We start from the raw sequence: 55,147 nt of genomic DNA, 5'->3' as shown, positions 1-55,147 counted from the left end.
GTGATCTCGGCCGACGACGCCGTCGCGCTGGCCGCGACCCGCGGCGCGGAGATGGCCAAGGCGTGCGCCGTCGAACCGACCGGGATGTCCGCGGTGCTCGGCGGCGACGAGGCCGAGGTGCTCGAGCGTCTCGAGGCGCTCGACCTGTTCCCGGCCAACCGCAACGGCGCCGGGCAGATCGTGGCCGCCGGCCCGCTGAACGCGTTGGCGAAGCTCGCCGAGGACCCGCCCGCCAAGGCCCGGGTGCGCGCCCTGGGCGTGGCCGGCGCCTTCCACACCAAGTACATGGCCCCGGCCCTCGACCGCTACGCCGCCGCGGCGGCCGCGGTCGCGACCGCCGAGCCCACCGCCACCCACGGCCGGCCCGTCACCTCGGCGGCCGCGGCGATGGAGACGCTGGTCGCCCAACTGGCCCGGCCGGTGCGCTGGGACCTGTGCACCGCGACGCTGCGCGACCGCAACGTCACGGCGATCGTGGAGTTCCCGCCCGCGGGAACGCTCACCGGGATCGCCAAACGCGAACTTCGGGGAGTGACGGCCCATGCCGTCAAGTCACCCGCAGACCTGGACGCATTGGCTGATCTCTAGTCGCACGCCGCGTTAGGTACAAATCCATATAGCTCGAATCGATTGCAACACAACATATTACGAAGGGAAGACGCTGTGCCCGTCACTCAGGAAGAAATCATCGCCGGTATCGCCGAGATCATCGAAGAGGTCACCGGTATCGAGCCGTCGGAGGTCACCCCGGAGAAGTCCTTCGTCGACGACCTGGACATCGACTCGCTCTCGATGGTGGAGATCGCCGTCCAGACCGAGGACAAGTACGGCGTGAAGATCCCCGACGAGGACCTTGCCGGTCTGCGCACCGTCGGCGACGTCGTCTCCTACATCCAGAAGCTCGAGGAAGAGAACCCCGAGGCCGCCCAGGCTCTGCGCGCCAAGCTGGAGACCGAGAACCCCGAGGCCGTTGCCAACGTGCAGTCGAGGCTGGAAGCGGACAGCAAGTGACCAAGCCTTCCACTGCTAATGGCGGTTACCCCAGCGTTGTGGTAACCGCCGTCACGGCGACGACGTCGCTCGCGCCGGACATCGAGAGCACGTGGAAGGGCTTACTGGCCGGCGAGAGCGGCATCCACGTCCTCGAAGACGAATACATCACCAAGTGGGACCTGCCCGTCAAGATCGGTGGACACCTCAAGGAGCCCGTCGACAACCACATGGGCCGGCTCGACTTGCGACGGATGTCGTACGTCCAGCGGATGAGCAAGCTGCTCAGCGGGCAGCTGTGGGAGTCCGCGGGCAGCCCGGAGGTCGACCCCGACCGGTTCTCGGTCGTGGTCGGCACCGGTCTGGGTGGCGCCGAGCGGGTCATCGAGAGTTATGACCTGATGAACGAGGGCGGCCCCCGCAAGGTGTCGCCGCTCGCCGTTCAGATGATCATGCCCAACGGCGCCGCGGCGGTCGTCGGGCTGCAACTGGGCGCCCGCGCCGGGGTGATCACCCCGGTGTCGGCGTGCTCGTCGGGCTCCGAGGCGATCGCGCACGCGTGGCGCCAGATCGTCATGGGCGACGCCGACATCGCCGTCTGCGGCGGCGTGGAGGGGCCGATCGAGGCGCTGCCGATCGCGGCGTTCTCGATGATGCGGGCCATGTCGACCCGCAACGACGAGCCCGAGCGCGCGTCGCGGCCGTTCGACAAGGACCGCGACGGCTTCGTGTTCGGCGAGGCCGGGGCCCTGATGGTCATCGAGACCGAGGAGCACGCCAAGGCCCGCGGCGCCACGCCGCTGGCCCGGTTGCTGGGGGCCGGCATCACCTCCGACGCCTTCCACATGGTGGCCCCGGCCGCCGACGGCGTGCGGGCCGGCCGCGCAATGACGCGCGCGCTGGAACTGGCCGGCCTGTCCGCCAAGGACGTCGACCACGTCAACGCCCACGGGACCGCGACGCCGATCGGTGACAGCGCGGAGGCCAACGCCATCCGGGTCGCCGGTTGCGAGCACGCCGCGGTGTACGCGCCGAAGTCGGCGCTCGGCCACTCCATCGGAGCGGTGGGTGCGCTGGAATCCATTCTCACGGTGCTGACCCTTCGCGACGGTGTCATCCCACCGACGCTCAACTACGAGACCCCCGACCCCGAGATCGACCTCGACGTCGTCGCGGGCGAACCCCGCTACGGCGAATACCGATACGCGATCAACAACTCGTTCGGGTTCGGCGGTCACAACGTGGCGCTCGCCTTCGGGCGCTACTGAGCACGACGAAGCACGACGTCCGGCGACGACGCGGGCCGCAATCGCCCGAGGAGGAGCCGGACAAGTACGGAAGGAACGTTCGCTAGACACATGACAGAGCTGGTCACCGGGAAATCGCTCCCGAACGTGGTCGTCACCGGCGTTGCCATGACCACCGCGCTCGCTACCGATGTCGAGAACACCTGGAAGTTGTTGCTCGACAGCCAAAGTGGGATCCGCGTCCTCGACGACCCCTTCGTCGAGGAGTTCGATCTGCCGGTCCGCATCGGCGGACACCTGTTGGAGGAATTCGACAGCCAGCTGACTCGCGTCGAGCTGCGCCGCACGGGTTACCTGCAGCGGATGTCGACCATCCTGAGCCGACGGGTCTGGGAGAGCGCCGGCTCGCCCGAGGTCGACCAAAATCGGCTGATGGTGTCCATCGGTACCGGCCTGGGTTCGTCGGAAGAGATGGTCTTCAGCTACGACGACATGCGCACTCGCGGCATGAAGGCGGTCTCCCCGCTGGGGGTGCAGAAGTACATGCCCAACGGCGCGGCGGCGGCGGTGGGCCTCGAACGGCACGCCAAGGCCGGCGTCCTCACCCCGGTGTCGGCGTGCGCGTCGGGCTCCGAGGGCATCGCGCAGGCGTGGCGCAACATCGTCTTCGGTGAGGCCGACATCGCCATCTGCGGCGGGGTCGAGACCAGGATCGAAGCGGTGCCGATCGCGGCATTCGCCCAGATGCGCATCGTGATGTCGACCAAGAACGACGACCCGGTCGGCGCCTGCCGCCCGTTCGACAAGGACCGCACCGGATTCGTGTTCGGCGAGGCGGGGGCGCTGATGGTGATCGAGACCGAGGAGCACGCGAAGGCGCGCGGGGCCAACATCCTGGCCCGGATCATGGGCGCCAGCATCACCTCGGACGGCTACCACATGGTGGCGCCGGATCCCAACGGGCTGCGCGCCGGGCACGCCATGAGCAGGGCCATCCAGCTGGCGGGCCTGACTCCCGCCGACATTCACCACGTCAACGCGCACGCCACCGGCACTTCGGTGGGTGACGTCGCCGAGGGCCGGGCGATCAACATCGCCCTCGGACCCCACGGCGGCAACGCGGCGGTCTACGCGCCCAAGGCGGCGCTGGGCCACTCGGTCGGTGCGGTGGGTGCGGTGGAGTCGATCCTCACCGTGCTCGCGCTGCGGGACCAGGTGGTCCCGCCGACGCTGAACCTGCAAAACCTCGACCCGGAGATCGATCTCGACGTGGTGGCGGGCAAGCCGCGACCGGGCAACTACGAGTACGCCATCAACAACTCGTTCGGATTCGGCGGGCACAACGTTGCGCTCGTCTTCGGGCGGTACTGACCCTCGTTTGCCCCGAGCACATTCGGAACAGGAGACCCGCGATGACCACCATGGCCCCCGAGTCGGTTGGCGAGTCGCTCGACCCGCGCGACCCGCTGTTGCGTCTGAGCAACTTCTTCGACGACGGCAGCGTGGAGTTGCTGCACGAGCGTGACCGGTCCGGGGTGCTGTCGGCCGCGGGCACGGTCAACGGGGTGCGCACCATCGCGTTCTGCACCGACGGGACCGTGATGGGCGGCGCGATGGGCGTCGAGGGCTGCGCGCACATCGTCGACGCCTACGACGCCGCGATCGAGGAGCAGAGCCCCATCGTCGGGATCTGGCACTCGGGCGGGGCGCGGCTGGCCGAAGGCGTGAAGGCCTTGCACGCGGTCGGAACCGTGTTCGAGGCCATGATCCGCGCGTCGGGCTACATTCCGCAGGTCTCGGTGGTCGTCGGCTTCGCCGCCGGCGGCGCCGCGTACGGTCCGGCGCTGACGGACGTCATCGTGATGGCGCCCGAGAGCCGGGTCTTCGTGACCGGCCCCGACGTGGTGCGCAGCGTCACCGGCGAGGACGTCGACATGGCCTCGCTCGGCGGTCCCGAGACCCACCACAAGAAGTCCGGCGTGTGCCACATCGTCGCCGACGACGAACTCGACGCCTACGAGCGCGGCCGCCGGTTGGTCGGATTGTTTTGCCAGCAGGGACATTTCGACCGCGGCAGCGCCGAGGCCGGGGACACCGACATCAAGGCGCTGTTGCCGGAGTCGGCCCGCCGCGCCTACGACGTGCACCCGATCGTGACGGCGATCCTGGATTCCGACGCGCCCTTCGAGGAGTTCCAGGCCCGGTGGGCCCCGTCGATGGTGGTCGGCCTGGGCCGGTTGTCGGGCCGCACGGTCGGTGTGCTGGCCAACAATCCGTTGCGCCTCGGCGGCTGCCTGAACTCCGAAAGCGCCGAAAAGGCAGCGCGTTTCGTCCGGCTGTGCGACGCGTTCGGCATTCCGCTGGTGGTGATCGTCGACGTTCCGGGCTACCTGCCCGGCGTGGACCAGGAGTGGGGCGGCGTGGTGCGCCGGGGCGCCAAGCTGCTGCACGCGTTCGGCGAGGCCACCGTTCCGCGGGTCACGCTCGTCACCCGAAAGATCTACGGCGGGGCCTACATCGCGATGAATTCCCGCTCCCTGAACGCGACCAAGGTGTTCGCCTGGCCGGACGCCGAGGTGGCGGTGATGGGCGCCAAGGCCGCCGTCGGCATCCTGCACAAGCGGAAGCTGGCCGCCGCGCCCGAGCACGAGCGCGAGGCCCTGCATGACGAGCTGGCCGCCGAGCACGAGCGGATCGCCGGCGGCGTCGACAGCGCCATCGAGATCGGCGTGGTGGACGAGAAAATCGACCCGGCGCACACCCGCAGCAAGCTCACCGAGGCGCTGGCCCAGGCGCCGGCTCGCCGCGGCCGCCACAAGAACATCCCGCTGTAGCTCACCCTTTTACCGCGAGTAGACGCAGAATCGCATCGCGCGAGGAGCGCGAATGCGATTCTGCGTCTGCTCGGCGGGCTATCCCCAGCCGTGAGTGGACGATACGACGTACTGCTCGCATGCTTTGGCGGTGCATCCCGGAGCTCTAGCAGTCCTCGAACGGGCCGGCGGCTTCGCCACCACCGCGCAGCTGCTAACCGTGATGACCCGGCAGCAGCTCGACGTTCAGGTCAAGTCGGGCCGCCTGGTTCGCGTTTGGTATGGAATCTACGCGGCACAACAACCGAATCTCTTGGGCCGCTTGGCCGCGCTGGACATCTTCATGGGCCGGCAGGCCGTTGCCTGCATGGGGACCGCAGCCAGCCTGTACGGGTTCGACACGGAAAGCACGTCCGCGGTCCACGTCTTGGACCCCGGTATACGGATGCGTCCGACGATCGGGCTGATGGTTCATCAGCGCACCGGCGCGCCGCTGAGGCGGATAGCCGGGCGCCTGGCCACCACACCGGCGTGGACGGCAGTTGAGGTCGCGCGGCAGCTGCCGCGCCCGCGAGCACTCGCCACCCTTGACGCCGCGTTGCATTCTCTGCGGTGCAACCGCAACGAGATCGAAAGCGCTGTCACCGAACAACGCGGCCGTAGGGGCATAGTCGCGGTACGCGGGCTGCTGCCACTTGCCGACGGCCGTGCCGAATCAGCGATGGAAAGTGAAGCCCGTCTGGTCATGATCGACCGCAAGCTGCCCATGCCCGAACTTCAATATCCAATCCACGGCCGCGATGGCGAGCTTTGGCGCGTCGACTTCGCATGGCCGGATGCGCGGCTGGCGGCCGAGTACGAAAGCATCGATTGGCATGCCGGGCGAGACGCGATGCTCCGGGACAAAATCAGGTTGGCCAGGATCCAGGAGCTTGGCTGGACGATCATTCCTGTTGTCGTGCAGGATGTTCGGCGTGAACCGGACCGTCTGGCCGACCGCATCGCCGTTCACCTGGGCCGCCAGCGCATGGCTAGTTGACGCTGGCGAGCAGACGCAGAATCGCATCGCGCGAGGAGCGCGAATGCGATTCTGCGTCTGCTCGGCAACCTAGCCGCGACCCAAGATACCCGAGAGCACGTGGCGCAGTTCGGCTTCCGGCCGCTCGGGCAGCTTCTCGACGCGCCAGGCCACAAAGGCGTCCGGGCGAACCAACAGCGCCCCCTGCGAGTCCAGCCCGGTGACGGCGCCCCAGGCGTCGTCGGCGAGGCAATGCATCGCGATCGGGACGCCCAACTCGGCCGCCACCGATGCCACGGCGCAACGCCAGCGCTCGTCGCCGGTCAGCATCGCGAACCCGCTACCGAGCAGGTCGAGGGTCGACAGGCGCTCCCCCTCGTACCGGATCCAGGCGTGCGGAACCCGGGTGCCGGGTTGTCCCCGCAACTCGTCCACCAAGGACACGGTGTCCGGGTCCGCGGGCGGCGGTTCGTCGGAAACGACTGCCGCCGAACGGTATTGGTAACCGGCCAACAAACTCAGCATCGGCGCCTCTTCGTCCGCCGCCAATTGCGGCCGCTCGGCGTCGAGGCGGAGCAGCGCCAGCGAGGGGCCGGTCAACGACTGGTGCGCATTGAAGCGCCCGACGGGATGCCGTTCGGCGTGATAGGTGCTCAGCAGCGCGGGTGCGGCCTGACCGGTCAGCACTGCGGCGAGCTTCCAGGCCAGATTCTCCGCGCTCTGGATGCCGGTGTTGGCCCCGCCGGCCTTGAACGGCGGCATGGTGTGGGCGGCATCGCCGACGAGAAAGACTCGCCCGCAGGCGAATTGGTCGGCCACCCGCTCGTAGGGCTGCCACGGCGCAATCTCGATGATCTGGATGTCGATGCGCTCGCCGACGGCCCGGGTGAGCAACTCGGTGCACCGCTCCGGCGTGAACTGTGCCGCCGTTTCACCCTCGCGCGGCAGATACGTGGTGATGAACATGCCCAGGTCGCCCTCGGCCACCAGGAAGATCCCGTCCACGTCGGCGTTCTTGACCTGTATGCCGTCGCCGTCGCGCAGGTTCGGCACGAACGTTCGCCATGGCCCCTTGAAATAGACGAACACGACAAAGATCGGCAGCGCGCCGTACCCCGAGGTGGTCCACCCGAGTGAATCCCGGACCGGGCTGTGCACTCCGTCGGCCGCGACGAGATAGTCCGCGCGCACCGTCTCCGTCTTGCCCGAATCCCGATCCCGCACAACGGCCGTCACACCGGCGTCGTCCTGCTCGAACGACACCAGTTCGGTCGAGTAGCGAACCTCGCTCCCCCGCCGGCGCGTGTCGGCGAGCAGCATCGGCTCCAGCCTGCTCTGCGGGCAATACTGCGCGGGCGGTTCGGGGCTCAGCCCGGCGAAGGGCGCAAAGATGGCGTCGACGTCCATGGCGGGCGCCTCCTCGGCGCTGTTGAGCGTCGGCTTGACGACCATGCCGGACACCCCGTCGGCGACGGCGTGGACCTGGTCGCTCAAGCCCAGCCCGCGAAGAATCTCGAGGCTGCGGAAGCTCAGGTTGCGGGCCTTCGGGTAGATGAAGAGCTCGCGTCGCCGTTCGACCAGCAGTGAGGAGACCCCGTACTTGGCGAGCAGATCGGACGCGGCGAGCCCGACCGCGCCGGCGCCCACGATCAGCACCGGTACGCGCGTGACGTTGGCGTTCATGTCGCCCCCTCGGGATCGGACCTGCAAAGGCGGAACGTATCAGTTCCGTTCTGTACTGAGCATGGCACCCAAGCCGCTGGCGCGCAATGGCCTACCGGCGTCAGCCGGCGGCCAGCGGCAGCAACACCTGCTCCAGTGCGCGCCGGACGTAGACGCGATCGATCGGCCGTCCCGTCACCAGTCGCAGCACGTTGAGACCCAACAAGGCGTCGGGGATCAAACTCAGATCCCGGTCGGCGGGAATCTCGCCCCGCGCCACGGCGTGGTCGAGGACGACCCTCACGATCTGGCGCGGCGCCGACAGCGCCAGGTCGTCCAGCGCGGCCGCCAGCACCGGATCGCGCATCGCCGCCGTCGCGACGCCGACAATCACCTTGACCGTGCTCAGCTCGGCCTGGTTGAGGTCGGGAACCATCGCCACCAGTGCGTCGATGTCGCCGCGCAGGCTGCCGGTGTTCGGGGGCTCGACGGGGCCGAGGCCTCGTCGCCAGTGGGCGATCGCCTCGGCGACCACCGCGGCCTTCGACGGCCAGCGCCGATAGATCGCGGCCTTGCCCACCCGCGCCCGCGCGGCGAGGTCGTCCATGCTCATCCGGTCGTAGCCCTGCTCGCCGAGACCCGCCAGAGCCGCCTCGAGGATGGCCGCGTCCAGCGAGGGGTCAAAGCGCCCCCGGGTGCTGCCCGGCGTTCGGCGGGACGGCCGGTCGCTTCGAACGCTGTCGGGACTCATGGCGGCGGATCCTCGATCTGTTAGGCGATACGAAGCGGTTCCGCCCGAATTTACCGGCGCGGCGGGGCCCGAGCAAGCGGTCAGCGCCGCAGCGCCAGGAATTCCTCGGCCACGGCGACGACGCGCTCGCGATCGCGCGGCACCAACCCGATCCGAGTCCGCCGGTCCACGATGTCGCCGACCTCCAGCGCGCCCTCGTGCGTGACCGCGTATTCGAATTCGGCGCGCGTCACGTCGATGCCCTCGGCGACCGGCTCCAGGGGTCGTTCGCACGCGGCGGCGGAGACGACGTGGGGAGCCTCGGCGCCGAAACGGGCCACCAACGACGCGGGCAACCCCGACGGCGGCCCCGTGCGCCCCCCGAGAAGGGGCAGATTGCGGGTCCGGCACGGTCCGGCGTGCAGCCGCCGCAGGGCAACGGCGCGATCGACGACATCCTCTGCCATGTACCGGTATTCGGTCAGCTTGCCCCCGACCACGCTGATGATGCCGGATTCGGCTTCGATGACGGCGTGATCGCGCGACAGGTCGGCGGTGCGGCCCTCGACGCCGGTGTCGATCAGTGGCCGCAGCCCGGCGTACGCGCCGATGACGTCCTGCGAGCCCAGCGCGGTGCCCAGCGCGGTGTTCACGGTGTCCAGGAGAAACGACACCTCGGCGGCGGACGGCTCCGGCTCGTCGGGCACCGGGCCGGGAGCGTCCTCGTCGGTCAGGCCCAGATAGACGCGGCCCAGTTGCTCGGGCATGGCGAACACGAACCGGTTGAGCTCGCCGGGGATCGGAATCGTCAGCGCCGCAATCGGATTGCCGAAGGTGGCGGCGTCGAACACGAGGTGGGTGCCGCGGCTGGGCCGCAACCGCAGCGATCCGTCGATCTCCCCCGCCCACACCCCCGTCGCGTTGACGACCGCGCCGGCGGACACGTCGAACGATTCGCCCGTGCGTCGATCCGTCAGGCGCACCGACGTCCCGGAGGCCTGCGACGCCGCCACGTAGGTGAGGATCCGGGCTCCGTAGTGCGCGGCGGTGCGGGCGACCGCGGTGACCAGCCGGGCGTCGTCGATCAGTTGCCCGTCGTAGGCCAGCAGGCCGCCGTCGAGGCGGTCGCGGCGAACCGTGGGCGCCATCTGCATGACGCGCTGCGCCGAAACCCGGCGCGACCGCGGCAGGGTCGACGACGGCGTGCCCGCCAGCGCCCGCAGCCCGTCGCCGGCCAGGAAGCCGGCGCGGATCAGCGCCCGCTGGGCGCGCCCCATCGACGGCAGCAGCGGCACGAGCTGCGGCATCGCGTGAACAAGGTGAGGGGCGTTGCGGGTCATCAGGATTCCGCGCTCGACGGCACTGCGGCGGGCGATGCCCACGTTGCCGGTCGCCAGGTAGCGCAGCCCGCCGTGGACGAGTTTGGAACTCCAGCGGCTGGTGCCGAACGCGAGGTCGTGCTTCTCGACCAGCGCGACTCGCAGTCCCCGCGACGCGGCGTCGAGCGCGATGCCCGCGCCGGTGATGCCGCCGCCGATCACCACGACATCGATGGGGTCGCCCTCGGCGAGGGCGGTCAGCTCGGCGGTGCGCCTGGCGGCGTTGAGCGCCCCGCTCATGACAGGTATCCGTTCAGCGCGTGGGCGAGCTCGGCGTCCAGCGCGTCGCCGTGCAGGACCGGGCGCACGATCCGCTCGGATTGGATGGTCGACTGCGTGATCAGCAGGACCATGGTGGCCATCCCAAGCGGGTCGCCGGGGCGGACGCTGCCGTGGCGCTGGGCCGCGCGCAGCCGGTCGGCGAGCGCGTCGATCAGCATCTGCTGGCTGGCCCCCAGGCGCTCGGTGATGTAGATCGGCGCGAGTTCCGAGTGCATCACCGACATCACCAGGTGATCGCGGCGCAACAGATCGGCCACCGTAATAATCTGTCGCACAAGCGATTCCCGATCATCACCGAGAAGCGGCGCGTCACGCATGACGTCGGTGATGCGCCGGGTCAGCAGCGTCGCCACGATCGACCGCGTGTCCGGCCAGCGCCGGTAGACGGTCGGCCGGCTGACACCGGCCCGCCGGGCGATTTCCGCGAGGGTGACCCGGTTGACGCCGAAGTCGATGACGCAGCTCGCCGCCGCCGCGAGGATGCGGTCCGCGGTGTCCGTGTCTGCGTTACTGATTGACAGCATATGTAATACTGTAACGCATGACGAACCGCGCGGCACTCCTCCCCCCGATGAAATGGAACGCCTGGGGGGATCCCTCCGCCGCCAAGCCGCTGTCCGACGGGATCCGGTCGCTGCTCAAGCAGGCCGTGGGTGTGGAGGAGTCCAGCGCGCCGGAACTGCAGCTCGAGCAGGTGCGGCTGCGGCCGTCGGCGCTGTCCGACGGCGACCGCTCCGCGCTGGCCGCAATCGTCGGGGCCGAGTACTGCCGCACCGGCGACTTGGACCGGCTGCTGCACGCCGGCGGCAAGTCCACCCTCGACCTGCTGCGACGCAAGGACACCGGGACCCAGGACGCGCCCGACGCCGTTCTGCTGCCGGGTGACGAGGAGGCCGTCGCGGCCATCCTGCGCCACTGCTCCCAACGTCGCATCGCCGTGGTCCCCTTCGGCGGCGGCACCAGCGTGGTCGGCGGCCTGGATCCCATCCGCGGCGAGTTCCCCGCCGTGGTGTCGCTCGACCTGCGTCGCTTCGACCGACTCGTCGAGCTTGACGAGATCTCTGGGGAGGCAGTCCTCGAGGCCGGCGTGACCGGGCCCGACGCCGAACGACTGCTCGGCGAACGCGGCTTCTCGCTCGGGCATTTCCCGCAGAGCTTCGAATACGCCACCATCGGCGGGTACGCGGCGACCCGGTCCTCCGGGCAGGGCTCGGCGGGCTACGGCCGGTTCAACGACATGGTCCGCGGGCTGCGGATGGTCAGCCCGGCCGGCACCCTCGACCTGGGCCGCGCACCGGAATCGGCCGCGGGGCCGGACCTGCGCCAGCTGCTCATCGGCTCCGAGGGCACGTTCGGCGTGATCACCCGGGTGCGCCTGCGCGTGCACCGGATTCCCGAAGCCGTCCGCTACGAGGCGTGGTCGTTCCCCGATTTCGACACCGGGGCCGCGGCGCTGCGCGCCGTCACGCAAGTCGGAACCGGCCCCACGGTCATTCGGCTCTCCGACGAGGTGGAGACGGGCGTAAACCTGGCCACCACCGAGTCGATCGGCGAGAGCCAGATCACCGGCGGCTGCCTGGGAATCACCGTCTTCGAGGGCACCGCGGAGCACGTCGAGAGCCGGCACGCCGAGACCAGCGCGCTGCTCGCGGCCCGCGGCGGCACGTCGCTGGGCGAAGACCCGGCGAGGGCCTGGGAGCGGGGCCGTTTCGGGGCGCCCTATTTGCGCGACTCGCTGCTGGCGGCCGGGGCGCTGTGCGAAACGCTCGAGACCGCCACCGACTGGTCCAACATCCCGACTCTGAAAGCCGCTGTGACGCAAGCGCTTACCGAGGCGCTGGGCAAGAGCGGCACCCCGGCGCTGGTGATGTGCCACATCTCGCACGTCTACGCGGGCGGCGCGTCGCTGTACTTCACCGTCGTCGCCGGGCAGCGGGGAAACCCGATCGAGCAGTGGCGCTCCGCCAAGAAGGCCGCCTGCGACGCGATCGTCGCCGCCGGCGGAACCATCACCCACCACCACGCCGTCGGCGCCGACCATCGCCCATGGATGCGCGACGAAGTGGGAGACCTGGGTGTCCAGGTGCTCAAAGCGGTCAAGGCGACGCTGGATCCCGCCGGAATCCTCAACCCGGGCAAGCTGATTCCGTGATCGGCCGGCGCGACATCGGGAAGGTGATCGCACTCACCAACCCCGCCTCGGGCCACGGTGCCGCGATCCGCGCCGCACAGCTCGCCATCGCCCGGCTGCACCACCGCGGCGTCGAGGTCGTCGAGATCATCGGCGACGACGCGCAGGACGCTCGCTACCTGGTCGGGGCGGCACTCGAGAAGGGCGCGGACGCGGTGATGACCACCGGGGGCGACGGCGTCATCTCCAACGCGCTGCAGGTGCTCGCGGGCACCGGCGTCCCGCTGGGCATCATCCCGGCGGGCACCGGCAACGACCACGCCCGCGAATTCGGCATCCCCACCAGCGATCCCGAGGCGGCCGCGGACATCGTCGTCGACGGCTGGACCGAAACCGTTGACCTGGGCCGGATTCAGTGGTCCGGGGGCGACAAGTGGTTCGGCACCGTGGCGGCCACGGGTTTCGATTCCCTGGTGACCGACCGGGCCAACCGGATGCGTTGGCCGCACGGGCGGTTGCGCTACTACCTGGCGATGCTCGCCGAGCTGTCGCAGTTGCGGCTCTTGCCGTTCCGGATGGTGCTCGACGGGACCCGGGAGATCGACGCCGAGCTGACGCTGGTGGCGTTCGGCAACACGCGCAGCTACGGCGGCGGGATGCTCGTCTGCCCCGACGCCGACCGCACCGACGGGCTGCTGGACCTGACCATGGTGCACGAGGCGTCCCGGACCAAGCTGGTCCGGCTGTTCCCCACCGTCATCAAGGGCACCCACGTCAACCTCGACGAGGTCAGCACCGCGCGCGCGGCCTCGATACGCGTCGAGTGCCCGGGGATCAACGTCTACGCCGACGGCGACTACGCCTGCCCGCTGCCCGCGGAGATCACCGCGGTCCCGGGCGCGCTGAACGTGCTGCGGCCCGCCGAGGCGCGCTGAGCGACGGCCTAGCCCACGCCCCTACTCAGCCACGCCACCTCGCCGGCGTCACCGCCTTCGCGGTACACCTCGAGCGCCTCGTCCCACGCCGTGCCCAGCACCGAGTCCAACTCCGCCGCCAGCATGTCGGCGCCCTGCGCCATCATCGACCGCAGCCGCATCTCGCCGACCATCACGTCGCCGTTGGCGCTCATCGTCCCGCTCCACAGCCCCAGCTGCGGGGTGTGGCTGAAGCGCTGGCCGTCGACTCCCGGGCTGGGGTCCTCGGTCACCTCGAACCGCAGCACCGACCAGGAGCGCAGCGCGTTGGCCAGCCGGGCCCCCGTGCCCACCGGTCCCACCCAATTGGTGACGGCGCGCAGCTGCCCGGGCATCGCCGGCTGCGGCGTCCAGACCAGGTTCGCCTTGGACTGCAGGGTCGACGACAGCGCCCACTCGACATGTGGGCATACCGCCGCGGGCGAGGCGTGGACATACACCACGCCGCTCGTCACGTCGGCGAATTGATTCGACGAACGCATCTCCTGCTCCTTTGGTTCCACGAGGGACGTCTTCCCCAACGACCTGGCGGACCCAGTGAGCAGATGCATCTAAATTTGTGTGTCGTGCGTGTCTATTGTGCCTCGTGATACCCATGTTGCGCTAGTGTGCATTTTTCACTGTCGAAATTCGGCGATCACCGCGTCCGACAGGGCTGGCCACGGCCCGTGCGCCCACGCGCCGAAATCGCGGTTGGTCAGCACCACGAGCGCCAGGTTGGCCGCGGGATCGGCCCAGATGAAGCCGCCCGCCTGGCCGAAATGGCCGTAGGTCCGCGCGGAGTTGCGTGCGCCCGTCCAGTGCGGCGACTTGGCGTCCCGGATCTCGAAACCCAGCCCCCAGTCGTTGGGCCGCTGCACGCCATATCCGGGCAGCACGCCGTCCAGCCCGGGAAACTGCACCGTCGTGGCCTCGGCGTGCAACTGCGCCGACACCGTGACCGGTCGCAGCAGGTCCCCGGCGAACGCGACCAGGTCGGCCACCGTCGACGTCGCCCCGTAGCCCGCAGCCTCGGCGCCGCCGTCCAGCCTGGTGGCCGCCATGCCCAGGGGCTCGCAGACCGCCTCGCGCAGGTACCGGCCGAACTCGATCCCCGACTCGCTTTGCACGGTCTCGGCGAGCACCGCGAAGCCGTAGTTGGAGTACATGCGCCGGGTGCCGGGCTTGGCCAGCACCTGGTCGGAGTGCATCGCCAGGCCCGACGCGTGCGCCAGCAGGTGCCGGATCGTGGCGCCGGGCGGGCCGGCCTCGGTGTCGAGGTCGACGACGCCCTCCTCGACGGCGACCTGTGCGGCGCGGGCCACCAACGGCTTGGTGACCGACGCGAGCTCGAACACCCGCTCGGTGTCACCGCAGCTGGCCAGCACCCCGTCGGGCCCGATCACGGCCGCGGCCGCGGCCTCGACGGGCCAGTCGTGGATAGCGTCGAGAGCCGCCATCACTTCCGGGCGATGTAGTAGTTGTTGAGCGGGTCGGACTCGATCTCGGCCACCCGCACGTCGCCGAATCCCGCGTCGGCGAGCATCGACACCGCGAGCTGCGTCCCCCAGGCGGCGCCCAGGCCCGCGCCGTCGCCGGCCAGCGACACCGTCATGCAGTGCATCAGCGAGGTGGTGTACAGGTAGGTGCTCATCGGCACGCCGACGTTCTCCTCGAGCCGGCTGGAGGCCCTGATGTCGGCCATCAGCAGGACCCCGCCGGGTCGCAGCGCGCGATGGATGTTGGCCAGCACCCGCTCCGGGCGGGCCTGATCGTGAATGGCGTCGAACACGGTGATGACGTCGTAGGCGGCTTCCTTGTCCATGTCCGGCAGGTTGTGGCTTTCGAACGCCGCGTTCGCCAGGCCGAGCTCGGCCGCCTCACGCGCACCGGCCGCAAGCGCCTCGGCGGAGAAGTCGATGCCGGTGAACCGGCTGGCCGGAAACGCCTGCGCCATCACGTTTATCGCGTGCCCGCTGCCACACCCGAAATCGGCCACGTCGGCGCCCGCCCGCAACCGCTCGACGAGCCCGTCGACCAACGGCAGCACCACGTCGACGAGCGCCTTGTCGTACACGACCGCGCTCTGCTCGGCCATCAGCGTGTGGAAGCGCGGGAACTCGCTGTAGTGCAGGCCGCCGCCGTCGCGGAAGCAGCCGATGATCTTCTGTTCGACCTCGGCGAGCAGCGGGATGAACAGCGCCACCAGGGCGAGGTTGTCCGGCCCGGCGGCGCGGGTCAGCACGGCGGCGCGGTGCGACGGCAGCGCGTAAGTCCCGGTGCCGGCGTCGTATTCGACGACGCGCCCGGTCGTCATGCCGGCCAGCCACTCCCGCACGTAGCGCTCGTTGAGGCCGGCGGCCTCGGCGATCTGCGCGCTGGTCGCGGGCGGCAGCCCGGCCATGGTGTCGAGCAGTCCGGTCTGGTGCCCGATGCTCAGCAGCAGGGCCAGGCTGGCGCCGTCGAGGGCCGCGACGATTCGCCCGGTGAACTCTTCGGCGGTCTCGGGGGCGGTCTCGGGGACGGTCTCGGTCACGCTCAGCGACGCTACACCGGGCTCCTTCGCGCCGAGCCTGCGTACTGGGCGGGCGGGCGGCGGCCAGAGGCGCCCACAGCGCAGGGTCGACGCCGCCGGCGCAGGCTCGGCGGCCCAGTGCGCCGTGCGATGCGCCCGACAGTAGGTTGGGCGCATGAGTCAGACAGTGCGCGGCGTGATTTCACGCAAGAAGGGCGAGCCCGTCGAATTGGTGGACATTGTCGTCCCGGATCCGGGTCCGGGCGAGGCGCTGGTGGACATCATCGCCTGCGGGGTCTGCCACACCGACCTGACCTACCGCGAGGGCGGCATCAACGACGAGTACCCGTTTCTGCTCGGCCACGAGGCGGCCGGGACCGTCGAGGCGGTGGGCCCGGGCGTGACCGCGGTGCAGCCGGGTGACTTCGTGATCCTGAACTGGCGCGCGGTCTGCGGCCAGTGCCGGGCCTGCAAACGCGGCCGCCCGCAGTACTGCTTCGACACCTTCAACGCCGCGCAGAGGATGACGCTGACCGACGGCACGGAGCTGACACCCGCGCTGGGCATCGGGGCCTTCGCCGACAAGACGCTGGTGCACGCCGGCCAGTGCACCAAGGTCAACCCCGACGCCGACCCCGCGGTGGCCGGGCTGCTCGGATGCGGGGTGATGGCGGGCCTGGGCGCAGCGATCAACACCGGAGGGGTCACCCGCGACGACACGGTCGCGGTGATCGGCTGCGGCGGCGTCGGCGACGCCGCGATCGCCGGCGCCGCGCTGGTCGGGGCCAGGCGCATCATCGCCGTCGACACCGACGACACCAAGCTCGAGTGGGCCCGCACGTTCGGCGCCACCCATACCGTCAACGCCCGCGAGTCAGACGTCGTCGAGGCGATCCAGGACCTCACCGGCGGATTCGGCGTCGACGTCGTCGTCGACGCCGTGGGCCGGCCGCAGACCTGGAAGCAGGCCTTCTACGCCCGCGACCTCGCCGGAACCGTTGTGCTGGTTGGCGTTCCGACCCCCGACATGCGCCTGGACATGCCGCTGGTGGACTTCTTCTCCCGCGGCGGGTCGCTGAAGTCGTCGTGGTACGGCGACTGCCTGCCCGAGCGCGACTTCCCCACCCTGATCGACCTGTACCTGCAGGGCCGCCTTCCCCTGGAGAAGTTCGTGACCGAGCGCATCGGGCTCGACGACGTCGAGGAGGCCTTCCACAAGATACACGGCGGCCAGGTGCTGCGTTCGGTGGTGGTGCTGTGATCGCCAAGGTCGTCACCCACGGGACGTTCGAACTCGACGGCGGCAGTTGGGAAGTCGACAACAACATCTGGATCGTCGGCGACGGCTCGGAGGTCGTCGTCTTCGACGCCGCCCACACCGCCGAGCCGATTCTCGCGGCCGTCGGCGGGCGCAAGGTCGTCGCGGTGGTGTGCACGCACGGCCACAACGACCACGTCACCGTCGCACCCGAGCTGGGCGCCGCGCTCGACGCGCCGGTGCTGCTGCACCCGGGCGACGAGGTGCTGTGGCGAATGACCCACCCGGACAAGGACTTCCGCGCGATCTCCGACGGCGATACGCTGCGCGTCGCCGGCACCGAGCTGCGGGCCCTGCACACCCCGGGCCACTCGCCGGGCTCGGTGTGCTGGTACGCGCCCGAACTGGACGTGGTGTTCAGCGGCGACACCCTGTTCTCCGGCGGCCCGGGCGCGACGGGGCGCTCCTACTCCGACTTCCCGACCATCCTGCAGTCGATCTCCGAGCGCCTCGGCACGCTGCCCGGCGACACCGTCGTGCACACCGGCCACGGCGACAGCACCACCATCGGCGACGAGATCGTCCACTACGAGGAGTGGGTGGCGCGCGGCCACTGATCGGGTCGTCGTCGTGGCGTTACGCTGACCGCATGGCCCACAACCTTGTCGCGACCGTCCCCGACCTGTCCGGGAAACTGGTGGTCATCACCGGCGCCAACAGCGGTTTGGGCTTCGGGCTCGCCCGGCGCCTGTCGGCCGCCGGCGCCGACGTCGTCATGGCGATCCGCAACCGCGCCAAGGGCGAGGCGGCGATCGAGGAAATCCGCGCCAGCGTCCCCGACGCCAAGCTGAGCATCAAGCCGCTGGACCTGGCGTCGCTGGCATCGGTGGCCGCCCTGGGCGAACAGCTCAACGCCGAGGGCCGCCCGATCGACATCCTGATCAACAACGCCGGTGTCATGACGCCGCCGGAACGCGACACCACCGCCGACGGGTTCGAATTGCAGTTCGGCAGCAACCATCTGGGTCACTTCGCGCTCACCGCCCACCTGCTGCCCCTGCTGCGCGCCGCCACCGGCGCGCGGGTGGTCTCGCTCAGCAGCCTGGCGGCGCGGATGAACGCCAAGATCCACTTCGACGACCCGCAGTTCGAGAAGTCCTACCAGGCGATGTCGGCCTACGGCCAGTCGAAGCTGGCGGTGCTGATGTTCGCCCTCGAACTCGACCGCCGCAGCCGCGCGGCGGGCTGGGGCATCATGTCCAACGCGGCGCACCCGGGCCTGACCAAGACCAACCTGCAGATCAGCGGGCCGTCACACGGCCGCGACAAGCCCTCACTGATGCAGCGCCTGTACACGACCTCGTGGCGCTGGGCCCCGTTCTTCTGGCAGGAGATCGACGAGGGCATCCTTCCCGCGCTGTACGCCGCGGCGACGCCGCAGGCCGAGGGCGGCGCGTTCTACGGTCCGCGCGGCTTCTACGAGGCGGCCGGCGGCGGTGTGCAGCCGGCGCACGTGGTGGCCCGCGCCCGCAACGAGGGGGACTGCCGGCGGTTGTGGGAGCTGTCCGAGCGGCTCACCGGGGTCAGCTACCCGACGCCCGGCTGACTATCGTCGGCCCATGCCACCGGAGCCTCGGATGCCCGAATCGAGTGTCGTGGTCCGGCCGGAGTCGCCGGACAGCCCGACGTACACCCAGTCGTCGCGCCTGCAGGCCGCCGGCCTGGCGCGGGCCATCGCGACGTTGACGCACGCGGCCGAACAGGTGCCCCTGCCCACGCCGCCGCAGCCGATCGTCATCGCCGACTACGGCGCCGCCAACGGGCACAACTCGCTGCGACCGATGGCCGAGGCGATCGCCGTGCTGCGCCGGCGCACCCGCCACGACCACGCAATCCTGGTGGCGCACACCGACATTCCCGAGAATGACTTCAGTGCGCTGTTTCGCACCCTGGACGAGGACCCGGACTCTTACCTGCACAAGGACACCGCGAGTTTCGCCTCGGCGATCGGCCGGTCGTTCTACGGGCAGATCGTGCCGGCCATGACGGTCAACCTCGGCTGGTCGTCGTGGGCGACGCAGTGGCTGAGCCGGGTCCCCCGCGAGTTCGCCGATCACGTGCACATCACGCACAGCGCCGACGGCGCGGCCCGGGCGGCCTACGCCGACCAGGCCGCGCTGGACTGGCACAACTTCGTCGCGTTCCGCGGCCGCGAGCTGGCTCCGCAGGGGCGGCTGGTGGTGCTGACGCTGGGGGTGGACGAGGACGGCGCGTTCGGCTTCGCGTCGTTGCTGGACGCGATCGCCGCCGCGCTGCACGACCAGGTCCGCGACGGCCTGCTGCGTCGGGACGAGTTGGCGCGCATGACGATTCCGACGGTCGGGCGCACCGAGGCGGACTTCCGCGCCCCCTTTGCCCCCAAGGGCCGCTTCGAGGGGCTCACGATCGAGCACCTGGACACCTTCCTCGCCGAGGACCGCTTCTGGGCGCGGTTCCAAAACGACGCCGACGCAGACGCTTTCGGTGCGCAGTGGGCCGCCTTCGCGCGGGCGTCGCTGTCACCGGCGCTGGTGCGCGCGCTCGACGGCGGCGCCGGGGATCCGCGGGCGTCCGAGTTCGCCGGGCGACTGCAGGCCGCCATCGCCGAGCGGCTGTCGGCCGCGCCGGAGCCGATGCGGATTCCCCTCGCCGAGGTCGTGCTGGTCAAGCGGCCCTAAACGCGAGTTTCGGCACAAGGTCGCACCGGGTAACCCCCGAAGAAGTCGGAACTGCCGACTGTGAGGGGGTTACGTCATGACCGTGCAGGACGACAAAGCGGCTGACCGGCAGGACGGTCCCGAGGGCGCCCAACACGCCGACCGCGAGGCCAACGACGAGGCCGGTGCCAGGGACAACTCGAAACCCACCGAGCACGACAGCGGCAGGGCCGACGGCTCGCTCCCGGAGATGCCGGAGGTCGACGAGAACGCCAAGAACGCGGCCTCCGAGATGATGGGCGCCTACGAGGAAAAGCCCACGATCGTGTTGCCGGGTTCCGGCGGCACGGTTTCGGGGACGGCCGTCAACGACTGGCTCGACGACGAGGGCAACCCCAAATACGAGGTGCCGGACGGCGCCGACTCCTCCGAGGCCGACCAGGCCCGCAACGACGAGAAGAAAAAGGAACAGATCGAGAAGGACAAGGAGCTCAACAAGAAGCTCGCCGAGGCCGCGTCCTCGGAGAACAAGGGCGAAAAGGACTGAGTTCCAACGGCTTTATTGGCCGGTGCGCAAGATGCCGCCGAGGCCTGCGCCGCCCATGAACTCCTGAAGAATCTGGTTGAGCCGGTCCAATCCGGGGATCGGTTCGTTGACGCCCGGGATGGGCGGTAGCTCCGGGATCCGGGGGACGGCCGGCGCCTTGGGCGCGAGCGGCGCCGCGGGTCTGGGCGCGTGCGCTTGCGGGACGGCCGGCGGGACCGTGGGGTCCGGGGTTTCGGTCATCGCCGGCGGGCCAGCGGCGGGCGACGTCGTTGTGGCCTGCGTGCCGGGCTTACCGGAGGTCAGCGCGACGGCCACCGCGACGCCGGCCAACAGCAGAACCACCAACCCGCCGATCGCCGCCGTCGCCGGCAGCCGTCGGTGCCACCGGGTCCTGTTCGGCCCGGGCTCGGGCGGGGGCTCGGGCTCGGGCACAGATTCCGGCTCGGCTTGCGGCACGGCGCGGATCGCGGTCTCGGGGTCGGCCGGCGCGGGCCGGGAAACGCTGCGACGCGGCCACGCCGCGGTTTGGGCAGTGGCTGTCGCGGTCCCCGTCTCCCTCGCCGGCGCGGGGCCGGCCATCGTGGTGGCGGCCGCGTCGGGCCCGCGTGCCGCTCGCAGCGCGGCGCCGATCGCCGGGGTCAGCTGGGGGCGGGGATTCGTGACCACCGGAACTCGAAGCGATGCCGACATCGTGGTGACGACGGCCGGAATGTTGGCGATGCCGCCGGCGGCCAATACGGCCGAAAGATCGCGAATGCCGTTACGATCCAAGGTCTCTCGCAGTACCGTCAGGAATCGATCCAGCGAATCGCGGATCACCTCGTCGAGTTCGCTCCTGGTCAGCCGGAAGTCGCCGTGCATGCTCGGCAACTCCCCGGCCAGGCTGGCCACCGCGCTCACGGACAGCTGCTCCTTGGCGCTTCGGCAGTCCGCGCGCAGGCGGCCCAGCGAGCCGCGCGCCAGCGTGCTGGGCCGGTCGTACGGGTCGCCGGCCGGCAGGTTGGCCATCACAGCGGTCAGCAGCGCCTGGTCGATCAGGTTGCCGGAGAAATCGCGGTGCCGCACCGTCGGCGCCAGCGCCCGGTAGTCGCCCGCCGCCTCCATCAGGGTGATGTTGGTGCCGCTGCCGCCGAAGTCACACACCGCGACGGTGCCGGCGGCCGGTATGCCGGGGTGGGCGCGGGCGGCGAACAGCGCCGCGGCGGCGTCGGGGATCACCAGCAGCGGCTGCGCCAGGTTGGACCATTCGGATACCCGGCCCAGCGACTCACCCAGCGTGTCCACCGCCGCGGACGGCCAGTGCGCGGGGTAGGTCACGGCCACGCGGTCCGGCAGGGCGCGGCCGTCGGTGGCCGCGTACGCCAGAGCCCGCAACGCGTCGGCGATCAGCGCCTCGCCGCGGTGCACCGACCCGTCGGCCGCCACGATCCCGGCCGGGTCCCCCACCCGGTCCACGAAGTCGCCGATCACCAGTCCCGGCTCACCGAGCCGGGGGTTCTCCGCCGGCACGCCAACCTCCGGCGGGCGTTGCCGGTAGAGCGTCAGGACCGGCTTGCGGGTGATGGCGTTGTCAGCCGTGACCGCCGCGAGGTTGGTCGCCCCGATCGACAGGCCGAGCGCGGGTCTCGTTCCATCGGTCATGTGTGCAACCTCCGCTTATGTGCATCCGCGCAGCCGTAATCCATAGACAATCTCAGCAGTTGCTGGGTGCCAGCTGTGAGCGGCATGGACGCGCGCTATGGGAGGTTAGCGGATCGTCCCCGCACCCGGGATCAGCGGCAGGTCGAGCGGCGTGACCCAGCCCGGCCCCAGATCGTTGACCGCGGGAACCGCGTTGAGCGCCCGCATCCCGGTCGCCAGGCACCCGGCCGTGGCCGCGTCGCGGCCCGAGCCGTCGGTGAATCGGAACGCGGTCTCCTGGAAGATGCTGGGCGTCCCCTCGATGTCGACGCGGTAGACGTCGTCGTCGTGGCCGGACGGCCAGTCGGGTGCGGCGTCGCGGCCGATGCGGTTGACGTGCTCGAGCTGGATCCGGGTCTCGCCCTGGTAGACCCCGTTGATGGTGAACCGGACCGCGGCGACGTGCCCGGGCTTGATGACGCCCTTGACGGTGTTGCGTTCGGTGGGCGTCACCCACTTGTCCCAGGTCGTGGTGATCTCGTCGAGCATGATGCCGGCGGCGTGGGCGATCATCGGCACGGTGGCGCCCCACGCGAAGATCAGCATGTTGGAGTCTTCGAGCATCGGGCTGTATTCGGGCTCGCGGCCGATGCCCATTTCGACTTCGTAGTCGCCCTCGTAGTTGGTGTAGTCCAGCAGCTCCGACGCGCGCACGCGGCGCACCTCCGAGCACAGGCCCATCAGCGTCATCGGGAACAGGTCGTTGGCGAAACCGGGGTCGATGCCGGTGGTGAAGCACGACGACTCCCCCAGCTCGCAGGCCTCGGTGATGGGCGCGATCCAGTTCGGCGGATTCAGGTGCATCGTCGGCCACACCCAGGGCGTCATCGCCGTCGAGCACACGTCGATGCCCGCGCGCAAAAACCGGGTGATGAGCGCGATGTTGTCCTTGGCGTGCATGGCCGTCGGGCCGTAGTGCACCAGCGCGTCGGGCTTCAGGGCGATCAGGGCGTCGACGTCGTCGGTCGCGACGACGCCCGTCGGCTCCGGCAGCCCGCAGATGTCGGCGACGTCGCGGCCGACCTTGTCCGGGTTGCTGACGCCGACACCCACCAACTCGAAGAGTGGGTGCTCGACGATCTCGGCGATCACCATCTTGCCGACGAACCCCGTGCCCCAGACCACCACACGCTTTGACGTCATCGTCACCTTTCCGTCCGGCCCCCGCTTCACCCTAAGCGCGCGGCACCGGCGACAGCTAGCATCTCGCGGGTCCCCCCCCGCCCCGCCTGGCTGACCCGAAACGTGTGGGTGCTGTCGCTGGTGTCGCTGCTGCAGGACGCGGCGAGCGAGTTGCTGTATCCGCTGCTGCCCATCTATCTCACGGCGGTCCTAGGCGCGCCGCCCGCGGTGGTCGGGGCGGTCGAGGGCGCGGCGGAGGGCGCGGCGTCGCTGACCAAGATCGCGTCGGGGCCGCTGGGCGACCGATTCGCCCGCCGGCCGTTGATAGCGACGGGATACGGCATGGCGGCGCTGGGCAAGGTCATCGTCGCGGCGGCCGGGGCGTGGCCGGGGGTGCTGGTCGGGCGGGTCGTCGACCGGCTCGGCAAGGGCCTGCGCGGCGCCGTGCGCGACGCGCTGCTGACCGAAGGCGTCGCGCCGGCCCAGCGCGGTCGGGTGTTCGGGTTCCACCGCATGATGGACACGATGGGCGCGGTGATCGGGCCGCTGCTCGGGCTGGCCGGTTACGAGCTGTTCCATCACCAGATCGGGCCGGTGCTCTATCTCGCCGTGATCCCCGCGGTGCTCAGCGTGCTGCTCATCGCGTGGGTTCGTGAGCGGCCGCGAGACGTTCCGCGGGGGGGCCGGCCCTCGATACTGGCCGGGACCCGGCGACTGCCGCGGCGCTACTGGGAGGTGGTGTCGTTCCTGGTCGCGTTCAGCGTCGTCAACTTCCCCGACGCGCTGCTCTTGTTGCGGCTGAAGGAGATCGGCTTCTCGGTGGTCGGGGTCATCCTGGCCTACGTCGGCTACAACGTGGTGTACGCGGCGGCGAGCTTCCCGGCCGGGGTGCTGGCCGACCGTTTCGGCCGACCCGTCGCGTACGGCGTCGGGCTGGTGTTCTTTTCGGTCGGCTATCTCGGGCTGGGCCTCACCACCAGCACGGCGGCCGCATGGGCGCTGATCGCGGTGTACGGGATGTTCACCGCCTGCTACGACGGGGTCGGGAAAGCTTGGGTCTCAACGCTTGTCGGCCACGACCTGCAGTCCAGCGCCCAGGGCGCGTTTCAGGGGTTGAGCGGCTTCGCGGTGCTGGCCGCGGGGCTGTGGGCCGGCTTCCTGTGGGGCATCGACGGGCGGCTGCCGCTGCTGGTGTCGGGCGTGGTCGGCGGGGTGTTCGCCGTTGCGCTGCTCGGCGCTTCCGTCCGCGGGCGCGTGGTGACACGATGAGGAACTATGACGAGTCATCTCAGGGCGCCCTCGATCCTGTTCGCCGTCGGTGTCGCAGTCGCCAACGCCTGCGGCGTGGCCCAGGCGAACGACTTCCCGCAGGTTCGGTATGAGGTCACCGGCAGTTCCCCGGTGGCCGAGTTCATCTCGTATCAGACCGACAGCGGCCAGCAGCGCGCGGTGAACGTAACCCTGCCGTGGTCGGCGCAGTTCACCGGTTTCGGCGGCCAGGTATTCGTGGTCAGCGCGCAGGCCCCGGGCAGCGTCACGTGCCGGATCCTTCTCGACGGCCGCTCGGTCAAGGACGCGACGGCCACCGGCGCGCCCGCACGAACGATCTGCACCCAGTGAGCGTCAGATCCGGACTGGCGCCGCGAACCAACGGGGAGCCACCGCCCGAGATCCCGCTCGCCGACATCCATCTCGAGTCCTTGGAGTTCTGGGGCGCCGACGACGACGTCCGCGACGCCACCTTCGCCACGCTGCGGCGGGAGGCGCCGATCTCGTTCTGGCCCGCCATCGAGTACGAGGGCTTCGAACCGGGAAGCGGGTACTGGGCGCTGACCAAGCACGACCACGTGTTATTCGCCAGCCGGCACCCGGAGATCTTCAGCTCCAGCCCGAACATCACCATCAGCGACAACAACCCGGAGATCTCCGAGTACTTCGGCTCGATGATCGTGCTCGACGACCCCCGGCACCAGCGGCTGCGCTCGATCGTCAGCCGGGCGTTCACCCCGAAGGTGGTGTCGCGCATCGAGACTTCGGTGCGCGAGCGGGCCCGCCGCCTGGTCGCGGCGATGATCGCGCAGCATCCCGACGGGCAGGCGGATCTGGTCAGCGAGCTCGCAGGGCCGCTGCCCCTGCAGGTGATCTGCGACATGATGGGCATCCCCGAGGAAGATCACCAGCGAATCTTCCACTGGACCAACGTGATCCTCGGATTCGGAGACCCCGACCTGTCCACCGACTTCGAGGAGTTCCTCCAGGTTTCGATGGACATCGGTGCCTACGCCAGCGCGCTGGCGGAGGACCGCCGCGTCAATCACCACGACGACCTGACCACCAGCCTGGTTGAGGCCGAGGTCGACGGCGAACGGCTGTCGTCGCCGGAGATCGCGTCATTCTTCATCCTGCTCGTGGTGGCCGGCAACGAAACGACCCGCAACGCGATCAGCCACGGGATGCTGGCCCTGTCCCGCTATCCCGAGCAGCGCGACACGTGGTGGGCGGACTTCGACGCCCTGGCGCCGAGCGCGGTCGAGGAGATCGTGCGCTGGGCCTCGCCGGTGGTCTACATGCGGCGGACGTTGACCCGCGACATCGAGCTGAGCGGCGTGAAATTGGCCGCCGGCGACAAGGCCGCGCTGTGGTACAACTCCGCCAACCGCGACGAGTCGAAGTTCGCCAACCCCTGGGCTTTCGACGTCGCGCGGAATCCCAACCCGCACTTCGGCTTCGGCGGCGGGGGCGCCCATTTCTGCCTGGGCGCCAACCTGGCGCGCCGCGAGATCAGGGTCGCGTTCGACGAGCTGCGCCGCGAGATCCCCGACATCGTCGCGGTGGCCGAACCGGCCCGGCTGCTGTCACAGTTCATTCACGGGATCAAGCGGCTCCCGGTCGCCTGGACTCCGCCGCGGGGGTAGCGGCCGCGGGCCCGGAGGCTTGGGCGCTCACCTCCCCGGCGCGAGCAGACACAGAATCGCATGATTGCGCGCATCGGCATGCGATTCTGCGTCTGCTCGCCGGAGGCGCGGCGGGCTACCCTCACCCCCATGACCATTCCCGCGTTTCCCGCGCCCGAGGTGCTGGCCGCCCGGCAGAAGCTCGTACTCGACCACTTTCATGACGAGGTCCGTCAGGATTGGGACGACGTGCTGGCGACCTTTCCGCATCCGCGCTACGAGCTGATCCCGCAGATGGTCGTCCACGACGGCGACGAGGCGGTGCGCGCCTACTACACCTATACGCGCACCGCGTTTCCCGACCAGGACCACGAGATCATCGCGCTGCGGCACAGCGCCGACGCGGTGATCGTCGAGTTCTGGCTGATGGGCACCCACCGCGGCTATCTCGGCAAGGTGCCGCCGACCGGCAGCAGGTTTCGGGTCCGGATGACCGCCTACTTCGTCTTCGGCGACTGTGAAGAGACGGAAACCCTTGTCTGCGAACGCATCTACTTCGACACCCTGACCATGATCAAGCAGCTGCTCGGCGGCCTGGACATGCGCAGGCCGGCCAACTGGTGGCTGGCCGCCCGCTGCCTGAAGGGGTTCCTGTCGATGTCGTCGGAAAAGCCCGATCCCGCTTTGACTTCCGCGTAGACTCCGCGGCGAGGGGTCGAGGAGGCTGCGATGCGTCACGCGTGGTGCGCTCTGGCCGCGTGCCTGGTGCTCGCGCCGTGCGGCCCGGCCGCCGCGGCCCCCTCCCCGCCGGGCTCGCACACCGAGAAATGGATCGACCTGCAGGTCGGCGACTGCGTGGCCGACCTGCCGCCCGCCGACCTGAGCCGGGTCACCGTCACCGTGGTCGACTGCGGCACGGCGCATCTGGCCGAGGTGTACCGCCGCGCCCCGATGGCCGTCGATACGGCCATCGCCACCGTCGCCAACCGGGACTGCGCCGCGGCGTTCGCGCCGTACACCGGCCAGCCCGTCGACCGAAGCCCGCTGTCGATCACCTACCTGATCGACTCCAACCAGGATCGCACCGGGGCCAACCCCACCCCGAGCACGCTGATCTGCCTCCTGCAGGCGGCCACCGGCCAGCCCCTGACCGGGTCGGCCCGCCGCTAGCAGCCGAGTTGCTCTGCCAGATCGACGAAGTCGGACGCGTTGACGTCGAACTCGTCCGAATAGGCCGTGTCGGCGTCCCCGCCCACCCCGAATTCCAGCGGGCGCGCGACGAACGCCGTCGCAAAGCCGAGCCGGGCCGCGGCGCGGATGTCGTACTTGTGGCTGGCCACCATCATGATCTCGGCGGGCTCGCGGCCGAGGTAGGTCGCGGCCAGCCGGTAGACCGCCGGGTCGGGCTTGAACACCCCGGCCATCTCGGCGGCGAAGACGGCGTCCCAGGGCAGACCCCCGCGCTTGGAGATCTCGATGACCGTCGAGACGTCGGCGTTGGACAGGGTGGCCAGCGTGTGGCGGCTCTTGAGCCGGGTCAGCCCGGGCACCACGTCCGGCCACGGCCGCAGGCGCCGCCACGCCAGCGTCAGCTCGTCGCGTTCTACTCCCGACAGGCCCGCGATGTCGCAATCGTCCAGCGCGGCCTCCAGCGCGTCGCGGTACACCCAGTGCACCGGCACCCAGCCGTCATGACGCCGTCGTGACGCCTCCAGCGCCGTGAAATAGCCTGCGCGCCAACGCCGCACCAGCGCGTCCCAGTCGGCACCCGCAAAGCGGTCGCCGGCGATGCGCCGCGCCTCGCCGGCGACGGTCGAGTGAAAATCCGTCGCCGTCCCCTGCACGTCGAACAACAGCGCCTGCACCACAACCGCTCAATCTACGATGACCCTCGTGGGCGACGACACCGCAGCCGAAGAGCAGGAGCCCGACTACCGGCTCACGTTCGCCAACGAGCGGACGTATCTCGCCTGGCAGCGCACGGCGCTGGGGTTGCTGGCGGCGGCGGTCGCGGTGGTGCAGCTCGTTCCGGAGCTGGGCATACCGGGGGCGCGCCGGGTGCTCGGCGTGGGGCTCGCGGTGCTGGCGATCCTCACCAACGCCATGGGGCTGCGGCGCTGGAGGGAGGCCGACCGCGCGATGCGCCGCGGCGAGCCCCTGCCCCGGCACCCCTCGCCCGCCTACCTGGCGGTGGGCCTGGCCGTGGTCGGACTGGTCGCCCTGGGGCTGGTGGTCGTCAAGGCCGTGATGGGTTGAGCCAGCCGGCGGACCGCACGTCACTGGCCTGGACGCGGACCTCGTTCGCGTTCCTCGCCAACGGCGCGCTGTTGTTGGTCAAGAACCTGCACGGCGCCGTCGGCCCGGAGGCGTTCATCCCCGCCGGGCTGGCCGCCGCGGTCGCCCTCAGCACTTACGTGATCGCGATCAGGCGCCAGCGGACGCTGCAGCAGGAGACCCCGGCCGCGCGTCTGGCCCCCCGGCGCCAGGTGTACTTCATCGGCGTGGCCGTGCTGGTGCTCATCCTGGTGACGACGTTTGCGCAGCTGATCTAGCACCTGGCGGCGCGCGGGCATGATCGGCGACCAAATGTGGTGGCCCTCAGGGTCGCTGGGCCCGCCCGGGCCGCTGAGGCCGCCGGACCTAGCCCGACATGAGCGCAGGACATTCCGGCCGGCGAATCCCCTTCCCGCCGTGGGTGAGTCGACGCCGCGCGGCGGCCAGGCTCACGAACCCGGGCTCCGGGATCCACCGCGCACGGCTGCCGCAAAACGGCGTGCTGACGTGCGGGTTTCCCCTGCCACGATGCGCCGGACTGTGGTATACAGGTTACGGCAACGAAACCGTATGACAGCACACAGTTTTGGGGGGTGCTTAATGGGCACCATGGCGTCATGATCGCACGTCACGTACTTCGTCTCGTCGGTCCGGCGGCGGTCGCCGCGGCTGGCCTCGGCGGCGCCTTCGTCGGTGCCGTCGGTCCCGCCGCCCCCGCCGCTTCGGCGCAACCGTGTCCCGACGTCCAGGTGGTGTTCGCGCGCGGCACCGGCGAACCCCCGGGCGTCGGCCCCACCGGGCAAGCGTTCGTCGACTCGCTGCACTCCCGGTTGGGCGCAACGTCGTTCGACGTCTATCCGGTCAACTACCCCGCCAGCGATCAGTGGGACACCGGCGTCGAAGGCATCCGCGACGCCAGCGCCCACATCACGTCCATGGCGCACGACTGCCCCAACACGAAGATGGTGCTCGGCGGCTACTCCCAGGGTGCGGCCGTGATGGGCTTCGTCACCTCGGCCTCCGTTCCCGACGGGGTCGACCCGGCGACCGTGCCCAAACCGATGGACCCCGCCGTCGCCAACCACGTGTCCTCGCTCGTGCTGTTCGGCACGCCCAACGTGCGGGCCATGAACTTCCTGGGTGAACCGCCGCTGTCGATCGGCCCGCTGTATCAGGCCAAGACCATCAAGGTGTGCGCGCCCGAGGACCCGGTCTGCTCCGAAGGGCTGAACTTCGCCGCTCACGACACCTACGCCGGCACCGAGCCCATCATCGACCAGGGAGTCGACTTCGCCGTCAGCCACCTCGCCGCGGGCGGAGCACCCGCCGCGCCGACGAACATGGCGGCGGCCCCCCGCCAGGGGTTCGGCGACTGAGCCATCGCCCGACGCTGACCCGGGACGGCCCTCAGTACCGCCCGAAGGCCAGCGCGACGTTGTGCCCGCCGAAGCCGAACGAGTTGTTGATCGCGTAGCGGTAGTCACCCGGCCGGGGCTCCCCCGCGACCACATCCAGGTCGATTTCGGGGTCGAGGTTCTCCAGGTTCAGGGTGGGGGGAACGATCTTGTCGCGCAGGGCGAGCACGGTGAGGATCGATTCCAGCGCGCCGACGGCGCCGACGGAGTGGCCGAGGGCGGACTTGGGTGCGTAGACAGCGGGATGGTTGCTGCCCAGCGCGTTGTTGATGGCCTTGCTCTCGGCCACGTCGCCCACCGAGGTGCCGGTGGCGTGGGCGTTGACGTGGTCGATGTCGTCGGGGGTCAGGCCGGCCCGCTCGATCGCGCGACTGATGGCGTGTCCGGCGCGTTCGCCGTTGGGATCGGGCGCGACCATGTGGAAGCCGTCGGAGGTGATGCTGGCACCCATCAGGCGGGCCAGGATGTTCGCGCCGCGGGCCTTGGCGTGCTCCTCGGTCTCGAGGACCATCAGCGCGCCGGCCTCGCCGAACACGAAGCCGTCGCGGTCCTTGTCGAACGGGCGGCAGGCGCCGGTGGGGTTGTCGTTGTTGGTGGACATGACGATGCGCATCTTGGCGAACGCGGCGATCGGCACTGCCTCGATCCGGGTCTCCACGCCGCCGCAGATCGCGACGTCCGCCTCGCCGAACACCAGGTGCTGCCACGCATGGGCGATGGCCTCCGAGCCGGACGCGCAGGCCGACGCCGGGGTCATCACGCCGGCGCGCGCGCGGCGTTCCAGGGCGATCGCCGCGGAGGCACCATTGGGCCCGTACTTCTGCACGGCCAGCGGCGAGACCGCCTGCGAACCGCGGGCGCGGATCTCGTCGTAGCTGAACACCAGCTCCTCCGCCGACCCTAGCCCGGTGCCGACCGACACCATCAACCGGTCGGGGTCGACCTCGGGCGAGCCCGCGTTCTCCCACAACCGGCGGCTGAGGACCGTCGACATCCTCGCCAGGTAGCCCATCCGGCGCACCTCGACGGGGGTCAGCTGGCTGTCGAACTCCTCCCGCAGGTGGCCGCCGATGCGGACCGGCAGGTCGAATTCCTCCACGAACGGGTCGTCGAGCTTGCGGATCCCGCTCTGGCCGTCGAGCAGCAGTTTCCAGGTGGTCTCAATGTCGGGCGCGAGCGCCGTCGTCGCGGCGACGCCGGTGACCACGATGTTCGGGAGCGACGTCCCGGTAGCCAGTATTGCCATAGCGTGCGAAACCTCCCCTGCGTGCTTGCCGGCGCTTCCCTCCAAACGCTCTTTCAATGGAAACATAACCCGCCGCGGTGTTGACAACGACACGAAGTCGTGAAGTGACCATCGGGCGGTGAAATTCGGCGTCACAGGCGTTTTCGACCCGCGGGTCCGGAGTTTCGCCGCCAGCAAACCTTTCGTTTAGTGACTGGCATTTCGCCATCTGTACGGCATGGACCGGCCGGGATCGCCGTTGCTAGCCGGCCGGGCCCCGGGCGTTCAGAAATGCGACGATCCCTTGCGTGACGGCGTCGGCATACCGTGCCCGGCCATCGGCGCTTTCCATCTGCGCGGCGTCGTGGGCGTTCTTCATGTTGCCGAGTTCGACGAGGACCGCCGGGTAGTCGGCCAGGTTGAGCCCGGCGAGGTCGTCGCGGCCGTACAGCCCGTCGGAGCCGATGTAGTTCGACGGCTGAAAGCCCGCTTGCACCAGGGCATCCCGCATGGTGCGCGCCAGTTGCACCGCCGGGCCCGACTGCGCGGCGTTCAGGGGTGGGCTGGAGTAATTGACGTGGAACCCCGAGCCCGAGGGGGGTCCGCCGTCGGCGTGGATGCTGACGATGGCGTCGGGGTGCGCCGCGTTGGCGATTGCCGCGCGCTGGTCGACGCACGGCCCGACGGAGCTGTCGTCGCCCCGTGTGAGCCGGGTGGTGACGCCCATCTGGTTCAGCGACGCGCCGATGAGCCCGACAACGGCCCAGTTGAACGCGTGTTCGGGGTAGCCGTCGTCGGTGGCGGTGCCCGACGTCTGGCAGGCCTTGGTGCCGCCGCGGCCGTTGGGCACTTGCTGGTTGATCGAGGCGTCGTTGACCGCGTTGTGGCCGGCATCGAGGACGACGGTCATGCCGGCCACGCCGCGGTCGGTCACGTTGCTGAAGCGGTACAGGCCACCGGTGGCGGGCAGTTTCAGCGTGACGGTCATCTTGCCGATGCCGAGCAGGGTGGGCGCCTGGACGTACCACAACGCCATGACGACCACACCGATCGTTCCCACGATCGCGAAGATCGCCAACTGGATGCGGACAAAGCGGGTCAGCATCTACGAGCCCCCGTCCGTTGGCTGGCTTGTGGTCGGCGTCGCGCCCGGTACCGGGGCGCCCTGGTCGGCCGGCGCCGCCGGTGCCCCCATTGCCGAGCAGTACCGGCGCGGCGCCGGCGTACGTCAGCACGGCGCGCCGGGATAGTGATCGCGGCGCGGTCATCGCGCGATGGTAACAACCTGCCCGCTAACACCTCCGGTTCAGCCGCTGCACCCGGCTTGCCGCCGGATACAGGTAGTGCATGAGTTCGGCGCCCGCCGGGCCGTAGATCCCCCGGTCGTCGCCCCGCAGGACCCAGTTGTGCTGCTGATCGGCGCGCGCGGCGATGGCCTGGCGGTGGCGCAGCCGCTCCGCCGACCGCCGGGCATCCCAGCGCCCGATCGCCCGCACGACGAAGAACAGCCCGACCAACGCCGCCGTCGCGAGAATCCACCAGATGAACCTGATGATGAACGCGACCACCAGCAGCAACAGCACCAACCCCGCGAAACCGCCGCCGGAACCGGACCTGGAACCACTCATGCGAGGAAAGATATGCGCGCCCTCCGACAACAACAGGTGGGCCCGGTGCCGGCCACTGGTCAGCGCCGCAGCGGCGGCGCCGAACATCGTCTGCCTGACGGCCCGAGCGCGCCGGGGATGCGCTGCGTTCGACGCCGCCACCGGCCCTGCGGCGGCCACCGCCTGCCGGGGTGAATTCCTGCCCAATAGACGGCAAACCGCAGCGACCGCAAGGAAACACGGGTGTAACGTCCGCAGTCGCTAGCCGACAAATACCTGCTCACTCACGGCGTGCGTGCTTTCGCATGCCGACGGATTACTAGGGGTGGCCGTGAGCACATCGGAGGTGTCGGACGTTTCGGTCGATGCCGATGCCGGGACCGACCAGGTCGTGGTGTCGTTCCATGACGATGCCCTGCTGCTTGGTGGTGACCCCGCCGCCGTCGAGTGTTACCTGACGCGCCTGCGGGCGATCGCCGGGCATGGCATCCGCGTCGCCGGCATCGACGGCGCCTCGCTTGCGAACGCCGCGAGCGGGCTCGCCGGGCTGGCCTCGCTGCTGGCCGACTCCGGCACCTACGTCCAACTGCATCGGGACAACCTGGACGCGTTGAGGCAGGGCAACCTCGTTCCCCTCAGCGAGGGCTTCTTTCGGCTGGTGACCGGCGCCGACGCCGGCCAGTTCCTGGACGTGCTGCAGTGGCGACCGGCGGGGCTCGGCCCCGAGGCGATGGTGTCGGCGCAGATGATCGCGGTACAGATGGCGTTGAAGTCCGCGGTCGCCCAGGTCGAAGACGCCGTCCGGCGCGTCGAGGACAAGGTCGAGGCGGTGCTCGAGGTCGCCCGGGCGCAACGCGCCGGTGAAGTCCTGGGCAACAACCTGACCGTCACGCGGATGGTCGAGTCGTTGGAGAAACACGGGTCGCTGCCCGACGCGTACTGGGATTCGGTGGCCTCCCTGGGGCCGGCGCTCAACGTCAGTGTCGAGCAGTTGCGCAACCATGTCATGCGCGTCCTGGCGTCCTTCGACCACAACCTGCCCGTGGAGCAGCGCGCCGAGAAGCTGCGAAACGCGCTCAACGACAACCGTCTTGGTGACGCGTTGAGCCTGCTGGTGATCGCCGAAGAGTCACTGCACAAGTGGCAGCGGCTGAGCCTGGCGCGAATCGAGTCGAGGCAGCCGGAGCAGCTGCTGCGAGCGATCGACGAAGCCCGCGAGCTGATCGAGCATCATCTGCGGGAAGACATCGACATCTACCGGCGCGCGAAGGACATGCTCGACCTGTTCGGGAAGTCGAGCGCCGTCGACGGCTTCCGGTTCTGGGCGGTGCGCGACCTGGCCAAGCAGCGCATCGCCCTGCGCGACGAGTTCGACCGTTTCGCCCGGGCGCGCCGGCACCAGGTCGAGGCCTGGGAGGACTTTCACATTCCGAGCCTGCTCGACGCCGCATTCGCCACCATCGAAGCCGTCGGAACCACCGCGGGCCAGGCACTCGCAGCCGTCGGCCGAGGGCTCGTTTGCCTGGGCGCAGCTCGCAGGGCCGTTGCGGGGCAGGCACGGTGATGAAGGCTCGTTGGACAGCAAGGGTTTTGAACGTCAGTCGGGCGGGGCCGGACTGGAGGAGCCCGCTCCGGCGCGTTGAGCGGCCCGCGTAGTAGAAATAGGTAGCTACTATCGCTGGCATGTCCGAGGTGCCGGCGCGCGAGCTGAGCCAAAATACCGCCGGCGTGCTCGCCCGGGTCAAACGCGGCGAGCACATCGACATCACCGAGCATGGAGTCGTCGTCGCCCGCCTGGTCCCGGCCGAGGAAAATCCCCTAGCCGAAATGATCAGCGCCGGAAGGCTTCATCCCGCCACCCTCGGCGGACCGGCTCCACGTCCATCCGGACCGGTGAACACCGGCCACGAGGCCGGTCAACTGCTGCGCGATCTGCGGGACAGCGAGCGCTATTAGTGCTTTACCTCGACACGTCGGCCTTGGTGAAAATGACACGGCGCGAACCTGAAACCGATGCCCTCGCCGACTGGCTTGACGCGCAAACACCGGCGCCAAGGTGTCGTCAACACTGATCGAGGTTGAACTCCCTCGGGCCCTGCGCCGGGTCGAGCCGTCGCTGCTCCCCGGTGCTGCCGCCATCGTGGCCCGAGTGGCGCGCTACGACGTCGACGATGTGGTCCGAGCCGCTGCCGCGGCATATCCGGACACCACGTTACGGTCGCTCGACGCAATCCATCCCGCGACCGGGGAGGCCATCTTCGGCCCGCGGTTGACCGCGTTCGTCACCTACGACGAACGCCTGCGCACGGCCGCCGCGGCCGCCGGCCTGCCGGCCGCCGCTCCCGGACGTTGAGGGAGTCAGAGTTCAAGGTGCAGCCGCAGGGCGTCGTCAAGCTGGGCACGTTCGGCGGCAGAGAGCCGACCGATGCGGCGCCGCAGCCGTTCCACCGCAACAGATCTGACTTGCTCGGCCTGCGCCTTGGAGTCGACGGCGAGACCCGTGGTGGCAGCAGGCAGGAATACCTGGAACGGGTAGACCGTGGCGACGTTGCTTTTCACCGGGACTACCGTCACCACCCCGCGCCCGAGACGAACCGCGCTCGAATTGGCCCGATCGTTGCTGACCACGACTGCCGGGCGGGTCTTATTCGCCTCACCGCCCCTGGCAGGGTCGAAGTCGACCTGCCATATCTCACCGCGCAGCATCACTCGACCCGTCACCCGTTGCGTTATCCCACACGTCTTCCTCGCCGGCCGCCGACCACTCCCCCCAGGCGTTGCCATAGTCCTCTTCGAGGGAGGGGTAGCGGAGCATGCGGATAGCTCGCTGTACGGCCGCGGACCGCGACGGCAATCCGGTCCGTTTCATGTATTCGTCCAACACGCGGACATCTTCCACGGACAGACTGACACTGAGCTTCATACCGCGATGCTACTAGGGTAGGAATACAGTAGCAACAAGCGGGCGACCCGCCGTTGACAGGCATTGGGACTGTCTCGATACTCCACCCGTACGGTCGACGGCCATTCCCGGCGCGCGGCTGACTGGTTGCAACGCAAGGGAGGTCGGCCGTGATCGATTTGGGACTGTCGGGCAAGCGGGCGGTGGTGTCGGGTGCCGGCTACATCCCCGAGCGCGCGGGCCACGGCTGGTTCACGGCGTTGACCCTCGCCGAGGCGGGCGCCGCCGTGGCCTGCATCGACATCGACGAGCGGCGCGCCGAACAGATCGCCGGCGAGATCATCGGGCGGGGAGGCGATGCCGTCCCGATCGTCGCTGACATGACCGACCCCACCCAGGTCGACCGGGCGATCGACGACGCCGTCGCGGCCTTGGGCGGTGTCGACGTGTGCGTCGACATCATCGGCGGGGCGACCTGGTCGAAGGTCGAGGACTTCCCCACCCGGTTATGGGACGCGGCCATCCACTACAACCTGACCCAGGTCTTCTACCTCTTCCAGGCCGCCGCGAGATACATGATCGACCAGGGCACCGGTGGGTCGTTGGTCGCGCTGGCATCGGTCGACGGCATCGCCTCGGCGACCTACCACGCCGCCTACGGCGCGGCCAAGGCAGGCGTCATCTCGCTCGTCAAGACCTTCGCAGACGAGTTGGGCCGGTACGGAATTCGCGCCAACGCGGTCGCTCCGGGCAATGTGGGTTCCGGCAACGAGGACCAGCCGCCGAATGAGTACGCCGTCAATGGAATCAATCCGCTGGCGGCGCCCCGCGCGCACGACGTCGCCAACGCCGCGTTGTTCCTGTCCTCCGAGCTGGCGGCCCGCATCACCGGTCAGACGCTCGTCGTCGACGGCGGCGCCATGATTCGGCAGCTGTGGGGCTTGCCCGAATCGATGATCCCGCCCGACCCGGAGCAGGCGCTACCGGACTTCATGAGGCCCGGCCCGTCGGCCGGCTAACTCAGCGCTGGTGCACCATCGGCAGGCCGGGCACCGAGCTTCTCCCCTTGAGCACGTACGGGGTTTGGATGGAGCCGATATAAATGTCCCGCATGTCCGGCCCACCCCACGCGACGCTGGTCGGGCCTTGCACTAGCGCGCCGGCGGGGTCGTCGAGGATCACCGCCGTCGAGCCGTCCGGGCGGATCGCGACAACCCTGTTGGCCAAAACCAGTGTGACCCAGAGGTTTCCCTCGGCGTCGAACGCGCATCCGTCGGCCATCCCCCACCGGCGGCCCACTTCTGGGTCGGCGAGGAACCGGCCGGCGTCGGGGCCGTACTCGTCGGGGCGTCGTTGACCCAGCGGCGGGCCGAATCGTTCTGGCGGGCCGAGGGTTTCGCCCTGGATCGGAAACCGCACGACGTCGGCGGCCACCGTGCGCACCACGTACAGATAGGTTTCGGCGCGGTCCAGCGCCATGCAGTTGGGGAAGTTTACTTTTTCGGCGACCACTTGCGCCGTTTGGCGATCCGGTGCCACCCGGAAGATGAACCCGTCGGCGGTGCCGTGTGCGATCGTGTCGAGGAGGTCGTCGGTCGTCGTGCTCACCGAACACCAGAGGGCGCCAGCCGAATCCACGCAGACGAAGTTCAGCCATTTCAGCGGGTGTCCGTCGAGGTCTCCTTTTAGGATCCACGCGATTTGACCGGTCGCCGGGTCGAGGTCCTGCAGCACGCCCGCGCCGAAGTTGGCGATCAGGAAGTGGCCGTTGCGGTCGAGCGCGATTCCGTTCGGCTCGCCGCCCGCCCGCCCGAGGTGCCGAACGCTGTTGTCGTCGACGAGTTCCGCGACGGCCGAGGCCTTGTCGGAGGCGAACACCCGGCCGTCGGCGGCCACCAGAACGTGTTCGGGGCGGTCCACGCCGCGGCCGATCGCGCGTAAACCGGTGACGGCGGGGGCTTCACCCATGCCGGGCATTATCCGCGGGCGCAAAGACGACGTCCCAGTCGCGGGCCATGCTGACGACCGTCCAGCCCAGGCGTGCCCCGACGTCGGTGATGGGCTCGGTCTCGGCGAAAGTCTGTGCCGTGCCAGGAACGCCTCGACGGCGTCGCGCGTGGCCCCGGGACGCCAGGACGGGAGCGCTTGGTCCATCGTGGGTGGCTCAGCTGCTGCGGGTGGTGGCGTCCTGCAACTTGGCCATCACCTGGTCCAGGCTGAAGCTCGCCGACCGGACGGGCAAGTCGTCGCATCTTCGCCTGACGGTGGCTCGCGGCTGTTAACCTCGCGATGCTATGAGCACCAACGACGAACTCAACGAAGAGCTGGGCCGCTACGGCTACAAACTCGACACGTCTGGCCCGCAGGGCGGCGCGTACCAGATCACTCGCCTCGACGGCTACGCCGGCTACACGGCGACGTTCGACGACGTCCAGGACGTGCGCACGTTTCTCCGCCGACTCGCCGAGAGCGACAGCCTCTGGTGCATCCATCTCGACCACGGCAACGTCGATGTCGACCGCTCCACCGGGGAGGTCACGCCCCGCGACGGGGGGCCGTTGTTCAACCTGCACGACCTGCATCCCGACGAGTGGTCGGGCGCTGCCGATGAGGCCCCCCGGGCGATCAGCCCGGCCGCGCTGATGACCGCCCATCAAATCTGTATCAAGTCCAATTCACGGCCGCCGTATGGGGGTTTGTGGTTCAAGCGGGTGTAGGGGCCGTGGTAGCCGGTAGGCATCGACGGCCTGGCCAACCTTGTGCTGGCGTGCGCGCGCTGCAACGCTGACAACAGCGGTGCGCTGCCGGCCGCAGTCGATAGTCGACCGAGTTCTGAGGCGTGACCGAGGACCCTTGGAGCAGACCGCATCCGAGATTGATTGGCCTACACAACATGATCGTGCAGCTTCCCGCCCGCATGGACCTAATCGTCTTGGCGACCACGTCAGAGCGCGTTAACTCTAGGACTGCCAGACGGATTGAGAAGACGACGACGTTTGGGAACCGCGCCAAAGTTGCGGGCCGGTCTTCAGACGATCTCACCTAGCTGTTCCGACAAACACTCGCGAAGAGTCCATTTCGATAACCCGGTTAACGCGCTTGCTGGTCGACGTCGGGAACACACCGATCCAAATATCGCCTGCGTGAACGCCCCATCGCCACTCGACTCGCCCGGCAACCCGACACGCCGTCACCCCCGCATTTCCCAGGTGAGAACGCCGATTTGCGTCATACTCCGCCCGTGCCCGGCGACACGGTCGCGAACGGATCAAACTCGTCGGCGCCGGTGTCCCGGCGCGCGCTGCTTGGCGGGCTGGGCCTGCTTCCGCTGGCCGCCGTGGCGGGCGCTCTGCCGCCCGCCAACGCCGAAACGGGCTACCGATTCTTCAACGCGCACCAGGGCGCGGTGCTCGACGTCGCCACCCGCCGCCTGATCCCGGGGCCGCAAGACAACGTCCTCGAGTACGGCCATCCGGGGGCCGCCGAGGCCAACGTTGTCGGCTTCATCGACACCATGCTCTCGGCGTTCACGTACTCACCACCGGCGGTGCACGCGGGCGGGCCGTGGAGCAACCGCGCCGGCGGCACCCAGGACTTCATGGCCGAATTCGTCCCGCTGGATCGCGCCCAGACCTACGGGTGGCAGCAGCGCATCGCCGGCTATCGCCAGCAGTACACCAGCGGCATCGCGCTGCTCGACCAGCTGGCCGGCGGTGACTTCACCTCGGTGGTCAAGTTGCGCCAGGACCTGATCCTCGGCCACGGAAAGGCGTTGCCGTTCACCCAATTGCTGTTCGGTCACACCGTCGAGGCCATGTACTCCGTCCCGGAGTACGGCGGCAACGCGAACCTGGTCGGTTGGCAGGACATCAAGTTTCCCGGGGACAATGAGCCGCGCGGCTACACCGACGCCGAGGTCGAGGCACCCGAGTGGGACATCGTCGGCACCGACGGGATCGTCGGCGTACTGATGCGCGGCGGCTGGCAGCAAGCCATCGCCAAGATGGGCGGAACGGGCGGCGTCAATGCCGGCCACTAAGGCGATCGTCGTCGGCTCGGGCGCCGGGGGCTCGATCGTGGCCATGGTGCTCGCCGAAGCCGGCTGGGACGTCGTGATTTTCGAGAAGGGGCCCAACTACTACACCAACCTCGCCGGCACCGGGCCGTTCCCGACGCTGCACTCCAACGACGAGCTCAAGTCGATCGCCCGCTACTTCGAACAGCCCGACCCCATCGCCTTCCCGCGCACCTTCCGCAAGAACGCGAGCCAAAACGCGGCGCAGACCTACGTCGGTGACGTCAACGACCTGTCCAACCAGGTCGGCGGCACCTTCCCGCACTCGGACACCAAGTGCACCCGGATGTGGGACATCGACTTCAAAGGATTGTCGCTGCTGGGCCCGGTGCCCGGAGCCGACATGGCGGACTGGCCGTTCGAATACAGCGACATCGCCCCGTACTACGACGAACTCGAGACGCTGATCGGCGTGCAGGGCGACGTCGGGTCCATCCCCGCGCTGGTGCAAAAACATCAACCGCAGCAGAAGCCCTACCCGATGCCGCCCGGGGCCCAGATGCGCTCGTCGATGCTGCTGGCCGCGGGCGCCCGGCGGGTGGGGCTGCACCCCTTCTATTTCCCGATGGCGGCCAACACGATCGAATACAACGGCAGCCCGGCGTGCAACAACTGCGGGTTCTGCTCCGGGTACGGGTGCGCGGTCTCGGCCAAGCCGGTCAACCTCGTCGCGCTGCGGCGCGCGCTGCAGACCGGGCGGGCCAACCTGCGCCCGCTCACCCAGGTGCTGCAGGTGCAGTACTCCGGCCGGCGCGCGACCGGCGTCTCCTACATCGACCCGCAGGGCCGGCTCGGCGGGGAGAGCGCCGACCTGGTGGTGCTGGCGTGCTCGGCGATCCTGACGCCGCATCTGGCGCTGCTGTCCGGGCTGCCAGACCCCTACGGCCGCATCGGCACCCGGATCATGTTCCAGAACTTCTACGACGGGTTCGCCGTCTTCCTGAACCAGCGGGTGCACGCCTACAAGGGCCGCGCGTGCACGCAGGTCGTGTTCGACTTCAACGTGGCCGACTTCCCGGGCTCGCGGGTCGTGGCCCGGCTCGCCGGGCTGCCCTACCTGCGAGCCGGCCTGTGCGAGCTTGGGGGAAGCCAGTTTCCGATCGCCGAAGCCAACTACTACCAGCAGATCCTCGGAATCCTACCCGGGGTGCAGTTTTTCGGCCGCCCGTTCAAGGAGCTGATGCGCGCCTCGCTGCTGCGCGACCGGCTCGCCGGCGTCGATTGTTTCGCCACCGACATGCCCTACCTGACCAACAACGTCACCCTCGACCCCACGATCAAGGACATCAACGGCCAGCCCGCGCCCCGAATCACCTATCAGGTCGGCAAATTCGAGCAGATCTCGCAGGACTTCTTCGTGCCGCTGCTCGCCGCGATGTGCGGGGCGTCCGGCGCGCAGCTGTTCGCCGCCGTCCCACAATCGGTGGCGACCTCGCTGGGCGGCGTCGCCCCGCCGACCGGCGAACACACGATGGGCGGCATGCAGATGGGCGTGAACCCTGCGACCAGCGTCGTCGACGCCAACGGGCGCATGCACCAGATGGACAACGTCTACGTCGCCGACAGCAGCGTCTTCGCCACCTCCGGCGGCTCCAACCCCACCCTGACGATCATGGCCGTGGCGCTGCGCATCGCGCGCGGGCTCACCGGCCAGCGGACCCCCTGATGACGTTCCTCACCACCACCCCGGACATCCTCGCCACGGCCGCAACGGATTTGGCGGGCATCGGGTCGACGCTCGACGCGGCCCACGCGGCCGCGGCGGCCCCGACCACCGCGATACTGGCCGCGGCCCAGGACGAGGTTTCCACCGAGATCGCGGCCGTATTCTCCTGGTACGCAATCGAATACCAATATCTGGGCCGCAACGCGGCGGCCGTGCACGCCCAGTTCGTCGAGGCCCTGGAGGCTGCCGCGGGCTCCTATGCCGGCGCCGAGGCCGCCAGCGCGTCGGTGCTGGCGGCGTTCACCCTCCCGACCCTGCCCGGGTTGGTCGTCGGCGCGTTCAACGGGCTCATCTACCAACCGACCTACCTCATCGGGCAGTTCTGGATCACCAACCCCGTCGGCGAATTCATCGACAACACCCTGATCAACCCGATCGGGCTGGCGCTGTTCGGGCGGGACCTGCTCGGCAACGGCGCCCCCGGCATGAACGGCGGCACCGTGCTGCAGGCCGCCGGCGGCCCGGGCGGGCTGCTGTTCGGCGACGGCGGCCCCGGGGGCACCGCCGCGAGCGGTCAGGGCGGCCTGGGGGGTCGGCAACCCCGACGGCGAACCGGGAATCGACGGACAACCGGGCACAGCGGGTGAGAACGGCCAGCCCGGCTAGACCCGCGTCGGCGACGATCGGAACCGGCGACCTAAATCGCTTGTGGCGCAACCGCTCTGGGTTCCTGTCGCGGCCACCGTGGAGCTGTCGCAAGTCTCCGGCCATACGTGGAATGTCCATGGCGGGTCCTGCAGCTGCCCGATGCACGTTGATGGCCAGCACGTCGCGGCCATCGTCGTTGCTGCCACGGTGCCACTGGGTAAGCGCTTCAGACCCGAATGATCGTTACGTTCGACGCGCCTTCGAGGGCGGCGAAATCGTCATCCTGGGTGACGACAGGTAATCCTCGCGATGCCGCGATGGCGGCAATCCACAGGTCGTTGATCCGCACCCGCCGACCGGTCTCGGCGAGATGGATCCGCAGCCGCGCCCACATGCGGGCCGCGTCGTCGTCGACCGGCAGCGTTTCCATGTCTCCAACAGATTCCAGCGTCGCCAGGCGTTGCGCCCGGATGTCAGAAGTCGTCGCCGCCAGGACGCCGGTATGAAGTTCGGCCAGAGTGACGACAGTGGTGGCGACCTCGTCAGGAATCATTGCCGCGTCGAGTTGCCTGCCGCTTTCGGTCGCGATGAAGACCGACGTGTCAAGCACACCCGCCGCACGCGACGCGCTCATGACAGGGGCTCGAGGTCATCGGTGGTGTCGCCCGCGAGCGTCGCGAGGTCTGTGCGTAACCCGAGGTCGGCTTGAGCGCGACGCAGCCGCGACAAGAACTCTGCTTTGCCCAGCCAACGCCGACGTCGGGGGCTCACCGGGACGAGAACCGCAACAGGTCGGCCGTTGACGGTGATGGTGACGTCCTCCCCCTCCCGCACCCGCCGAAGGACTCCGGCCGTATCGTTGCGCAGCTCACGAGACGCTACCTCAGACATGCTACGAGCGTAGCACATCTGTAGGCATCGGCTCGCGTTTGTGATAAGTCCTCCCCTGCGCAAGCCGTTGCTCTGGCAAGGCAACGACTTTGGACACACGGGTGTCCGATCCGCATTGGCAGAAACCAGATTTGCACCCCAGCCGGTGCCTACGGTCGCGGCGGCAGTACCGAAAGCCAGCTGTCCGGAAGCAGTTCCAGCAACTGCCCGTCCGGATCCCGAATCATCGCCGACCCCTCGGTCACCGTCGCCTCGACCACCTGTCCCCCGAACTCCGCGACCTTCGTCAGCGTCCCGGGCAGATCGGACACGGAAAGCGAGATGTGCGTCAGCCCCACCTGATCCATCACGCGTTCGCCCCCGGCGTGCACCCGGCGCTTCGAGTAGTCGATCAGCTCGAGCACGAAGCCGTCCCGCACCAGATACGTCGCGTGCACGCCGAGCGGCTCGGGCAGCCCCACCAGTTGGGCGGTGCGGTCGTCGGGCGGATCGATCTCCCACCAGAACTGGAACCCGAGCAGTCCCTCGTAGAAGCGGCGTGACCGCGCGCGGTCCGCGACGCAGAGCCCGACGTGGTTGAAGACGCTCATCGCCACCTCTCAGAGGGCTGATTTACCGCACGCGTAATGATGCAAAGATAGCTGTATTAGCGGTCACTACCGGTCGGAAGGCATTTCGATGACGACTCGCCCCGACGTCGCCCCAGACGCCCCCCGAGTTCCAACGGTGGACTTCGACCACCACTCCGACGACTACAACCTCAACGAGCTGGCCAAGAACGCCGAGCTCAGAGCTAAATGCCCGGTCGCGTGGAACACCAACTACGGCGGCTTCTGGTTCCTCAGCAGCTACGACGCCGTCAGCCGGGCGGCCAGAGACGGCGAGACGTTCGCCCACAAATACGACCCCGACGCCGAGGACGGCATCAGCTATCAGGGCGAGATGGGCGTCCCGCGCCCCGAAGGCCACCCGGCGCTGGGGATCGGCGAGGTCGACGGCCCCTACCACCAGGCGCTGCGGCGAGCCCTGACGCCGTTCGTCTCCCCCGGCGCCGTCCAGAAGCTCAAGCCGTTCATGGAAGAGAAGGCGCACCACTTCCTCGACCAGAAAATCGCCCAAGGCCAGATGGACCTCGTCCTCGACTACGCCAGCCCGGTGCCGGCCATCCTCACCATGAAGCTGATGGGCCTGCCCTACGACAACTGGCACCTCTACGCCAACCTCTTCCATTCCGTCATGGCACTGCCGCAGGACACTCCCGAGTACGCCACCGCCCTGTCCGCGGCCCCCGCCCTGATGCAGGGTGTCCTGGATTTCGCGGCCGCCCGCAAGGCCAACCCGACCGACGACCTGACCAGCTTCCTCCTCCAGTTCGAGTTCGAGGGCCAACGCCTCACCGACGAGCAGCTGCTGGGCATCATCTGGAACCTCGTCGCCGGCGGCGTCGACACCACCACCTCTCAGACCGCGCTGACCCTGCTGCACTTGGGCACCCACCCCGAACTCCGGCAACAGCTCATCGACCACCCCGAGCTCTACCGCACCGCCACCGACGAATTCCTGCGCTACTTCTCGGTCAACCAAACCCTGAGCCGCACCGTGACCCGCGACGTCGAAATCGGCGGCCAGTGCCTCCGCAAGAACGACCGCGTCGTCATCAGCTGGCTCTCGGCCAACCACGACGAGACCGAATTCGACCGGCCCGACGAGATCATCCTGGACCGAATGCCCAACCGCCACCTTGCTTTTGGGCTCGGCCCGCACCGCTGCATCGGCTCACACCTGGCGCGGCTGGCCGCCGAGGTGATGGTCAGGGCGGTGCTCGAGCGCATCCCCGACTACCGCGTCGACGAGAGCGGCGTCCGGCAATACCTCGGCAACCCGAGCATGACCGGGCTCGCCACGTTGCCGGTCACCTTCACGCCGGGGCGAACGTAGATGGCGGACGATCGGCCCCGTCGCGCCAACCCGATCACCCACATCGTCGGCCCATTCACCCGCACCGGCGGCTTCTACGCCCGCTCCTGGGGCACGTATCTGGACCGCCAGCCCGACGAGCTCCCGGTGGCGCGGCCCACCATCTCCCTTGCGGCACAGGCGTTTCGCGACGAAATCCTGCTGACCGGCTTCAGCCTGCTCCGCAAGGCCCCCCGCGCCGACACACTCGACCGCATCAACGCCGAAGTTCAAGCGGCGCAAGACTTCTACGCGCACCAAGGCTGGCTGGACGATCCGGACCGGTTCTTCGCCGCACCACCGCCCCTGACCGACGTCGACGTCAAACCCGTCAGCACCATGGGACGCCACTACCAGCGATTCTCCTTCGACAGCGGCTACGAACCCCACGAGGGCGAGCCCGGCCGTGAACGCTGGATGAGCTACCGACGCGACAACCGCGAGTACGGCCTGATCTTCCGGCACCGGCGCCCGCGTCCCTGGCTGATCTGCGTGCACGGCGCGGAGATGGGCCGGGCGGCCCTGGATCCGATGCTGTTCAACGCCTGGCACCTGTACCGGAACCGCGACCTGAACGTCGCGCTCCCCGTGCTCCCGCTGCACGGCCCCAGAAGCGGCCCAGCCAGATTCCCCAGCGAGGACGTGCTCGACGACGTCCACGGCGCCGCCCAATCCGTGTGGGACATCCGCCGCCTCATCACCTGGATCCGCACCGAGGAGCCCGGCGCCAAAATCGGCCTCTACGGAATCTCCCTCGGCGGGCTGATCAGCTCGCTGGTCGCCAGCCTCGACGACACCCTGGCCTGCGCCATCCTGGGTGTCCCGGCCGTCGACGTGGTCAACCTCGTCGGCCGCCACGCCGGCCTCAGCGGCCACACCGCCCTGGGGCACACGATGACCGCGGCCAGGCCCCTCGGCCGGATGATCTCCCCGCTGGCACTCACTCCGCGCGTGCCGATGGACGGCCGCTTCATCTACGCCGGCGTCGCCGACCGGCTGGTGCACCCCCGCGACCAGGTCACCAGACTGTGGGAGCACTGGGGTAAGCCCGAAATCAGTTGGTACCCAGGCGGTCACACCGGGTTCTTCCGCTCGCGGCCCGTGCAACGATTCATCGACGACGCGCTGGTCCAGTCGGGCCTCGTCGACCCGGCACGACATCGTTAGCCCAGAACGGGAAGGCGACGCTGCTTGGCCAGCCGGTTGAGCGCCACCTGCATCACGCGGCGCACGTGCGCGTCGATGCCCTTGACGTCGCCGCTCTGCACGTCGACCGGCTTGAGCACCTCGGTGACCATCTTGGCCGGAAGGGGGATGTTGACCGGCAAGACAACGCTGAGCCCGAACGGGAAGCCGATGGTCACGGGCAGGATGTTGGTGCGAAACAGCTTGCGCTCCAACGCACTGAGTCCGAGCCGGTCCGCCAGTCTCCTGCCGCGGGTCAGGAACAGCTGTGTTTCCTGCCCGCCGATGGACACCGCCGGCACGATCGGCACGTTCGCCTCGATGGCCGTGGTGACGTAGCCCGTCCGGCCACCGAAGTCGATGACGTTCTCGCGGGCGGTCGGTCGGTAGACGTCGTAGTCACCGCCGGGGAATACCAGGACGACGGCGCCGGCGGCCAGCGCCTTGGCGGCGTTCTCGCGCGACGCGCGGATCACCCCGGTGCGACGGAAGAACTCGGCCGCCGGCCCGCCGAATAGCGTGTCGAAGCCCAGCGCGTAGAGCGGGCGATCGTAACCGAACCTGTCGTAGTAGCCGACGGCGAACACCGAGAGGTCAAACGACGTCAGGCCGCCGGAATGGTTGGCCACCACCAGGCATGCGCCGGCCGGCAGGTTGTCAAGGCCCCGCACCTCGGATCGGAAGTAGAGCTTGACGATCGGCCGGGTCAGCGCGATGACGCGTTTGGTCGACCCCCGGTCCCACTTGTCGACGTCGTCGTCGGTGTCGCCCATTTCCGTCCCTGCTCGGTGAGTCCTGCGCTGATGGTAGTGAGACACGACTGCCGGCGTTAGGGACTTTTGTCGTCACCGCGACTTCAGGTTCCGTGAGTACTGGGACCGGTCCGCAAAACGGCTGCGCCGCAACGCCCCCCAGATCGCTGGGCCATCGGAGTGGGTCTTCGGCCACCGGGATCTGGCCGGCTTTCGCCGCGGCGTCGAGCCGATGCAGTCGTCGAGAGACGCGCGGCTCTGAGCGGTGAAGAGCAACGCGTAGGTGACCGCTCACAAACCACGCGATGTGCGTTATACAAATCACACAATGTGCGTTACGCTCGCCCGATGGCGCAACTCACGTTCCAGCGCGCCCGCACGGAGGAAGAAAAGCGTCAACGTGCGGAGGCCCTTGTGGAGGCCGCGCGCTCGCTGGCAATGGAAACGGGCGTCGCGTCGGTCACCCTGACCGCGGTCGCCGCCCGCGCCGGAATTCACTACTCGGCGATGCGCCGCTACTTCACTTCGCACAAGGAAGTCCTGCTGCATCTGTCCGCCGAAGGCTGGGTGCGGTGGTCGACCACCGTGTCGGAGAAGTTGGCCGAGCCAGGCGTGAAGTCGCCCTCGCGCATCGCCGAGACGCTGGCCGAAGCCCTGGCCGAGGATCCGTTGTTCTGCGACCTGCTGGCCAACCTGCACCTGCACCTGGAACACGAGGTGGACCCCGAGCGGGTCATCGCGGTCAGGCGGATCAGCACCGCGGCCACCCTCTCCCTGGCCGATGCGATCGGGAGCGCGCTGCCCGAACTCGGGCGATCGGGTTCGCTCGACATCCTGCTCGCGGCGTACTCGCTGGCGGCGACGCTCTGGCAAGTCGCGAACCCACCCGCGCACCTGACCGACGTCTACGCCGAAGAGCCGGAAGTGGTTCCGCCCGAGTGGAATCTGGACTTCGCGTCGGCGCTGACCCGCCTGCTGACTGCCACGTGCGCCGGCCTCATTGCGGAGTCGGCATGACTCAGACAGGAGGCCCGAGCGCTGTGGCCTGGCGAACTGCAACCGGTGAAGACGGTCCCGAGCGTCCGGGGCCGCCACACACCCACCCCCGCAGCGGCGCGCGGGTGAGGCAAGGCCGTCGAAGGGGGACTGGGGTGGCCAATTCGACCGAGAAACTGAGGGCCACAGCTAAGGTGTTACATAGGCTAATTAATATTTCGCACGTGGTGAAGGACTTGAAGCGCCCATGACTACGACTGAGGCAAGGACCGAGCCGCTGAAGAAGCAGGGCTCCGCAGGCAGCGAGGACAACGCTGTCGGCCCGCAGCGCGCTTCGAAAAAGGGGTTTCTGGGGCGTTTCTGGTTGGTGCTCACGATCGCAGCTGTCGTCGCGGTGTCGGGATTCGTCGTATACCGGTTGCACGGCGTCTTCGGCGTTCACAAAGGTTCGTTCGGCGGTGGCACCTCGGGCGAGGTCCTCGACCAGTTCAATGCCAAGACGATCACCCTCGAGGTCTGGGGCTCACCGGGCAGCACGGCGACCATCAACTACCTCGACGAAAACTCCCATCCGCAGCAGGCCCTGAACGTGCCCTTGCCTTGGAGCAACGTATTGAGTTCAACCAAGCCCGGCATCCCGGCAAACCTGGTGGCGCAGGGAGACGGCAGTTGGATCGCCTGCCAATTCGTCGTGAACAACCACGACGGGCGCGGTGACGTCATCAAGGCTCCGAATCGCTCGGATCCCAACGAGACCGTGAACCCCTTCGTCTACTGCCTGGACAAGTCCGCATGAGCGAGCCGGGCGGGGCCCCGCCGCGCGTCGATCAGCCGCTGATCCCGCCGTTCCTGCCGCGGATGATCCATCGGCTCGCTCTGCCGATCGTCCTGGTCTGGCTGGGCATCGTGTTCGTCACCAACACCATCTCGCCACAGCTGGAGGTCGTCGCCAAAACCCACTCGGTGTCGATGAGTCCGACTGCCGCGGCGTCCTTTCAGTCGATGATGAAGGTCGGATCGACGTTCAAGGAGTTCAACTCCGACAACTCGGCCATGATCTTGCTGGAGGGCGACAAGCCACTGGGGGCCGAGGCGCACCGCTACTACGACGAGATCGTCAGGCGCGCCGAGCAGGACAAGAAACACGTTCAGCACGTGCAGGATTTCTGGAGTGATCCGTTGACGGCGGCGGGTTCCCAGAGCCACGATCAAAAGGCCGCATACGTCCAGGTCTACCTCGCCGGCAACATGGGCGGCGGGTTGGCGAACGAGTCTGCCCTGGCCCTCCGCAAGATCGTGGACTCGGTGCCCGCGCCGCCGGGGATCAAGGCCTACGTCACCGGTGCGGGTCCGCTGTTCGCCGATCAGTCCCATGCGGGTGAGAAGGGCGTCATGCTCGTCACTCTCATCACCTTTTTGGTGATCGTGGTCATGCTGCTGTTCGTCTACCGCTCGGTCACCACCATGCTGATCATGCTGGCGATGGTGTTCATCGAGTTGGCCGCGGCTCGAGGCGTCGTCGCGACGCTCGGTAACTACGGCGTCATGGGGCTTTCCACGTTCGCCAACAACATGCTGGTGCTGATGGCGATCGCCGCCGGGACGGATTACGCGATCTTCGTGGTCGGCCGCTACCACGAGGCGCGCGGTCTGGGCGAGAGCCGCGAACAAGCGTTTTACACCATGTTTCACAGCACGGCGCATGTCGTGCTGGGGTCGGGGCTGACCATCGCCGGCGCGATGTACTGCCTGAGCTTCTGCCGGCTGCCGTACTTCGAGTCGCTGGGGGTGCCGTGTGCCGTCGGCATGCTGGTCGCGGTCCTCGCGGCGTTGACGCTGGGCCCGGCCGTGCTCACGGTGGCCAGCTTCTTCAAGCTGCTCGACCCGAAGCGAAAGCTGCAGACCCGGGGCTGGCGTCGCATCGGCACCGCGGTCGTGCGCTGGCCCGCACCGGTTCTCGCGGTGACCATCGGGGTCGCATTGGTTGGTCTGCTCGCCCTGCCCGGCTACAAGACCGACTACGACAACCGCCACTTCCTGCCGGCTGACACCCCGGCCAATGTCGGTTATGCCGCCGCGGACCGCCACTTCGACCAGGCTCGGCTCAATCCTGAGCTGTTGATGATCGAGACCGATCACGACCTGCGTAACCCGGCCGATTTCCTGGTCCTGGACAAGGTCGCCAAGGCGGTCTTCCACATTCCCGGTATCGGCCGGGTGCAGACCATCACCCGGCCGTTGGGCACGCCGCTCGACCACAGCACCCTCGGTTTCCAGATGAGTGCGCAAGCCGCAGGGCGGATCCAGACCCAGCACTATCAGGACGAGCAGGCGGCAAACCTGCTCAAGCAGGCGGACGAGCTGCGCAAGACGATGGCAACGCTGCATGAGCAGATGCGGGTGACCCAGGATCTCAGCAACACCACGCACGAAACCACCAGGCTCACCAAGGAAACCGTGAAGATCACCGAATCGTTGCGCGACGACATCGCCAACTTCGACGACTTCTTCCGGCCGATCCGCAGCTACTTCTACTGGGAGAGGCACTGCTACGACATTCCGGCGTGCTGGGCAATCCGGTCGATCTTCAACGCGCTCGACGGCATCGACCAGGTGGCTCAGAACATCGTGGACCTCAGCGCGAATCTGGACAAGTTGGATCGGATCCAGCCAAAACTGGTGGCGCTGATACCGCCGCAGATCGAGAGTCAGCAGCGCAACCTCGACACCATCATGTCGAACTACGCGACCACGATGGGTCTTGACGAGCAGGCGAAAGCGCAGTCCGACAACGCCACTGCCGAAGGCGACGCATTCGACAAAGCAAAAAATGACGATACGTTCTACCTTCCGCCCGAGGCGTTCAAGAGCCCGGATTTCGCACGCGGTCTCAAACAGTTCATCTCGCCGGATGGGCACGCCGTCCGCCTGATCATCTCCCATGAGGGCGACCCGGCGACCCCTGAAGGCATCAGCCACATCGAACCGATCAAGCAGGCCGTGCACGAGGCGATCAAGGGCACGCCCTGGGAGGGCGCCAAGGTCTACCTCGGCGGTACCGCCGCGACGTACAAGGACATGCACGACGGCTCCAACATCGACCTGATGATCGCCGGAATTGCCGCGGCCACACTGATTTTCATCATCATGCTGGTGATCACCCGAAGCGCCGTGGCGGCCGTTGTGATCGTCGGTACGGTGTTGCTGTCACTGGGCGCCTCATTCGGACTCTCCGTGCTCCTATGGCAGTACATCCTGGGCTTGAAGTTGCACTGGATGGTGCTGGCGATGGCGATCATCCTGCTGCTGGCGGTCGGCTCGGACTACAACCTGCTGCTCATATCGCGGTTCAAGGAGGAAATCCACGCCGGGCTCAAGACGGGGACGATCCGCGCGATGGCCGGTTCGGGCTCGGTGGTGACCTCCGCCGGTCTGGTGTTCGCCGCGACGATGGCCACGTTCATGTTCAGCCCGCTGCTGGTGATGGCCCAGGTGGGTACGACGATCGCGCTGGGCCTGTTGTTCGACACCTTGATCGTGCGGTCGTTCATGACGCCGTCACTGGCCACCTTGCTCGGGCGCTGGTTCTGGTGGCCGCAGCACGTGCGCCCGCGGCCGGCCAGCACCATGCTGCGACCGTACGGACCGCGTCCCGCCGTGCGCGAGCTGATCCTCAACAACGTCGAGGAGCAGCCGGCGGGCGTGATACAGCCGCGCTGATCTTATGCGGCGCTCGGGCTTGGCCCGCGCCGGCGCGAAGAACGGCGACTCGGCCTCGGGGCGGACGACTACTTCGCAGCGCGGCCCATCATATTGTCGCTACAAGGCGGGCACATCGGCACATCCCCCAGATTCTGTGACTGCTGGGACTAGCCCTCAAAACGGCTGCGCCGCAACGTCGTCCGCCGGATCGCCGCGTCATCGGAGCGGGTCATCGGCCACCGGGATCTGGCCGGCTCTCGCCGCGGCCTCGAGCCGACGGAAGTCGTCGAGCGTCTTTTCGGCGTAGGCGGATGACCAGTCCAGCACCGCAGCGCTCACCGCGTCACCGCTGCCGACGTAGCCCCGCAGCATCGAGGCGTTGACACTCTGTGCGTGCGCGCGCGCCAATGACAACGCGCACGCCCCGGCATACTGGCGGAAGACGTTCGGCGACATGCCTTCGGTCTCTACGCTGCCCTTCATGTCCTGGAACTGCCGGACATAATAGTCGCGGCCGTCGATGCGCACGGTTCCCAGAAAGACGTCGGACATCGCCTGCAGGATGCGTTGCCCTTCGACGACCCGAAGTCCGTGTCCCAGCGCCATTTCGGCGGCGGCCAGAGGCTCTGGCTGCCGGCGGTGTCCGTACTCCTCGAGCACCGACCTGGTGGCCTCTTTGACCTGAAGGATGAGGGGAGCGCCGTCGGGGCCGGTGAGGATCAGCAGGTAGCAGCGGGTGCCCACGCTGCCCACTCCGACCACACGCCGGGCGATGTCGGTCAATTGAAAGTGCGACAGCAGCACCGCCACGTCGGCCGGCACGCTGGTGAGGTATTCGGCGAAGGCGTCGGCCAGAACGGTTTCGTCGGGGACGGCCAGATGTTCCAGGATGGGCGGGTTCTCCCTGAGCCGCAACCGGCCGTCGGGTCCGGCCTTCATGATGCGGGCGAACACCCGAGCCGACGTCTTCCTGCGCGCGGTGCGCGCGGTTTTGGCGATTGTGTCCGCGAAGCCTTTGGAGACCCGCTTGGCGTAGCGCTGCGGCTCCAGTCGGAGGTAGTACCGGCCCAGCACGTCCATCTCGAGCATGGCGTCGAGCCCGTCGCGGTACTGGCGCACCGCTTCGGCGGCGATCCCGCGGATCGTCTTCTCGGGATAGCCGGCGTGGCGTCCGCCCACGATTGCGCTGGTGATCAGGCGTTTGAGGTCCCACTCCGCTGGCGCGACCGCCGCCTCGTCAAAGTCGTTGAGGTCGAACACAAGACTGCGCTGCGGGGCGGCGTAGACGCCGAAATTCGACAGGTGCGCGTCGCCGCCGCACATTACCTCCACGCCACTGGATGGGCCGGCGGCCAGGTCGGCGGCCATCACCGCAGCCGACCCGCGATAGAACGAGAACGGGTCCATCAGCATGCGGGCAAAGCGCAGCGGGACAAGCTCGGGCACCCGGTCGCGGTTCTGCTCGACGAGGATCTCCGTCGCGCCGCGACTCGACGGGACCAACCGGGCCAGGCTCCGTCGGGGTGCCACGTCGCGCTGGGCGCGTCCCCGGGCTCGGTCTTTCTCGACATCTTCGAAATCGATCAGCCGCTCCCGAAGCGGCCTGCTCACACCCGGCATCAGCGCAGGATAGCCCTCCCGGCCCGTGACCGTTCATCGACGACGCGCTGGTTCGAGTCGGTCCTCGTGGACGCGTCCACGCTACGATGCAAACCCGCAAGCGGTGGTGAGCCCAATTGCTTAAAGCAGTTGCGCCACAACGCCCTCCACCAAGTCCTCTGGAGCACCCTTGATGCCGACCGCCCGAAGGTCACCGCCGATGGCCAGCGACGCTGCGCCGTGCACCAGCGACCAGAGGGGCCCGGCGATCGCCAGGGCGTCGCTCCCGCCGATGATCCCCGCCTCCTGGCAAGCGGTGATCGCGCCGAGCAGGTCGCCGAACGCCCGCTCGGCGACCGCCGCCAGGCTCGGGTGCTCTGCCTTGAGCGACTCCCCACCGAACATCACCTGATAGTGGTCGGGATGGGTGACGGCCCACCGCACGTAGCTGCGACCCAGCTCGATCACCCGCCGCCTCGGATCCGACTCGCGGGCGGCGGCCGCCGCCAGGTCCGTATGCAGGTCGCGGAAACCTTGCTCGGCAACGGCGGCCAGCAGCTCGGCCTTGTCGGCGAAGTGCCGGTAGGGGGCCGCCGCGCTGACCCCGGCCCGCCGCGCCGCCTCGGTGAGGGTGAATCCCCTCGGTCCCTTCTCGGCCACCAGTGACAGCGCGGCGCGGGTCAGCGCACGCTTGAGATCGCCGTGGTGATAGCTGTCACGGCGCTTCGCGCCGGATCGCTGCGCTGCCATGTTGACGACATTAACATTCCGTTCTATGTTAATGGTATTCACATCGCGCAAAGGGGGCCCGAAATGCCAGACACCACCACATTGCTCGCCGGTGACCGCGACCGGGAGAAGACGGCCGACCTGCTCGGCCAGGCGCTCGCCCAGGGCTATCTGCCGCTGGACGAGTACGACCAGCGGCTGCGGGCAGTCATGCAGGCACAGACGTCACACCAGCTGCACGAGTTCCTCGCCGATCTGCCGCTCGATCGCATCCGGCGAGACGATCCCCGCCGGCACGCCGCCCGGATGGCCGCCGCTCGCCGCGCGGTCCGCATCCACCTCGGCGGCTACCTGGCCATGGTCGCCGTCGTGCTCAGCGTCTGGGCCGCCGTGGCGCTGACGACCGGCGCCACCTACTTCTGGCCGATCTGGCCCATCCTCGGCGGAGCGATCGGGCTCGTCAGTCATGCCGCGCCAGTGTCGCGCTGCAAAGCAAAATGAACGGACGCCGCGGCGGGCGGATGCTGCGGCCCGCCGAGGTGGAGACATCCGTGGCCTGAAGACGCGCTTGACCCGCGGTCACATGCAGTCCAGGGTCGGGTGTATGAGCATCAACGACGACCCGGTCACCACGCTGGCCGACCTCAGGGGCGACCTCGCCGGCCGGCACAAGTGGACCCCGAGCGGCGGCGCCTCGGTGGATCCCGCGCTGGTCGACGCCGACATGGCAGCCCTCGACCGCGACGGCTACGTCATCTGGGAGAACCTGCTCGACGCCGACGAGTGCCAGCGGATTCGTGACGTCGTCGCCCCCTGGCTGGGCCCCACCGGACGCAATTCCTTTGAGGGACGGCGCACTCAGCGCATCTACAGCGTGCTGAGCAGGACGCGCGTGTGCGATCGGCTCGCCGATCACCCGCGGGTGCTGGCGGTGCTCGACCGCCTCCTGATGCCCAACTACCTGCTTTCGGCGTTGCAGGCCATCAACATTCAGCCCGGCGAGTCCGCACAGCTGCCCCACCACGACGACGGCTTCTACCCGATTCCGCGGCCGCGGGACCCGCTGGCCGCCGCGACGATCTGGGCGATCGACGACTTCACCCCCGACAACGGCGCCACGGTGCTGTACCCCGGCAGCCACCGCTGGGGCAGGCGCCCGCCCGGGCCGGAGGATCGCGTGCTGCCCGTCGTGATGCCCGCCGGATCCTGCGTCTTTTTCGTCGGGACTCTCTGGCACGGCGGCGGCGCCAACACGACCGGCCACGCGCGGCTGGCCGTCACCGCCCAGTACTGCCAACCGTGGCTGCGGCCGATGGAGGCCTTCACGCTCTCGATCCCGCGCGAGATGGCGCGGACGGTCTCCGACGACCTCCAACGCATGATCGGCTACAGCATCCACCCGCCGTTCGTCGGCGCGGTCGACGGGCTGCACCCGCTGCGGCTGCTGGGCGAAACCCGATGAGCGACATGACGACCCGCTTCGCCGAGATCGTCGGGGCGCACAACCTCCTGACCGGTGACGCCGTCCCCGACGACTACTCCCACGACGAGGAGCTGACGCACCCCCCGCAGAAGCCGGCGTACGTCGCCAAGCCGGCGACCGCCGAA

Annotated in this window: 60 protein-coding genes (2 of these 60 running past the window's edge); 38 read left to right on the top strand and 22 right to left on the bottom strand. The window is 68.9% G+C overall.

Going from position 1 to position 55,147, the window contains the following annotated elements:
• The 6 genes from BN971_RS01400 to BN971_RS01375 form a co-directional block, all read left to right on the top strand.
• A protein-coding gene (locus BN971_RS01400; RefSeq protein ID WP_090349733.1) for an ACP S-malonyltransferase crosses the window boundary here: on the top strand, nt 1–588 show its 3' portion. The gene continues 306 nt to the left of window position 1, outside the view; 588 of the gene's 894 nt are visible here — the last part of the coding sequence; its start codon lies beyond the left edge, outside the window; its stop codon occupies nt 586–588.
• A 75-nt stretch (nt 589–663) separates the two neighbouring features.
• Nucleotides 664–1,011: a meromycolate extension acyl carrier protein AcpM gene (gene acpM, locus BN971_RS01395; RefSeq protein ID WP_085181494.1), complete on the top strand. Its 348-nt coding sequence runs from the start codon at nt 664–666 to the stop codon at nt 1,009–1,011.
• On the top strand, nt 1,008–2,258 hold the full coding sequence (gene kasA / locus BN971_RS01390; RefSeq protein WP_085181495.1) for a 3-oxoacyl-ACP synthase KasA: 1,251 nt from the start codon (nt 1,008–1,010) through the stop codon (nt 2,256–2,258). The genes acpM and kasA overlap by 4 nt, the downstream gene beginning before the upstream one ends.
• 90 nt (nt 2,259–2,348) lie before the next feature.
• On the top strand, nt 2,349–3,608 hold the full coding sequence (gene kasB / locus BN971_RS01385) for a 3-oxoacyl-ACP synthase KasB (RefSeq protein ID WP_085181496.1): 1,260 nt from the start codon (nt 2,349–2,351) through the stop codon (nt 3,606–3,608).
• A 41-nt stretch (nt 3,609–3,649) separates the two neighbouring features.
• Complete coding sequence (locus BN971_RS01380; RefSeq protein ID WP_085181497.1) at nt 3,650–5,071, top strand: acyl-CoA carboxylase subunit beta; 1,422 nt, start codon at nt 3,650–3,652, stop codon at nt 5,069–5,071.
• Between the two features lie 130 nt (nt 5,072–5,201).
• Nucleotides 5,202–6,089 carry a type IV toxin-antitoxin system AbiEi family antitoxin gene (locus tag BN971_RS01375; RefSeq protein ID WP_085181498.1) on the top strand — a complete coding sequence of 296 codons (888 nt, stop codon included), beginning with the start codon at nt 5,202–5,204 and terminating at the stop codon, nt 6,087–6,089.
• 69 nt (nt 6,090–6,158) lie between these two features.
• On the opposite strand, the gene BN971_RS01370 is transcribed toward BN971_RS01375, so the two are convergent.
• The 4 genes from BN971_RS01370 to BN971_RS01355 form a co-directional block, all read right to left on the bottom strand.
• Nucleotides 6,159–7,751 (bottom strand): FAD-dependent monooxygenase, encoded by a 1,593-nt coding sequence (locus BN971_RS01370; RefSeq protein WP_085181499.1) that lies wholly within the window; start codon nt 7,749–7,751, stop codon nt 6,159–6,161.
• Between the two features lie 100 nt (nt 7,752–7,851).
• Entirely contained in the window at nt 7,852–8,481 is a 630-nt protein-coding gene (locus BN971_RS01365; RefSeq protein ID WP_085181500.1) for a TetR/AcrR family transcriptional regulator, read from the bottom strand.
• An 80-nt stretch (nt 8,482–8,561) separates the two neighbouring features.
• Nucleotides 8,562–10,079, bottom strand: a complete 1,518-nt coding sequence (locus BN971_RS01360) for a glycerol-3-phosphate dehydrogenase/oxidase (protein ID WP_085181501.1) — start codon at nt 10,077–10,079, stop codon at nt 8,562–8,564.
• A complete protein-coding gene (locus BN971_RS01355) occupies nt 10,076–10,645 on the bottom strand; it encodes a TetR/AcrR family transcriptional regulator (RefSeq protein ID WP_085181502.1) in 570 nt (189 codons plus the stop codon). Before BN971_RS01355 ends, BN971_RS01360 begins: the two co-directional genes overlap by 4 nt.
• A 47-nt stretch (nt 10,646–10,692) precedes the next feature.
• Between BN971_RS01355 and BN971_RS01350 the strand changes: the two genes are divergently transcribed.
• Nucleotides 10,693–12,273 carry an FAD-binding oxidoreductase gene (locus tag BN971_RS01350; RefSeq protein ID WP_090349973.1) on the top strand — a complete coding sequence of 527 codons (1,581 nt, stop codon included), beginning with the start codon at nt 10,693–10,695 and terminating at the stop codon, nt 12,271–12,273.
• On the top strand, nt 12,273–13,187 hold the full coding sequence (locus BN971_RS01345) for a diacylglycerol kinase (protein ID WP_245836812.1): 915 nt from the start codon (nt 12,273–12,275) through the stop codon (nt 13,185–13,187). Before BN971_RS01350 ends, BN971_RS01345 begins: the two co-directional genes overlap by 1 nt.
• A gap of 8 nt (nt 13,188–13,195) precedes the next feature.
• On the opposite strand, the gene BN971_RS01340 is transcribed toward BN971_RS01345, so the two are convergent.
• From BN971_RS01340 to BN971_RS01330, 3 genes are all read right to left on the bottom strand, one after another.
• Nucleotides 13,196–13,708: a DUF3145 domain-containing protein gene (locus BN971_RS01340; RefSeq protein ID WP_085181535.1), complete on the bottom strand. Its 513-nt coding sequence runs from the start codon at nt 13,706–13,708 to the stop codon at nt 13,196–13,198.
• A gap of 135 nt (nt 13,709–13,843) precedes the next feature.
• Nucleotides 13,844–14,665 (bottom strand): serine hydrolase domain-containing protein, encoded by an 822-nt coding sequence (locus tag BN971_RS01335; RefSeq protein WP_085181505.1) that lies wholly within the window; start codon nt 14,663–14,665, stop codon nt 13,844–13,846.
• Nucleotides 14,665–15,741 carry a class I SAM-dependent methyltransferase gene (locus BN971_RS01330; RefSeq protein WP_245836800.1) on the bottom strand — a complete coding sequence of 359 codons (1,077 nt, stop codon included), beginning with the start codon at nt 15,739–15,741 and terminating at the stop codon, nt 14,665–14,667. The genes BN971_RS01335 and BN971_RS01330 overlap by 1 nt, the downstream gene beginning before the upstream one ends.
• A gap of 154 nt (nt 15,742–15,895) precedes the next feature.
• On the opposite strand from BN971_RS01330, the gene BN971_RS01325 reads away from it, so the two are divergent.
• From BN971_RS01325 to BN971_RS01305, 5 genes are all read left to right on the top strand, one after another.
• Complete coding sequence (locus BN971_RS01325) at nt 15,896–16,981, top strand: S-(hydroxymethyl)mycothiol dehydrogenase (protein WP_085181507.1); 1,086 nt, start codon at nt 15,896–15,898, stop codon at nt 16,979–16,981.
• Nucleotides 16,978–17,595, top strand: coding sequence for an MBL fold metallo-hydrolase (locus tag BN971_RS01320; RefSeq protein ID WP_085181508.1), 618 nt, complete (start codon nt 16,978–16,980; stop codon nt 17,593–17,595). The genes BN971_RS01325 and BN971_RS01320 overlap by 4 nt, the downstream gene beginning before the upstream one ends.
• A gap of 32 nt (nt 17,596–17,627) precedes the next feature.
• Nucleotides 17,628–18,584 carry an SDR family oxidoreductase gene (locus BN971_RS01315; RefSeq protein WP_085181541.1) on the top strand — a complete coding sequence of 319 codons (957 nt, stop codon included), beginning with the start codon at nt 17,628–17,630 and terminating at the stop codon, nt 18,582–18,584.
• A gap of 13 nt (nt 18,585–18,597) precedes the next feature.
• On the top strand, nt 18,598–19,695 hold the full coding sequence (locus BN971_RS01310) for a class I SAM-dependent methyltransferase (RefSeq protein WP_085181509.1): 1,098 nt from the start codon (nt 18,598–18,600) through the stop codon (nt 19,693–19,695).
• A 229-nt stretch (nt 19,696–19,924) separates the two neighbouring features.
• The gene (locus tag BN971_RS01305) at nt 19,925–20,221 is read left to right on the top strand and encodes a hypothetical protein (protein WP_085181537.1); all 297 of its coding nucleotides are present in this window, start codon (nt 19,925–19,927) and stop codon (nt 20,219–20,221) included.
• A 12-nt stretch (nt 20,222–20,233) separates the two neighbouring features.
• On the opposite strand, the gene BN971_RS01300 is transcribed toward BN971_RS01305, so the two are convergent.
• Together BN971_RS01300 and BN971_RS01295 are read right to left on the bottom strand one after the other, a co-directional pair.
• Nucleotides 20,234–21,862 (bottom strand): Hsp70 family protein, encoded by a 1,629-nt coding sequence (locus BN971_RS01300; RefSeq protein ID WP_090349731.1) that lies wholly within the window; start codon nt 21,860–21,862, stop codon nt 20,234–20,236.
• 105 nt (nt 21,863–21,967) lie between these two features.
• On the bottom strand, nt 21,968–23,044 hold the full coding sequence (locus BN971_RS01295) for an NAD(P)H-dependent amine dehydrogenase family protein (protein WP_085181538.1): 1,077 nt from the start codon (nt 23,042–23,044) through the stop codon (nt 21,968–21,970).
• Nucleotides 23,045–23,104: 60 nt separating this feature from the next.
• Here BN971_RS01295 and BN971_RS01290 point away from each other — a divergent pair, with 60 nt between their 5' ends.
• The 5 genes from BN971_RS01290 to BN971_RS01270 all read left to right on the top strand — a co-directional run bounded on the left by BN971_RS01290 (nt 23,105) and on the right by BN971_RS01270 (nt 27,087).
• Nucleotides 23,105–24,292 carry an MFS transporter gene (locus BN971_RS01290; protein ID WP_090349730.1) on the top strand — a complete coding sequence of 396 codons (1,188 nt, stop codon included), beginning with the start codon at nt 23,105–23,107 and terminating at the stop codon, nt 24,290–24,292.
• A 6-nt stretch (nt 24,293–24,298) separates the two neighbouring features.
• Entirely contained in the window at nt 24,299–24,643 is a 345-nt protein-coding gene (locus tag BN971_RS01285; RefSeq protein ID WP_085181512.1) for an MmpS family transport accessory protein, read from the top strand.
• Nucleotides 24,640–25,938, top strand: a complete 1,299-nt coding sequence (locus BN971_RS01280) for a cytochrome P450 (protein ID WP_085181513.1) — start codon at nt 24,640–24,642, stop codon at nt 25,936–25,938. Before BN971_RS01285 ends, BN971_RS01280 begins: the two co-directional genes overlap by 4 nt.
• A 129-nt stretch (nt 25,939–26,067) precedes the next feature.
• A complete protein-coding gene (locus BN971_RS01275; RefSeq protein WP_085181514.1) occupies nt 26,068–26,616 on the top strand; it encodes an ester cyclase in 549 nt (182 codons plus the stop codon).
• A gap of 30 nt (nt 26,617–26,646) precedes the next feature.
• A complete protein-coding gene (locus BN971_RS01270; RefSeq protein ID WP_085181531.1) occupies nt 26,647–27,087 on the top strand; it encodes a hypothetical protein in 441 nt (146 codons plus the stop codon).
• Here the strand turns inward: BN971_RS01270 and BN971_RS01265 are convergent.
• Entirely contained in the window at nt 27,084–27,782 is a 699-nt protein-coding gene (locus BN971_RS01265) for a haloacid dehalogenase type II (protein ID WP_245836813.1), read from the bottom strand. The genes BN971_RS01270 and BN971_RS01265 overlap by 4 nt on opposite strands.
• A gap of 28 nt (nt 27,783–27,810) precedes the next feature.
• On the opposite strand from BN971_RS01265, the gene BN971_RS01260 reads away from it, so the two are divergent.
• From BN971_RS01260 to BN971_RS01250, 3 genes are all read left to right on the top strand, one after another.
• The gene (locus BN971_RS01260; protein WP_090349971.1) at nt 27,811–28,173 is read left to right on the top strand and encodes a YidH family protein; all 363 of its coding nucleotides are present in this window, start codon (nt 27,811–27,813) and stop codon (nt 28,171–28,173) included.
• Nucleotides 28,170–28,469, top strand: coding sequence for a DUF202 domain-containing protein (locus BN971_RS01255; RefSeq protein WP_085181517.1), 300 nt, complete (start codon nt 28,170–28,172; stop codon nt 28,467–28,469). The genes BN971_RS01260 and BN971_RS01255 overlap by 4 nt, the downstream gene beginning before the upstream one ends.
• 339 nt (nt 28,470–28,808) lie before the next feature.
• Nucleotides 28,809–29,567 (top strand): cutinase family protein, encoded by a 759-nt coding sequence (locus BN971_RS01250; protein WP_085181518.1) that lies wholly within the window; start codon nt 28,809–28,811, stop codon nt 29,565–29,567.
• A gap of 31 nt (nt 29,568–29,598) precedes the next feature.
• Here the strand turns inward: BN971_RS01250 and kasB (BN971_RS01245) are convergent, their stop codons facing one another.
• Both kasB (BN971_RS01245) and BN971_RS01240 read right to left on the bottom strand, forming a co-directional pair.
• Complete coding sequence (kasB, locus tag BN971_RS01245) at nt 29,599–30,852, bottom strand: 3-oxoacyl-ACP synthase KasB (protein ID WP_085181519.1); 1,254 nt, start codon at nt 30,850–30,852, stop codon at nt 29,599–29,601.
• A 241-nt stretch (nt 30,853–31,093) separates the two neighbouring features.
• Nucleotides 31,094–31,867 carry an Rv3717 family N-acetylmuramoyl-L-alanine amidase gene (locus tag BN971_RS01240; protein ID WP_428978053.1) on the bottom strand — a complete coding sequence of 258 codons (774 nt, stop codon included), beginning with the start codon at nt 31,865–31,867 and terminating at the stop codon, nt 31,094–31,096.
• Between BN971_RS01240 and BN971_RS24385 the strand changes: the two genes are divergently transcribed.
• Complete coding sequence (locus tag BN971_RS24385) at nt 31,866–32,081, top strand: hypothetical protein (RefSeq protein ID WP_139027024.1); 216 nt, start codon at nt 31,866–31,868, stop codon at nt 32,079–32,081. The genes BN971_RS01240 and BN971_RS24385 overlap by 2 nt on opposite strands.
• A 42-nt stretch (nt 32,082–32,123) precedes the next feature.
• Here the strand turns inward: BN971_RS24385 and BN971_RS01235 are convergent, their stop codons facing one another.
• Nucleotides 32,124–32,459 carry a hypothetical protein gene (locus BN971_RS01235; RefSeq protein ID WP_170322095.1) on the bottom strand — a complete coding sequence of 112 codons (336 nt, stop codon included), beginning with the start codon at nt 32,457–32,459 and terminating at the stop codon, nt 32,124–32,126.
• A 310-nt stretch (nt 32,460–32,769) separates the two neighbouring features.
• Here BN971_RS01235 and BN971_RS01230 point away from each other — a divergent pair, with 310 nt between their 5' ends.
• The 3 genes from BN971_RS01230 (at nt 32,770) to BN971_RS01220 (ending at nt 34,791) form a co-directional block, all read left to right on the top strand.
• Entirely contained in the window at nt 32,770–34,002 is a 1,233-nt protein-coding gene (locus tag BN971_RS01230) for a hypothetical protein (protein WP_245836805.1), read from the top strand.
• Between the two features lie 119 nt (nt 34,003–34,121).
• Nucleotides 34,122–34,394: a type II toxin-antitoxin system Phd/YefM family antitoxin gene (locus tag BN971_RS01225; protein ID WP_085181522.1), complete on the top strand. Its 273-nt coding sequence runs from the start codon at nt 34,122–34,124 to the stop codon at nt 34,392–34,394.
• 100 nt (nt 34,395–34,494) lie between these two features.
• Nucleotides 34,495–34,791 (top strand): VapC toxin family PIN domain ribonuclease, encoded by a 297-nt coding sequence (locus tag BN971_RS01220; protein ID WP_245836808.1) that lies wholly within the window; start codon nt 34,495–34,497, stop codon nt 34,789–34,791.
• Nucleotides 34,792–34,796: 5 nt separating this feature from the next.
• On the opposite strand, the gene BN971_RS01215 is transcribed toward BN971_RS01220, so the two are convergent.
• Together BN971_RS01215 and BN971_RS01210 are read right to left on the bottom strand one after the other, a co-directional pair.
• Entirely contained in the window at nt 34,797–35,147 is a 351-nt protein-coding gene (locus BN971_RS01215) for a type II toxin-antitoxin system PemK/MazF family toxin (RefSeq protein WP_085181523.1), read from the bottom strand.
• Nucleotides 35,131–35,361, bottom strand: coding sequence for a ribbon-helix-helix domain-containing protein (locus tag BN971_RS01210; protein ID WP_085181524.1), 231 nt, complete (start codon nt 35,359–35,361; stop codon nt 35,131–35,133). Before BN971_RS01210 ends, BN971_RS01215 begins: the two co-directional genes overlap by 17 nt.
• Before the next feature lie 149 nt (nt 35,362–35,510).
• On the opposite strand from BN971_RS01210, the gene BN971_RS01205 reads away from it, so the two are divergent.
• Complete coding sequence (locus BN971_RS01205; RefSeq protein ID WP_085181525.1) at nt 35,511–36,359, top strand: SDR family NAD(P)-dependent oxidoreductase; 849 nt, start codon at nt 35,511–35,513, stop codon at nt 36,357–36,359.
• 1 nt (nt 36,360) lies between these two features.
• On the opposite strand, the gene BN971_RS01200 is transcribed toward BN971_RS01205, so the two are convergent.
• Nucleotides 36,361–37,308 carry an SMP-30/gluconolactonase/LRE family protein gene (locus BN971_RS01200; RefSeq protein ID WP_085181530.1) on the bottom strand — a complete coding sequence of 316 codons (948 nt, stop codon included), beginning with the start codon at nt 37,306–37,308 and terminating at the stop codon, nt 36,361–36,363.
• A gap of 326 nt (nt 37,309–37,634) precedes the next feature.
• Between BN971_RS01200 and BN971_RS01195 the strand changes: the two genes are divergently transcribed.
• The 4 genes from BN971_RS01195 to BN971_RS26210 all read left to right on the top strand — a co-directional run bounded on the left by BN971_RS01195 (nt 37,635) and on the right by BN971_RS26210 (nt 41,728).
• On the top strand, nt 37,635–38,057 hold the full coding sequence (locus tag BN971_RS01195; RefSeq protein WP_085181527.1) for a hypothetical protein: 423 nt from the start codon (nt 37,635–37,637) through the stop codon (nt 38,055–38,057).
• A gap of 524 nt (nt 38,058–38,581) precedes the next feature.
• Nucleotides 38,582–39,379: a gluconate 2-dehydrogenase subunit 3 family protein gene (locus tag BN971_RS01185; protein WP_169718608.1), complete on the top strand. Its 798-nt coding sequence runs from the start codon at nt 38,582–38,584 to the stop codon at nt 39,377–39,379.
• Nucleotides 39,366–41,081 (top strand): GMC oxidoreductase, encoded by a 1,716-nt coding sequence (locus tag BN971_RS01180; protein ID WP_085181529.1) that lies wholly within the window; start codon nt 39,366–39,368, stop codon nt 41,079–41,081. The genes BN971_RS01185 and BN971_RS01180 overlap by 14 nt, the downstream gene beginning before the upstream one ends.
• Nucleotides 41,081–41,728, top strand: coding sequence for a PE family protein (locus tag BN971_RS26210; protein WP_090349728.1), 648 nt, complete (start codon nt 41,081–41,083; stop codon nt 41,726–41,728). The genes BN971_RS01180 and BN971_RS26210 overlap by 1 nt, the downstream gene beginning before the upstream one ends.
• Before the next feature lie 227 nt (nt 41,729–41,955).
• On the opposite strand, the gene BN971_RS01170 is transcribed toward BN971_RS26210, so the two are convergent.
• The 3 genes from BN971_RS01170 to BN971_RS01160 form a co-directional block, all read right to left on the bottom strand.
• Complete coding sequence (locus BN971_RS01170) at nt 41,956–42,363, bottom strand: type II toxin-antitoxin system VapC family toxin (protein WP_085179128.1); 408 nt, start codon at nt 42,361–42,363, stop codon at nt 41,956–41,958.
• Nucleotides 42,360–42,620, bottom strand: a complete 261-nt coding sequence (locus BN971_RS01165) for a type II toxin-antitoxin system Phd/YefM family antitoxin (RefSeq protein ID WP_085179138.1) — start codon at nt 42,618–42,620, stop codon at nt 42,360–42,362. The genes BN971_RS01170 and BN971_RS01165 overlap by 4 nt, the downstream gene beginning before the upstream one ends.
• 149 nt (nt 42,621–42,769) lie before the next feature.
• Nucleotides 42,770–43,210, bottom strand: a complete 441-nt coding sequence (locus tag BN971_RS01160; RefSeq protein ID WP_085179137.1) for a VOC family protein — start codon at nt 43,208–43,210, stop codon at nt 42,770–42,772.
• Between the two features lie 88 nt (nt 43,211–43,298).
• Here BN971_RS01160 and BN971_RS01155 point away from each other — a divergent pair, with 88 nt between their 5' ends.
• Nucleotides 43,299–44,558 (top strand): cytochrome P450, encoded by a 1,260-nt coding sequence (locus tag BN971_RS01155; protein WP_085179127.1) that lies wholly within the window; start codon nt 43,299–43,301, stop codon nt 44,556–44,558.
• Entirely contained in the window at nt 44,559–45,743 is a 1,185-nt protein-coding gene (locus BN971_RS01150) for an alpha/beta hydrolase (protein ID WP_085179126.1), read from the top strand. It abuts the gene before it with no gap.
• On the opposite strand, the gene BN971_RS01145 is transcribed toward BN971_RS01150, so the two are convergent.
• A complete protein-coding gene (locus BN971_RS01145) occupies nt 45,740–46,534 on the bottom strand; it encodes a 1-acyl-sn-glycerol-3-phosphate acyltransferase (RefSeq protein WP_085179125.1) in 795 nt (264 codons plus the stop codon). The genes BN971_RS01150 and BN971_RS01145 overlap by 4 nt on opposite strands.
• Nucleotides 46,535–46,861: 327 nt before the next feature.
• Between BN971_RS01145 and BN971_RS01140 the strand changes: the two genes are divergently transcribed.
• The 3 genes from BN971_RS01140 to BN971_RS01130 all read left to right on the top strand — a co-directional run bounded on the left by BN971_RS01140 (nt 46,862) and on the right by BN971_RS01130 (nt 51,229).
• Complete coding sequence (locus BN971_RS01140) at nt 46,862–47,530, top strand: TetR/AcrR family transcriptional regulator (protein WP_085179124.1); 669 nt, start codon at nt 46,862–46,864, stop codon at nt 47,528–47,530.
• Between the two features lie 226 nt (nt 47,531–47,756).
• Nucleotides 47,757–48,305, top strand: coding sequence for an MmpS family transport accessory protein (locus tag BN971_RS01135; protein ID WP_085179123.1), 549 nt, complete (start codon nt 47,757–47,759; stop codon nt 48,303–48,305).
• On the top strand, nt 48,302–51,229 hold the full coding sequence (locus BN971_RS01130; RefSeq protein WP_085179122.1) for an MMPL/RND family transporter: 2,928 nt from the start codon (nt 48,302–48,304) through the stop codon (nt 51,227–51,229). Before BN971_RS01135 ends, BN971_RS01130 begins: the two co-directional genes overlap by 4 nt.
• Before the next feature lie 198 nt (nt 51,230–51,427).
• Here BN971_RS01130 and BN971_RS01125 read toward each other — a convergent pair whose 3' ends face one another.
• Together BN971_RS01125 and BN971_RS01120 are read right to left on the bottom strand one after the other, a co-directional pair.
• On the bottom strand, nt 51,428–52,831 hold the full coding sequence (locus BN971_RS01125) for a DUF2252 domain-containing protein (RefSeq protein ID WP_085179121.1): 1,404 nt from the start codon (nt 52,829–52,831) through the stop codon (nt 51,428–51,430).
• Between the two features lie 120 nt (nt 52,832–52,951).
• Nucleotides 52,952–53,560: a TetR/AcrR family transcriptional regulator gene (locus BN971_RS01120; RefSeq protein WP_085179120.1), complete on the bottom strand. Its 609-nt coding sequence runs from the start codon at nt 53,558–53,560 to the stop codon at nt 52,952–52,954.
• Between the two features lie 63 nt (nt 53,561–53,623).
• On the opposite strand from BN971_RS01120, the gene BN971_RS01115 reads away from it, so the two are divergent.
• The 3 genes from BN971_RS01115 to BN971_RS01105 form a co-directional block, all read left to right on the top strand.
• On the top strand, nt 53,624–54,040 hold the full coding sequence (locus BN971_RS01115; protein ID WP_085179119.1) for a DUF1707 domain-containing protein: 417 nt from the start codon (nt 53,624–53,626) through the stop codon (nt 54,038–54,040).
• 103 nt (nt 54,041–54,143) lie between these two features.
• Nucleotides 54,144–55,001: a phytanoyl-CoA dioxygenase family protein gene (locus BN971_RS01110; RefSeq protein ID WP_085179118.1), complete on the top strand. Its 858-nt coding sequence runs from the start codon at nt 54,144–54,146 to the stop codon at nt 54,999–55,001.
• Nucleotides 54,998–55,147: the 5' end (the start) of an FAD-binding oxidoreductase gene (locus BN971_RS01105; RefSeq protein WP_085179117.1), read on the top strand. 1,230 nt of this gene lie beyond the right edge of the window; only the first 150 of its 1,380 coding nucleotides appear in the window; it begins with the start codon at nt 54,998–55,000; its stop codon lies beyond the right edge, outside the window. Before BN971_RS01110 ends, BN971_RS01105 begins: the two co-directional genes overlap by 4 nt.

The sequence above is a fragment of the Mycobacterium bohemicum DSM 44277 genome (assembly GCF_001053185.1).
Classification (GTDB): Bacteria; Actinomycetota; Actinomycetes; order Mycobacteriales; family Mycobacteriaceae; genus Mycobacterium; species Mycobacterium bohemicum.
The sequence above is the reverse complement of the archived record's forward strand: the minus strand, read 5'-3'. Positions and strand labels throughout refer to the sequence as shown.

Coding starts and splice junctions, on each gene's coding strand:
- BN971_RS01285 (WP_085181512.1), top strand. CDS start 24,299: ATGACGAGTCATCTCAGGGCGCCCTCGATCCTGTTCGCCGTCGGTGTC.
- BN971_RS01170 (WP_085179128.1), bottom strand. CDS start 42,363: ATGAGCGCGTCGCGTGCGGCGGGTGTGCTTGACACGTCGGTCTTCATC.
- BN971_RS01360 (WP_085181501.1), bottom strand. CDS start 10,079: ATGAGCGGGGCGCTCAACGCCGCCAGGCGCACCGCCGAGCTGACCGCC.
- kasB (WP_085181496.1), top strand. CDS start 2,349: ATGACAGAGCTGGTCACCGGGAAATCGCTCCCGAACGTGGTCGTCACC.
- BN971_RS01305 (WP_085181537.1), top strand. CDS start 19,925: ATGCCGGAGGTCGACGAGAACGCCAAGAACGCGGCCTCCGAGATGATG.
- BN971_RS01145 (WP_085179125.1), bottom strand. CDS start 46,534: ATGGGCGACACCGACGACGACGTCGACAAGTGGGACCGGGGGTCGACC.
- BN971_RS01300 (WP_090349731.1), bottom strand. CDS start 21,862: ATGACCGATGGAACGAGACCCGCGCTCGGCCTGTCGATCGGGGCGACC.
- BN971_RS01275 (WP_085181514.1), top strand. CDS start 26,068: ATGACCATTCCCGCGTTTCCCGCGCCCGAGGTGCTGGCCGCCCGGCAG.
- kasB (WP_085181519.1), bottom strand. CDS start 30,852: ATGGCAATACTGGCTACCGGGACGTCGCTCCCGAACATCGTGGTCACC.
- BN971_RS01180 (WP_085181529.1), top strand. CDS start 39,366: ATGCCGGCCACTAAGGCGATCGTCGTCGGCTCGGGCGCCGGGGGCTCG.
- BN971_RS01335 (WP_085181505.1), bottom strand. CDS start 14,665: ATGGCGGCTCTCGACGCTATCCACGACTGGCCCGTCGAGGCCGCGGCC.
- BN971_RS01250 (WP_085181518.1), top strand. CDS start 28,809: ATGATCGCACGTCACGTACTTCGTCTCGTCGGTCCGGCGGCGGTCGCC.
- BN971_RS01135 (WP_085179123.1), top strand. CDS start 47,757: ATGACTACGACTGAGGCAAGGACCGAGCCGCTGAAGAAGCAGGGCTCC.
- BN971_RS01370 (WP_085181499.1), bottom strand. CDS start 7,751: ATGAACGCCAACGTCACGCGCGTACCGGTGCTGATCGTGGGCGCCGGC.
- BN971_RS01125 (WP_085179121.1), bottom strand. CDS start 52,831: ATGCCGGGTGTGAGCAGGCCGCTTCGGGAGCGGCTGATCGATTTCGAA.
- BN971_RS01110 (WP_085179118.1), top strand. CDS start 54,144: ATGAGCATCAACGACGACCCGGTCACCACGCTGGCCGACCTCAGGGGC.
- BN971_RS01165 (WP_085179138.1), bottom strand. CDS start 42,620: ATGTCTGAGGTAGCGTCTCGTGAGCTGCGCAACGATACGGCCGGAGTC.
- BN971_RS26210 (WP_090349728.1), top strand. CDS start 41,081: ATGACGTTCCTCACCACCACCCCGGACATCCTCGCCACGGCCGCAACG.
- BN971_RS01235 (WP_170322095.1), bottom strand. CDS start 32,459: ATGAGTGGTTCCAGGTCCGGTTCCGGCGGCGGTTTCGCGGGGTTGGTG.
- BN971_RS01380 (WP_085181497.1), top strand. CDS start 3,650: ATGACCACCATGGCCCCCGAGTCGGTTGGCGAGTCGCTCGACCCGCGC.
- BN971_RS01315 (WP_085181541.1), top strand. CDS start 17,628: ATGGCCCACAACCTTGTCGCGACCGTCCCCGACCTGTCCGGGAAACTG.
- BN971_RS01325 (WP_085181507.1), top strand. CDS start 15,896: ATGAGTCAGACAGTGCGCGGCGTGATTTCACGCAAGAAGGGCGAGCCC.
- BN971_RS01195 (WP_085181527.1), top strand. CDS start 37,635: ATGAGCACCAACGACGAACTCAACGAAGAGCTGGGCCGCTACGGCTAC.
- BN971_RS01200 (WP_085181530.1), bottom strand. CDS start 37,308: ATGGGTGAAGCCCCCGCCGTCACCGGTTTACGCGCGATCGGCCGCGGC.
- BN971_RS01340 (WP_085181535.1), bottom strand. CDS start 13,708: ATGCGTTCGTCGAATCAATTCGCCGACGTGACGAGCGGCGTGGTGTAT.
- BN971_RS01140 (WP_085179124.1), top strand. CDS start 46,862: ATGGCGCAACTCACGTTCCAGCGCGCCCGCACGGAGGAAGAAAAGCGT.
- BN971_RS24385 (WP_139027024.1), top strand. CDS start 31,866: ATGACGACCACACCGATCGTTCCCACGATCGCGAAGATCGCCAACTGG.
- BN971_RS01225 (WP_085181522.1), top strand. CDS start 34,122: ATGTCCGAGGTGCCGGCGCGCGAGCTGAGCCAAAATACCGCCGGCGTG.
- BN971_RS01270 (WP_085181531.1), top strand. CDS start 26,647: ATGCGTCACGCGTGGTGCGCTCTGGCCGCGTGCCTGGTGCTCGCGCCG.
- BN971_RS01350 (WP_090349973.1), top strand. CDS start 10,693: ATGAAATGGAACGCCTGGGGGGATCCCTCCGCCGCCAAGCCGCTGTCC.
- BN971_RS01115 (WP_085179119.1), top strand. CDS start 53,624: ATGCCAGACACCACCACATTGCTCGCCGGTGACCGCGACCGGGAGAAG.
- BN971_RS01240 (WP_428978053.1), bottom strand. CDS start 31,867: ATGGCGTTGTGGTACGTCCAGGCGCCCACCCTGCTCGGCATCGGCAAG.
- BN971_RS01120 (WP_085179120.1), bottom strand. CDS start 53,560: ATGGCAGCGCAGCGATCCGGCGCGAAGCGCCGTGACAGCTATCACCAC.
- BN971_RS01155 (WP_085179127.1), top strand. CDS start 43,299: ATGACGACTCGCCCCGACGTCGCCCCAGACGCCCCCCGAGTTCCAACG.
- BN971_RS01210 (WP_085181524.1), bottom strand. CDS start 35,361: ATGAAGCTCAGTGTCAGTCTGTCCGTGGAAGATGTCCGCGTGTTGGAC.
- BN971_RS01365 (WP_085181500.1), bottom strand. CDS start 8,481: ATGAGTCCCGACAGCGTTCGAAGCGACCGGCCGTCCCGCCGAACGCCG.
- BN971_RS01160 (WP_085179137.1), bottom strand. CDS start 43,210: ATGAGCGTCTTCAACCACGTCGGGCTCTGCGTCGCGGACCGCGCGCGG.
- BN971_RS01310 (WP_085181509.1), top strand. CDS start 18,598: ATGCCACCGGAGCCTCGGATGCCCGAATCGAGTGTCGTGGTCCGGCCG.
- BN971_RS01150 (WP_085179126.1), top strand. CDS start 44,559: ATGGCGGACGATCGGCCCCGTCGCGCCAACCCGATCACCCACATCGTC.
- BN971_RS01130 (WP_085179122.1), top strand. CDS start 48,302: ATGAGCGAGCCGGGCGGGGCCCCGCCGCGCGTCGATCAGCCGCTGATC.
- BN971_RS01355 (WP_085181502.1), bottom strand. CDS start 10,645: ATGCTGTCAATCAGTAACGCAGACACGGACACCGCGGACCGCATCCTC.
- BN971_RS01295 (WP_085181538.1), bottom strand. CDS start 23,044: ATGACGTCAAAGCGTGTGGTGGTCTGGGGCACGGGGTTCGTCGGCAAG.